The sequence below is a fragment of the Paraburkholderia dipogonis genome (assembly GCF_042680985.1).
GTDB lineage: Bacteria > Pseudomonadota > Gammaproteobacteria > Burkholderiales > Burkholderiaceae > Paraburkholderia > Paraburkholderia phytofirmans.
Genome location: NZ_JBHUFR010000011.1, coordinates 57,672 through 115,342, shown reverse-complemented (window position 1 = coordinate 115,342; position 57,671 = coordinate 57,672). Strand labels below are relative to the sequence as shown.

Below are 57,671 nucleotides of genomic sequence, written 5' to 3'. Positions count from 1 at the left end.
TACCCGAAAGCGGCTACTGGCTGGCGTTGTTCCGTACCCCGAGAACGCCCAGAGCGCAGTTCACACCGGCCCGTAGCGGACGGCCGGAACACTACCAGGCTGGCGAGCGGTTCGAACCCGCGACGATGACCAGCCTGTCGCACGAGACGATGCAATGGCATTACCTGGGCGAAGCCCGTCAGCTTCCACCGTCGCGCGAAATGTTCCTTGCGCATATGGTCCGCGCGGGCTGGCTGCGGGAGATTTCCGCCAGTACGCCAATACGTCAATGCGCCGGATACCAGCGATGCCCGCAGCAGGGCATCTGGGAAGGCCGTGTTGCCGGTGCGCATCCGCTGGCATTCCTCTATAACACGTGGACCCAGCAGGCGTTTGTTGATCAAGGACAGTCGTTCCCCGATCCGCGCGACAGGTCTCTCGACGTCGATCGCCATGATGTGCTGTGGACCTACCTCGGTAGTCCGAACGGTGAAGGCGCAGTGCCGGGCGTGACGAATATCACATTGTGATCGAACTGCGGGAGAAAAATCTGACAGCACTGCGCTAGCTTGAACGAGACATCCATGAGGTGCACAACCATCCTCCGCCCCATTGTTTTCATCGCCCTGTTTCTGCTCGCCACCGGTGCTCAGGCCGGACTATTGGCATCCTTGACCAGCAAGCTCACTACCGCCATGTCCGATCTGCCGCGCTACACCAAAGTGCCGCTGTTTAACCCTCATAGAACGACCTTCACGTGCGTCTATCAGGACCAGCACGTGCCGCCTGTTGATCCGCAGGCGGAACTGTGGTTCCAGCAGGCGCTGGCACTGGACAACCCCGACATCTATTACAAAGATCGCGACTATCCGAAGATTTACCAGCTCTACCAGCAGGCCGCGCAGCGCTATCACTGGAAGGCTATGCTCAATCTCGCCTCGCTGATTCTGTCGGATTACGCGGTGCCGGAACACGATCCGGAGGTTGCGATTCGCTGGGTCGAGAAGGCGATGCAGCTCGGCGTGCCGGATGCCTACGACATGATGGGCACCTACCACCAGAACGGCACGATCAGGGGCGGCGATGCAACCAGCGCCTATGCGTTTTTCCAGCGCGCGGCGGACATGGGCAGTCCGTCGGCAATGACCTTCCTCGGCTACAAGATAGCTGGTGCTTATGACGATCCGGAGGGCGAATTCTGGGGCAACCTGCCTATCGGCACTCGAATGTTGGAGTGCGCGTTGGCGCAAGGGTATGGGGACGCAGCGGATAAGTTGGGCCTGATCTACGCACGTCCGAAAACTTCCGAAGCTAAACTCCGTGCAATTGGGGTTTTACACGAAGGCGTCAAGCTCGGCAGTGCCGAATGTGCGAACTCTCTATTTAGCGAGTTCGACGGGTTGGGACTGGCAAGTGGCACCAACTTGATCGACCGCATCGACAAAGCCCGCGCCGAGCGCTATAGCCAGATTGGCAATGCGCTGGAGCATTACCAAGGCCGCCTCAAGCTACCTAACCTTGACAAGGTATTGCCACTGCCGCCCGCACCGCTGCCAAAGTGGGACGGCAACAAGCAGACGCTGATCGATGCCGCCAAGGCCATCGCACCGCCTGCAAAGCCCATATCCAAATCCCATGCAGCGCTGCAGGGCCGCGAACAGATGCCGGAGGGTCATGGCTTAATGCCGCTTGCCGAGAGCCCCTACATGGTTCACGGCGACCAGCGGGTACCCGAAACCGGCTACTGGCTGGCGCTGTTCGGTACCCCGAGAACGCCCAGAGCGCAGTTCACACCGGCCCGTAGCGGACGGCCGGAACACTACCAGGCTGGCGAGCGGTTCGAATCCGCGACGACGACCAGCCTGTCGCACGAGATCATGCAATGGCATTACCTGGGCGAAGCCCGTCAGCTTCCACCATCGCGCGAAATGATCCTCGCGCATATGGTCCGCGCGGGCTGGCTGCGGGAGATTTCCGCCAGTACGCCAATACGTCAATGCGCCGGACACCAGCGATGCCCGCAGCAGGGCATCTGGGAAGGCCGCGTTGCCGGTGCGCATCCGCAGGCGTTTCTCTATAACACGTGGACCCAGCAGGCGTTTGTTGATCAAGGACAGCCTTTCCCCGATCCACGTGAGCGCGCCCTGGAAATTGATCGCCATAATGTGCTGTGGACCTACCTCGGTAGTCCGAACGTTGACGGCGCGGTCCCCGGCGTGACGAATATCGCACTGTGATCGAACCGCTAGAGAAGAGGAAAACGCAATGGCGAGACAGGTAATCGTAGTGGGCGACACCACGACCCACGGTGGAAAGGTGATCACAGGATCACAGGATCACAGGTGGACGTCGTTGACGGCAAGGCGATCGCGCGCAAGGGTGACCTGGTGGCGTGCCCGGAGCATGGCGTCAATCCGATCGTCGAAGGTGACGAATCCTTGATGGTCGACGACAAGCCCGTTGCGCTCGATGGACATCACGCAGCATGCGGATGTGCTCTCATCAGTGCGTGTCATACCCTGTCGGCGCCCTGAGCGCGGGCGGCGTGGCGCATGCTGACGATGTCGAAGACACAGGCAATCGCGCGGGCACGCGGCGGGAGATGGTCGCGTGCGCTCTCACGTGCCCAAAAGAAAGGCGAACATCCCAAAGCGCACAACAAACAACATACACAGCAACAACCAAAAACCTCAAGCCGCGACCAACAACCCATCCGCGGAGCGAACCACCTCGACCTGCCGCGCAGCAAAAGCCTGCCCAATCATCAGCAGGCTCGGCTGCGATGCATCGACCCAGCGCTGCGCGTCGCCGGCTGCGAGTTCTTCGAGTGTGAGCGTCAGCATGCGCTCGCGCGCGGTGCTGCAAGCTTCGACAATCGCCACCGGCGTGGCAACAGGCTTGCCGGCATCGATCAACTGCTGCGCGATCTCGACGCCGCTATCGCGGCCCATGTAAAACACGAGCGAGTCCGCATTCACCTGCTCACGAATCTCATCGGAACCCTGCGCACGGCTGAACGTGGCCAGCGCGACACTGCGCGATACACCCCGCAGCGTCAACGAGCGCTTCAACGACGACGCGCTCGCCAGCGCAGCGGTGATTCCAGGCACCACTTCATAGTCGATACCGGCCGCTTCCAGCGCCCGCATTTCTTCGTCGGCGCGGCCGAACAACATCGGGTCGCCGCCTTTCAGGCGTACCACCACGTCGTGCTCCAAAGCGGCGTCGACGATCTGCTTGTTGATGAACTGCTGGGCTGTCGACAATTGCCCGCAGCGCTTACCCACCGCAATCCGCCGCGCATGCGCAGGCGCGTAATCGAGCATGGCCGGTTCGACCAGCGCGTCGTGCAATACTACGTCGGCGGTGCCGAGCAGGCGCGCGCCGCGTACCGTAATCAGGTCCGCAGCGCCGGGCCCCGCGCCTATCAGATAAACCTTACCCATTTGAATCAACCTGTTGGTTGGGGCGCGAGCCACGCAGTACTGCGTCGCCGTGCGCCCTCGCCCGCTTACGCAGAAAACGCCCGAATCATCCCAGCCGCAACGGTGTGATGCGTCGCCTCATCGATCAGCACAAACGCACCCGTACCCTGGTGCGAGTCATACACATCGCACACCAGCGGTTTCTGCAACGTCAACGCCACGCGGCCGATGTCGTTCATCGCCAGCTCCTTGCGATCGGTCGCCTGCGACAGCGTATGCACGTCGAGCACTTCCTTGATCGCACCGATGCGCGCGAACACCGTATTGGTGGTCTGCTTCAACAGATACTTGCGTTGCGTCGACAGCGGCGTGTCGTCGAACCAGCACAAGTCGGCTTCCAGCTTCTTCGCCGGCTCCGGTGCAGCTTCACGCAGCACGAAAGTGTCGCCCCGCGACACGTCCACATCTTCCGCAAGACGGATCGTCACCGTTTGACCCGCGAACGCGCGGTCCACCGCAGCCGTGCCGCCAGGCACCGGCGCAATGATCTCGGCAACCGTTGCTTCACGGTTAGCGGGCAGCACGACGATCGTATCGCCTAGCTTCACTTCACCCGCTTCGATACGGCCCATGTAGCCGCGGAAATCGTCGGCCTGGCTGCCATCCTGACGCGCCACCCACTGTACCGGGAAACGCAGCGCCTGACCCGTCGGCACGTCGACCGGCAACGCTTCGAGCAGGTCCAGCAGCGGTTCGCCCGCGTACCACGGCATGCTTTCGCTGGCCGTCACGATGTTATCGCCCTTGAGCGCCGACACCGGCACGAAACGCACATCGCTCAAACCCAATTGACGCGCGAGTTCGACATACGCGTCGCGAATCTCGTTGAAGCGCTGTTCGCTGTAATCGACCAGATCCATCTTGTTGATCGCGACAATCGCGTGCTGCAAACCGAGCAGCTTGACGATCGCGCTATGACGCTTGGTTTGCGGCAGCAATTGCGCCACGCCATCCACAAACGTCACACGCGTCGCGTCGACGAGAATGATCGCCGCGTGCGCGGTCGACGCGCCCGTCACCATGTTGCGCGTGTACTGCTCGTGGCCCGGCGTATCGGCGATGATGAACTTGCGCTTCGCGGTCGCGAAGTAACGGTACGCGACGTCGATCGTGATGCCTTGCTCGCGTTCGGCTTCAAGGCCGTCCGTCAGCAGCGAAAGATCGATTTCGTCGCCGACGGTACGCTTATTCTTCGCGCGCGACAGTGCCGAGAGCTGATCTGAAAGCACAGCCTTGCTGTCGTACAGCAGGCGGCCGATCAACGTGCTCTTGCCATCGTCGACGCTACCCGCGGTAATGAAACGCAGCACGCCGAGGTCTTCTGGTTGGTGAATACCGCTCATGATTACTTTACCCTCGTTCGTGTGCTTAGAAATAACCTTGCTTCTTACGCTGTTCCATCGCGGCTTCGGAGACCTGATCGTCCATCCGCGTCGCGCCGCGTTCCGTGATTTCGGTCACGGCCGTTTCGGCGATGATCTTCTCGAGATCGTCCGCATCGCTTTCCACCGGGCACGTGCAGCTAATGTCGCCGACGGTACGGAAGCGCACCAGCGCCGTTTCGCTGACTTCGCCTTCACGCATCGGCGTAAGCGGCGTAACCGGCACGAGCAGGCCATTGCGGCGCACGATCTCACGTTGATGCGCGTAGTAGATCGACGGCAGTTCCAGCTGTTCGCGAGCGATGTACTGCCACACGTCGAGTTCGGTCCAGTTCGAAATCGGGAACACGCGCAGATGTTCGCCGTTATGCAGACGCGCGTTATACAGGCTCCACAGTTCCGGGCGCTGTGCCTTCGGATCCCATTGGCCGAATTCGTCGCGGAACGAGAAAATCCGTTCTTTCGCGCGGGCCTTTTCCTCGTCGCGGCGCGCGCCGCCGATCAGCGCGGTGTAGCCATATTCTTCGATGGTTTCGAGCAGCGTCACGGCTTGCGCTGCGTTGCGCGAATCCAGTTCACGACGCAGACGCACCGTGCCGCGCTTGATCGAATCTTCCACATGACCCACCACGAGCTCAGCGCCGATCTCTTTCGCGCGACGATCGCGGAAGTCGATCACTTCGTCGTAGTTGTGACCGGTGTCGATATGCACGAGCGGGAACGGCAGCACGGTCTTGCGATTCGCGCCGATGCCGAAGGCCTTCAGCGCGAGGTGCAGCACCACGACCGAATCCTTGCCGCCCGAAAACAGCAGCGCGGGCTTGCTGCATTCAGCGACCAGTTCGCGCAGGATGTGAATCGACTCGGCTTCGAGCCAGTCGAGGTGATCCATACGGTTTGCCGTGTTGGCGAGCGGTGCGTTCACAGTGGAATCGAGCGTGGTGCTCATATCTGGTCCTTCGTTGGTTCGCGTCGCAAGCGGCTGCTCGCGTCGCGGAAGTATTCAAATCGGTAAGTGCGGTGTTCGGGCCGAAAACCAAGGCCCGTTCGCTCAAACTTCAGGCCGAGGCGTTTGCGCTGCGATCGGCCGCGATCGGCGTGATCGTCGTGATGTGCAGTCCGCATTCCTTCGTGTCGCGAGACTCCCACCACCAGCGCCCTGCCCGGCTATCTTCGCCAGGACGCACGGCACGCGTACATGGTTCGCAGCCGATGCTCGGGTAACCGCGCGCATGCAGCGGATTGACCGGCACGTCGAACGCTTTCAGGTAGTCCCACACTTCGGCTTCGGTCCAGTCGGTGAGCGGATTGAACTTGGCGATGTTGCGCGCGGCGTCGTGCTCTTCCGCATGCAACTCGGCGCGCGTCACCGACTGCTCGCGACGTTGGCCCGTGACCCATGCGCTCACATCCGACAGCGCACGGTTCAACGGCTCGACCTTGCGGATTTCGCAGCAGCGCTTGCGCAGATCGACGCTTTCATAGAACGCGTTCAGACCGTGCGAGCCGACGTATTCCTCGACCGCCGCGGCTTGCGGATGAAACTGCTCGATGTCGTAGCCGTAGCGCTCTTTCACGCGATCGAGCATGCCAAGCGTTTCCGCATGCAAACGGCCGGTGTTCAGCGAAAAGATGCCGATCTTCACGCCGCGCGACAGAATCGCATGCGTGAGCAGCATGTCTTCCGCTGCGAGGCTGCTGGCGAGTTTCACGTTCTCGTGACGTGCGGCGATCGAGTCGAGCAGCGCATCGAGGCGCTCTACCTTCGCAGCGAGTTCCGGCGTGAGGGCTTGAACTTCGCTCATGCCGATGCCTTCGCCAGTTCGCCCGCTTCGCGGCGGCGGAATAGCGGCGACGAATTCACCGCGCCCTGATAGTTGAAGCTGAATTCGTCGAACGCTTTGAGTGCGTCGTCGAAGTCTTTATCGGCGCGCAATGCGTATGCGTCGAAACCGCAACGGAACATGAACGCCAGCTGATCGCGCAGCACGTCGCCGATTGCGCGCAGTTCGCCCTTGTAACCATAGCGCTCGCGCAGCAGGCGGCCGATGCTGTAGCCGCGGCCGTCGCGGAACACCGGGAAGTCCACGCCGATCAGCGCGACGGTGTCGAAGTCGGCGACGATATCCGCCGGTTCGCTGTCCGGCGCGAGCCACACGCCGATTTCGGCGGCACTGCGCGCGGCGAGCAACGCATCGCGTTCGGCTTGCCACAACGCGAGCGGCACCAGCACCTTGCCTGCGGGCATTTCGTTCACCGCGGGCAGCGAGCCATCTTCCGCCGGGCGCACCACCGTCCAGTCATCGTTGACGATCGCGCGATTCTTGATGATAGAAGCCATCTGTTCAGTATCCTTTGCGCGGTTACGCGTGAGCCGGTTGACGCGAGGCGTACACACGTTCCTTGAACGGGGTGATGCCGATGCGGTTATACGTTTCGATGAAGCGCTCGCCTTCGTGGCGGTTTTCCACGAACGTATCGATCACCTTGCTCATCACGTCGGGCATTTCTTCCGCCGAGAAAGACGGGCCGATCACGCGGCCGAGGTGAGCGCCGGTAGCGCCCGTACCCTGCTCGCCGCCGAGCGTCACCTGATACCACTCCGAGCCGTCTTTATCCACGCCCAGAATGCCGATGTTGCCGACGTGGTGGTGACCGCAAGCATTGATACAGCCCGAGATGTTCAGCGACACGTCGCCGAGGTCGTACACGTAGTCCAGATCGTTGAAGCGTTCCTGAATGGCCAGCGCGATCGGAATCGACTTCGCATTCGCGAGCGAGCAGAAGTCGCCGCCTGGGCACGCGATGATGTCGGTCAGCAAGCCGATATTCGGCGTCGCGAAACCTTGCGTCTTGGCCTTTTCCCACAGCGCGAACAGGTCGCGCTTCTTCACGTTGGCGAGGATCAGGTTCTGTTCGTGCGACACGCGGATTTCGCCGAGCGAGTACTCGTCGGCCCAATCGGCGACCGCTTCCATTTGCGTATCGGTTGCATCGCCCGGGGCGATCGTGGTCGGCTTGAGCGACAGCGTCACCGACGAGTAGCCCTCGACTTTGTGCGGACGCACGTTACGTTCGACCCAACGCGCAAACGCACGGTTTTCCAGCAGATGCTTTTCGAACGAAGCGTCTGTATCCGTGAGCTTTTCGTACACCGGCGGCCGGAAGTATTGCGACACGCGATCCACTTCGGCTTGCGTGAGCGTCGAAGGACCGTCCTTCAGGTGCTGCCATTCTTCTTCGACTTGCGCCGAGAATTTCTCGGGGCTCAACGCCTTCACGAGAATCTTGATGCGCGCCTTGTACATGTTGTCGCGGCGGCCGTAGCGGTTGTACACACGCAGCACGGCTTCGCAGTACGTCAGCAGATGTTGCCACGGCAGGTCGCGGCGGATGATCGCGCCGATGATCGGCGTACGGCCCATACCGCCGCCGGCCAGAATGTCGGCCACGAGTTCGCCCTGCGCGTTCTTCTTCAGATACACGCCCATGTCGTGAATCTGCACGGCAGCGCGATCTTCCTTCGAACCCGACACGGCGATCTTGAACTTGCGCGGCAGCCACGCGAATTCCGGGTGGAACGTCGACCACTGACGCAGAATTTCGGCCCACGGACGCGGATCGACCACCTCATCCGGCGCGACGCCGGCAAACTGGTCAGCGGTGATGTTGCGGATGCAGTTGCCCGAGGTCTGAATGCCGTGCATTTGCACCGCGGCGAGCTTGCGCAGGATTTCCGGCGTTTCTTCGAGCTTGATCCAGTTGTACTGGATGTTCGAACGCGTCGAGAAATGGCCGTAGCCGCGGTCGTGTTCGCGCGCGATCTGCGCGAGCACGCGCATCTGGTCGCTGCGCAGGTTGCCGTACGGAATCGCGATGCGGTGCATGTACGCGTGGCGCTGGTAGTACAGGCCATTCTGCAGGCGCAGCGGACGAAACTCCTCTTCGCTCAATTCGCCCGACAAGCGGCGGCGAACCTGATCTGCGTACTGCGCGACCCGTTCATCGACGATGGTCTGGTCGTACTGATCGTATTGATACATTCGGGGACCCCAATTTTTTTGCAAGTGAAGCACGGCGATCCGGTTTCGCCGCGCCCTGGACACCGTGTTTGTCACCATCCGCCCATGAACGTTTAGACCCATCGCTCATTTGCTTATGACAAATACAGATATCCATATTGAAAAAGATGGACAGATCGTAATAAACTGCCCTTATATTTCAAACGACTAAAAAATTCTTTTGATATGCGGAGAGGTTATATATGAACCTGCACCAATTCCGCTTCGTCCGCGAGGCTGTGCGGCAGAACTTCAATTTGACCGAGGCCGCCAAGGCGCTGTTTACCAGCCAGCCGGGCGTTTCCAAGGCGATCATCGAGCTGGAAGACGAGTTGGGCGTGGAAATCTTCACGCGGCACGGCAAGCGCGTGCGCTCGTTGACCGAGCCGGGACGCATCATTTTGCAGTCGGTCGAGAAGATCCTGCAGGAGGTGGAGAGCCTCAAACGAGTCGGTAAAGATTACGCGGCGCAGGATCAGGGCAACCTGGTGATCGCCGCCACCCACACGCAGGCGCGCTACTCGTTGCCGGCCGCCATCGCCGAATTCAAAAAGCGCTTTCCCAAAGTTCACCTTTCGATTCTGCAAGGCAGCCCGACTCAGGTCGCCGAAATGGTGCTGCACGACCAGGCCGATCTCGCCATCGCCACCGAAGCGATTGCCAACTACAAGGAACTGGTCTCGCTGCCTTGCTTCCAGTGGCACCACGTCGCGGTGATGCAACCGGATCATCCGCTGCTCGACCGCAAACTTTTGTCGCTGGATGATCTGACCCAGTATCCGCTGATCACTTACGACAATGCGTTCGCCGGGCGCACCAAGATCAACGAGGCGTTCCGCCTGCGCGGGTTGCATCCGGATATCGTGCTCGAAGCAATCGACGCCGACGTGATCAAGACCTACGTGGAACTGGGCCTCGGCGTCGGCATCATGGCGGATATCGCGTTCAACGCCGAGCGCGACCGCCATTTGCGCGCGATGCCCGTCGGCCACCTGTTCGGCAGCAATGTGACGCGGGTCGCGCTGAAACAGGGCGCCTATCTGCGCAGCTATGTGTATACGCTCGTTGAGTTGCTGTCGCCGAGCATGAACCGCAAGCTGATCGAGCAGGCGCTCAAGGGCGAACACGAAACCTACGAACTTTGATATCACTACCGCATCTCGCTACGGAGACCCTTCGATGACGTCGTATAAGAAAAAATTCAGCGGCCTCGCCGCCGCTTTAGGTTTTGGCGCGCTCCTGCTCGCCACCGCTGCACACGCCGACATCAAGGTCGGCATCGATCTGTCGAGCACCGGCCCGGCGGCCGTGATCGGCATCACCAGCAAGAACGCGATGCTGATGTGGCCGGCCACGATCGCCGGCCAAAAAGCCGACTACATCTTCCTCGACGACGCCTCCGACCCCGGCGCCGCCGTGCGCAACATCCGCAAGCTGATCAACGAGGATCATGTGGACGTGATCGTCGGCCCGAACATCACGCCGGCGGCAACGGCCGCGCTCGATCCGGTCGCCGAGAGCCAGACGCCGATGATCACGCTGATCGGCTCGGCAAGCGTCGTGGAACCGCAGGAAGGCAAGAAGGTGTGGGCTTACAAGATGGCGCAGACCGACAGCGCGATGGCCGACGTGATGACGCGCTACATGTCGAACCACAACGTGAAGACGGTGGGCTTCATCGGTTTCGCGGACGGCTACGGCGAAAGCTGGCTCAACGAGTTCAGCAAGTTCGCGTCGCTGCGTCATATTCAACTGGTCGCCACCGAGCGCTATAACCGCACCGACGCGAGCGTCACGGGCCAGATTCTGAAGCTGATGGCGGCCAAGCCGGACGCGATCCTGATCGCTGGCGCCGGCACGCCGACCGTGCTGCCGCAACGCACGCTGATCGAGCGCGGCTTCAAAGGCCCGATCTATCAGACGCACGGCATCGCCACGCCGGAGTTCATCAAGCTGGGCGGCAAGGACGTGGAAGGCACGCTGTTCCCGACCCAGCCGGTCGTGGTGGCGCGCACGCTGCCGGCCGATCATCCGGCGAAGAAGGCGGCGCTCGCGTTCACTAACGAATACGAGGCGAAGTACGGCCCGGGCAGCGTGACGCAATTCGCGGGGGATGCGGCAGGCGTGTTTCCGCGTTTGCAGGACGCCGTGGCTCGCGCGTTGAAGACGGCGCAGCCGGGCACGCCGGCGTTCCGCATCGCGCTGCGTGACGAACTGGAGCACGCGCATGAACTGGTCGTGCCGAACGGTGTGGTCAACACGAGCCCGAAGGATCACGTGGGGTTGGATCAGCGGGCGAGCGTGATGGGAGTGATCAGGAACGGGAAGTTTGTTTATTTGAGCCAGTAAATTAGCCGTATCCGCACTGCCCGGACACGCCAGTCGTGCGGTCCGCACGCTCTATACTGCGTTGAGGGTCGTGCGGTAGCCGTGCAGTGGCCGTGCGGCAAAGCATGCGTGTACGATTTCTATTGAACGCATCAAAAAATCGTACACGCCGAAAAAATCGTACAACGCTCGAATAGCCGTCGCGACCAGGGCGATTAGCCGCCAAAAAATCGTCGACAATCCGGCATGCCGCTGTCTGCTGTTAAAGTGCAACCCTTCAGCTAGCCGTCTCCCACATCATGCGCACCACCCGAGCCATCCACGCCGTCGAGCGATTGAAAACCCGCAGCGGCAATCCACAATTCGCCGCGATCAGCCTTTCCGGCGGCCTGTTCTATCTGGTCGACAAATCGAGCGGCACGGACAAGAAAGTCTCCGATCCGCTGACGCTCGACGACTTCGTCAAATTCGTCGACGCTTTCGGTCCGCCAAAGCCACGCAAAGCGAGCAAGCTGGATATCGCGTTCGAAGAGCAGATCAAAAAGAGCAAAGGCGGTTGAGCGCGGCGGTCAATCCCGCTCATGGTTCACGCCGCGAGATTAAACCGGTTCTCATGCGCTGCGCGCGATCTCCCGCCACTGCCCATCCGCCGCACTACTCGCAAGCATCGCCTCGATAAAACGCAAGCCCGCCACGCCATCTTCCACTGTCGTCAGCAACAGACTCTCGGTGGGCAACGCGCGGCCCGCATCCAACGCTTCGATCTGCAGCGCCGCGTCTTTGTACAACTGCGCGAACGCTTCCAGATAACCTTCGGGATGTCCCGAGGGCACGCGCGTCGCGTGGGCCGCGATCGCGCTCTTCACCCGCCCGCGTGTCAGGCGCTCCGCCGCGCCGCCCAACGGGGTGAACCACAATTCATTCGGATGTTCCTGATCGAACGCGAGACCGGCCTTCGTTCCGTACACCCGCAAACGCAAGGCGTTTTCCGCGCCGCTCGCCACCTGGCTCGCCCACAACATGCCGCGCGCGCCGTTCGGATAACGCAGCATCGCCTGCACGTGATCGTCGATGCGCCGCCCCGGCACGAACGTATGCACTTCCGCCGCGAGTGCATGCGGCGTCATACCCGTGACGAACGCGGCAAGATGATAAGCATGCGTGCCGATATCGCCGAGACATCCCGCCGGCCCCGCCAACGCCGGATCCGTGCGCCAACCCGCCTGCTTGTTCGTGCCGCTCGTTTCGATCGGCTCGGCCAGCCAGTCCTGCGCGTATTCGACCTGCACGACGCGTATTTCGCCCAACTCGCCGCTTTCGATCAACTCGCGGGCATGACGCACCAGCGGATAGCCGGAGTACGTATGCGTCAACGCAAACAGCTTGTTCTTCTCACGAGCCAGTTTCGCCAGCGCCTCGCCTTCCGTCAGCGAAATCGCCAGCGGCTTGTCGCACACGATGTGAATACCAGCTTCGAGAAACGCCGTCGCGACCGGCGCATGCAGATGATTCGGCGTGACGATCGCCACCGCGTCGATGCCGTCGTCGCGCGCGGCTTCGGCATGCGCCATTTCACGCCAGTCCGCATAGCTGCGCGCGATTCCCGCCTCATCGGCGCTCGCCTGCGCGCGCTGCGGATCGGACGACAGCGCGCCCGCCACCAGTTCGAATCGATCGTCGAGCCGCGCCGCGATCCGATGCACCGCGCCGATGAATGCGCCCTGCCCGCCGCCGACCATCCCCAGTCTGAGTCTTCGTTGTGGCATCGCCGTCACTCCTTCGCGTTATGGCCGCGCACCTCAAATGCCGAGCACACGCTTTAACTGCGCGGCGTCCACGCCGCTGCCGGCGAAATCATCGAATGCATGCTCGGCCACGCGGATGATGTGCCGCTGAATAAACTCCGCGCCTTCGCGCGCGCCGTCGTGCGGATGCTTCAGCGCGCACTCCCATTCGAGCACGGCCCAGCCGGGGAAATCGTATTGCGCCATCTTCGAGAAGATCGCGCCGAAATCGATCTGGCCGTCGCCGAGCGATCTGAAGCGCCCCGCCCGCTCGACCCAGCCGCTATAGCCGCCATACACGCCCTGCTTGCCGTTCGGACGAAACTCCGCGTCCTTCACATGGAACGCCTTGATGCGCTCGTGATAGATGTCGATGAACGCAAGGTAATCGAGCTGCTGCAAAACGAAATGGCTCGGATCGTAGAGGATATTGGCGCGCGAATGCTGCTTCACCGCGTCGAGAAACCGCTCGAAGGTCACGCCGTCGTGCAGGTCTTCACCGGGATGCAGTTCGTAGCACACGTCCACGCCTGCTGCGTCGAACGCATCGAGAATCGGCGTCCAGCGGCGCGCGAGTTCGTCGAACGCCGCTTCGACCAAACCTGCGGGACGCTGCGGCCACGGGTACAAATACGGCCAAGCCAGCGCCCCTGAAAACGACACGTGCGTGGCCAATCCCAAACGCTGCGAAGCCTTCGCCGCTAGCTTCATCTGCTCGGTCGCCCACTGCGTGCGCGCGGCCGGATCGCCGCGCACATGCGGCGCGGCAAAGCCGTCGAACAACGTGTCATACGCCGGATGCACGGCGACGAGCTGCCCTTGCAGATGCGTCGAGAGTTCGGTGATCGTCACGCCCGCGTCGTCCACGATCTCGCGCAACTCGTCGCAATACGTCTGGCTCGCCGCCGCCTGTTCGAGATCGATCAGACGGCTGTCGCACGGCACCTGAATCCCCTTGAAGCCGAGACCGGCGGCCCACTCGGCAAGATGCGCGAGGTTGTCGAACGGCACTTCGTCGCCCATGAACTGCGCGAGAAAGATCGCCGGCCCTTGGATGGTTTTCATCGTACGGTTCCTCGAACGAGGGCGCGCTCGCCGTGCCGCCGCCGCGCAACGTGCGGCTCAGGCTTCGGCGGCGCGCCCCGAATGCTCAGCTCAGAACGGCGAGTCCGGGAAATAGAACTGCTGCGCGTTTTCCTTCGTGATCAGCACCGACGGGATGATCGTGGTGGCTGGCAGCCTGTCGCCCTTCAGACGCGCCTCTGCAGTGAGCTTGATGGCGTCATAGATGAACTTCGGCGAGTAGGATACGTCGGCCTTGATCATCGGCGCGCCGTCCATCACGTTCTTCACCATGCCCTTCGATCCCGCGCCGCCGAACACGATCTTGATGTCGGTGCGTTTGGCCTGCTCGATCGCCTTGAGCACGCCGACGGCCATGTCGTCGTCGGCGGCCCAGACGGCGTCGATGTGCTTGAAGCGCGTCAGGTAATCCTGCATGACCTTGAAGGCGTCGTCGCGATTCCAGTTCGCGTACTTCGCATCGAGAATCTTGATGTTCGGATACGCCTTCAGCACGCCGGTAAATGCGGTCCAGCGTTCGTTGTCGAGCGTCGTCGGAATGCCTCGCAGCGCGACGATATCGCCCTTGCCGTCGAGTGCTTTCGCCAGGTACTCGGCGGGAATCCTGCCGAACGCGGTGTTGTCGCCCGCCACGTACGCATCCTGCGCGCTGGTGTCGGTCAGTCCGCGATCCACCACCGTCACGTACACGCCTTTCTTCTTTACCTGAGCAACCGGTTGCGTGAGCGAAGCCGATTCGAACGGGAAGATCACGAGCGCATTGATCTTGTTGACCGTCACGAGATCCTGCAACTGGTTCGCCTGTTCAGGCGCGCCAGCCGCGGTCTTCACGATCACTTTCAGATCGGGATGCGCCTTCTCCAGATCGGCCTTGGCCTTGTTCGCCCACCAGACGATGCCGCCCGTGAAGCCGTGGTCGGCCGTCGGAATCGCGACGCCCAATGTGACTTTTTCGTCGGCGCGCGCAAAGTTCGCGGTGCCCAGTATTCCCAACGCCAGCATGCCGGCGCCGACCGTTCGAATGACCTGCTTCATGGTTGTGTCTCCTTGTGTGAGGCGTTCGTGCGCCCCGATTCTCAACTCGCCGTGATTGCAAAATTCAAGGCGCAATATGAAGCGCCACCGCTACCGCCGTCCACGTTGTACGAACGCGACGAAGATAATCACTACGCCCTGCACCGCCGCGTTCAGATACACGCTGATGATGCTGGTCAGATTCAGAATGTTCGCGATCACCGACAGCAGAATCGCGCCGATCACCGTGCCGATCACGCGGCCTTCGCCGCCCTTGAGCGCGGTGCCGCCGACCACCACCGAAGCGATCGCTTCGAGTTCCCATAGCAAACCTGTGGTCGGCGTGGCCGAGCCGAGCCTCGGCACGTACAGCACGGTCGCAACGCCCACGCAGACGCCGAGCAGCACGTAGGTAACGATCTTCACGGTGTCGACGCGAATCGCTGCGTAACGCGCGACCTGCTCGTTCGAGCCGATTGCCTGCACGTGACGGCCAAACGCCGTGCGGTTGAGAATCAGCGCGCCGCCCGCCGCGACCACGAGGAACACCCAGATCGGTACAGGCACGCCAAAGAGGCTCGCGTAATACACCGGCCCGTACAAGTCGGACAGCGAGTTATCCAAAGTCAGCGCGCCGCCATCGGCGAGCCAGGTCAGCACCGCGCGAAAGATGCCCAACGTGCCGAGCGTGACGATGAACGGCTCGATGCGTCCTTTGGTGATCAGCAAGCCGTGCGCGCAGCCGAACAGGCCGCCAAGCATCAGCGCGCCGACGATGCCGAGCGTGAGAATCATCAGCGGCGGAAACGCGTGTCCGCCGACGCCCGCCGCGAGTCCGTTCATCAGCCAGATCATGCTGCCCGCGATCAGCGCCGCCATCGATCCGACCGACAGATCGATGCCGCCTGAAATGATCACGAAGGTCATGCCGACCGCGATGATGCCGATGAACGAGGTGCGCGTGAGCACGTTCATCATGTTGTCGACGGTGGCGAAATCGCGGTTGAGCAGCGTGCCGATCACGCATAGCGCGATGAGCCCGACGAGCGGCCCGAGCGCATACAGTCGATGCGCGAAGCGCAACGCACGGCCGGTTTGCACGGCTTCAGTGGGTGCCGGTCGCATGGGCGATCAACTCCTCTTCGGTCAGATGGTCGAGCGTGAGCGTGGCTTGCAGGCGTCCCGCGCGCATCACGGCGACGCGGTGGCACAGCCCGATCAGTTCGATCAGTTCGGATGAAATGACGATCACCGCACGGCCCTGCGCGGCGAGACGATGAATCAGAAAATAGATGTCGCGTTTCGCGCCGACATCGACGCCGCGCGTCGGCTCGTCGAGCACGATCACGTTCGGGTCGGGCTGCAGGTATTTGGCGAGCGCCAGCTTCTGCTGATTGCCGCCGGAGAGCATGCGCGCGCGGCTCGACAGGTCGCCGGTGCGGATGCCGAATTCGCTCACGGCTTTGGTCAACGCGGCGCGCCCCGCTTTCATGTCGAGCAATGGGTGCGCGTAGCGTTCGAGCGTCATCAGCGTGACGTTGTCCTGCAGGCTCAGGTTCACGTGCAGGCCTTTGCCCTTGCGGTCCTCGCTGAGATACGTGATGCCGTGGCGCATTGCGTCACGCGGGCTTTTCAGTTCGACGGGACGCCCGGCGACCTGAACGCGGCCCGCCGTGCGCTTGCGCAAACCGATGATCGCTTCGAATGCTTCGGTGCGGCCCGCGCCCACCAGACCCGCGAAACCGAGCACTTCGCCGGCGCGCACGTCGAAGCTCAGGTCTTCGACCCAATCCGGCACAGCCAGGCCTTCCACTTTCAACGCGAGCGGCGCGTCGGCGGACACGGTGATCTTGTCGGGAAACATGTCCGAAAGCTCGCGGCCGACCATCAGGTTGGCCATCTGCTGGCGCGCGAGTCCCGCCGTTTCGCCGCGCGCGACGAAGCGGCCGTCGCGCATCACGATCACTTCGTCGGTGATGCGCTCCACTTCGTCCAGCTTGTGCGAGATGTAGATGATGGTCACGCCGTCGGCCTTGAGCTTCGCCATCAGCGTGAAGAGGCGCTCGGTCTCGGACGGCGTGAGCGTTGCGGTGGGTTCGTCCATGATGAGCAGGCGCGCGCGGCGGGACAGCGCCTTCGCGATCTCCACCATCTGTTTTTCCGCGACGATCAGTTCGCGCACCTTCGTGTCCGGCGCTTTTTCCAGACCGACCTGCGTGAGAAAACGCGCGGCCTCGGTGTTCATCGCGGCATCGTCGACGAACCAGCCGCGCTTTTTTTCGTGACCGAGATACATGTTCTGCGCGATCGTCAGATGCTCGGCGAGATTGAACTCCTGGTGGATCAGCACGATGCCTTGCGCTTCGGCGTCGCGCGAACCGATGAATTGGTGCGCTTGCCCGTCGACCAGCAAAGTGCCCGAGGTTGCGGTCTCGTAGCCGGCGAGAATTTTCATCAGCGTGGATTTGCCCGCGCCATTCTCGCCGAGCAGACCGTAGATGCGCCCCGGCGCCAGCTCGAAGCTCACGCCGTGCAGCACGCGCACGGGGCCGAAGTCTTTGCGGATGTCGTCGAAACGGATCGCGAGACTCATGGCTCAGGCACTCCCGCGAATCACGAGCCGATGCGGCAGCAGCACGCCCGGCACGTTCGCCAACGGATTGGCGAGCCGCTGCAGCAACAGGCGCGCGGCGGTTTCGCCCAGCTCGCGCATCGGCTGCGCGATGGTGGTGAGCGGCGGATCGATCTGCGCGGCGAGCGAGATGTCGTCGAAGCCGACCACCGCGACGTCGTCCGGCACGCGCTTGCCGACGCTGCGCAGGCCGTGGATTACACCGATCGCGAGCGTGTCGGAAACCGCGAAGATCGCGCTCGGCGCCTCTGGTTGATTCATCAGCGTGGCTGCGGCCGACGCGCCCGCTTCATAGTCGAGGCTGTTCAGATTCATGCGCCAGCGTTCGTCCGGCGTGATGCCCGCCGCAGTCAACGCGTCCAGATAGCCTTGTTGACGCTGCCGTGCGTACAGATAATCCACGTCGGAATTGATGAGGCCGATACGACGGTGGCCGCGCGCGAGCAGATGGCGAACGGCGTCGCCCGCGGCGCGGTAGTTGTCGATGCCGACATACGGCACGCCCATCGCCGGATCGAACTCGCAGCAAGCGACCCACGGCAGCGCGCTGGAGGTTTCGCCCAGCGCCTGCTGGATGGTGGCCGGGTCGAGACAGATCGCGCCGTCCGCGCGGCGCCGCCGCAGCAAGTCGAAGTAGCTGCGCTCGCGGCCCGGATCGGCGCCGGTGTCGCACAGCAGCATGAAGTAGCCATGCTGACGCGCCACGCTGTCGATGCCGCGCACGATCTCCGCGTAAAAGGGGTTGCCGACGTCCGGAACCATGGTCAGCAGCAGGCGGCTTTCGGCGGTGCGCAGGTTGCGCGCGAGTTCGTTGACGCGGTAGCCGCTCGCATCGATGGCGGCCAGCACCTTGTCGCGCGTGGCGGGCCGCACATTCTCGTGGCCATTCAGCACGCGCGACACCGTCGCCACCGAGACGCCCGCCTGCTCGGCCACGCCGGCAATCGACATGCCCTCGGCCGCGCCGCGCAAAGGCGCGACGCCAGGCTGGGGACGCGCCGTCGACACCGCCGCGGGTGCCTTCCTGGACGACGATCTGGACAAGTGAATTCGCCTCGAAAATGTAATCGATTACATTCTTGAGCGATGGACGCGGGAAGCGCAAGGAAAGATCGCTAGGGATTAACACGGGGGCGTGCGCGGCCGCGCATCGCCACTGCTCGTCTCGCGATGGCCCCGCGCCCTGCCCGCGAGGGCGCGGATCGTCACCGTCATTTGGTACAATCCCGCAGTTACCCTGACTGGCCTTGCGTGCTGAGTAGCGCGGGCAAGACCGGCGGTCAGTGGCTGATAGCAAATGCAACAACCGCAGCAAACCCCGCAGAACTCGCCAAACCATACAGCCGAACCCACCATGAACATCGAGCAAGCGCGTTTCAACATGATCGAACAGCAGATCCGCCCCTGGGAAGTGCTCGACCAGGACGTGCTGAATCTGCTGTCGATCGTCAAGCGTGAAAACTTCGTGCCGACCGCGTATCGCGAGCTGGCCTTCGTCGACTTCGAAGTGCCGCTGCCGGCCGGCCAGCACATGCTGGCGCCGCGTATCGAAGCACGCGTGCTGCAGGAACTGGCGGTGAAGAAACACGAAAGCGTGCTCGAAATCGGCGCGGGCTCGGGCTACATGGCCGCGTTGCTCGCGCATCGTGCGCAGCATGTGCTGACCGTCGACATCGAACCGGAACTGGCGGAACTGGCAAAGAGCAACCTGATCGCCAACGGCGTGCTGAACGCCGAAGTCGCCACCGGCGACGCCGCGCGCGGCTGGGCCGGCGCTGCGCCGTACGACGTGATCTGCGTGTCGGGCGGGCTGCCGGTACTGCCGCAGGAAATGCTCGACCATCTGAAGATCGGCGGCCGCCTGGCGGCGTTCGTCGGCACCGCGCCGGTCATGAAGGCGCAGGTCATCACGCGTATCGACGAGAAGCAATACCGCATTGCCGACGTGTTCGAAACGTATGTCGAGCCGCTCATCAACGCCGTGCAGCCGTCGCGTTTCAAGTTCTGATTCATAAGCTCCGGACGGCCGGCAGCGCCGCCGTCCTCTGAACCGGATGTTCCGCTGATGCAAAATCTGACCGCTCCGGCGCTCGCCGAATGGCTTGCCGACACTTCTCGTACCGCGCCCGTGCTGCTCGACGTGCGCGAGCCGTGGGAAATCCAGACGGCGTCGATCGCCGGCGCCGTGTCGATTCCGATGCGTGAGATTCCCGCGCGCAGCGAAGAACTCGACGACGACGCGCAAATCGTCTGCGTCTGCCATCACGGCGCGCGCAGCGCCCAGGTCGCGATGTTCCTCGAGTCGCGCGGCCATACCAACGTCTTCAATCTGCAAGGCGGGATCGACGCGTGGTCGCGTCAGGTCGATCCGTCCGTTCCGACTTACTGATCGTACGGGCGCAGTGACGCGCCAGCCGGAGCCGGTCCTCACGGTCCCGCTGGCGCCTGGCCTGGCGCTTCATGTACTAGCCGCGTAGGCCGTCGGCTTCTCCCAGTTCTACGACGCAGCGCTCTTTAAAGACGCGCTGTTGCAAAGCGCGCGCCTCGCTCGTGGCCCATCGTCGCCCACAGCGAGAACTGCCGCTCGCGACACACTCCTGCCCTAGGTCTCGGCGTCGCTCACCGCGGGGCTTCAGAGCACCGGTTTCGACGGTGGCTTGCCGTCTTCTTACGACTCAACCGACTCCCCCGTCCGCAGAACGCTAACGGTCGGCTTTCGTTGCGCCGCTTCACGCACTCGCTTCCGAAATTTCATACGGTTTCCTGAACACCGCACAGGCACCATGCTGGCGACCGTTTGAGGAGCCGTGTGATGAGATTTTTGAAGACCGCGATGTTGGCCGCAACCTTGTTGCCGCTCGCGTCGCATGCAGCCTTGGGTGGCGCGCCGGGCAGCGGCGTAGCCTCGCCCGCCACGTTACGCGCTATGTCGCAGTCCGCCGCCGCGACGCCCGCTGTTCAGCCGGCGAACACGGCGCCCTACTCCGTGCGCCAATCGGTCGACGCCAACGGCGTCACCATCCGCGAATACGTGCTGCCCGAGAACGTCGTGTTCGCAGTCAAGTGGAACGGTCCGATCCGTCCAGACATGACGGCGCTGCTCGGCAGCTACTTTCCCAACTTCGTCAACGCCGGGCAAAACCGCGCGACCGGCACGGGGCCGCTGATCGACGGCAACGACGACTTTCGTATCGAGTCTGCCGGCCGCATGGGGCGCTTCAGCGGCATGGCCTGGCTACCTCGCCTGATGCCCGTCGGCCTGCGTCCGGGCGATCTGAAATAAGAACGACGTCGAGCGATGAAAAAACAAGACATGAAAACACTGAAGAAGACGCTACGGGTCGTCGCGGCGCTCGCCGGGCTTGCTCTCTGCGCGTGCGGAGGCGGCGGAAGCTCGAGTGGCAACCAGGGCAGCAACGCCATGGGATGGGACGCCAAGCCCGCCTGGACCCCGGCGCCGCCCGGCTCTGGCGGTTCGGGTAGCTCGAACAATTCATCCACGCCTGCCACTGGCGACAACACGGTGCCGGTTCGCGTCGATACATTGACGGGCAACGTCAACCGGCTTCTCGCATCGATCAAGGTTTGCGTGCCCGGCACACAGGGCGCGCCCCAGTGCGTGACCGTCGACAACATGCTGGTCGACACCGGCTCGACAGGCGTGCGCATTTCAGCCCGCGCGATACCCACGCTGGCGCCATTGCTGCTCACGCAAGCCGGCGCGGTGGACGACAAGATCGGCTCGGCGCCGATTGCCGAGTGCGCGCCGTTCGCGTCGGGCTACACCTGGGGGTCGGTCAAGCGCGCCGATATCACAATCGGCAGCAAGACGGCGAGCAATATCCCGATCCAGGTGGTTTCCGATGGCGCGTTCACCACGCCGGACGACTGTATTGCGCACAACGGCGGCGACCTGGGCAGGTCCCTCGACGTGATGGGAGTCAGCGGCATTCTCGGCATCGACAACTTCGCCGGCGACTCCCTGGATGCCTTGACCAAAGCGGTACCCGGTCTTTACTACTATTGCCCGACGCAAAACGGTTGCGTGAGCACGCGCATGCTGGCGAGCAAAGAAGTCACGAATCCGGTCTCCGCCTTCGCCACGGACAACAACGGCATGGTCATCCATCTGCCCGCTGTGCCTGCCACCGGTCAGGCAAGCGTCCTGGGCCAGTTGGTATTCGGCGTCGGCACGCAGCAGAACAATGCGTTGCCGGCGAGTGCCACGGTCATTGCGTTGGACAAATACGGCACGTTCAGGACGCAGTACAAGGGGCAGGTGTTCAACGAGAGCGCAATCGATAGCGGCACCCTCGGTTACGCGTTCCCGGATAACGCGATTCCGGTTTCGGTCAACAGCTTATACACACCGACGAGCACGCTTTAACTGACTGCGACAATCGAGCCGAATAACGGATCAAGCGCGCCGCTCCAGATGCCGTTTTCGATCGACAACGCCAACAATTTGCTGGCAAGCGGAAACGCCGCGTTCATCAACATCGGCCAGTACTTTTCGAATAGTGACGACAACATGTTCCTATGGGGACTGCCGTTCTTTTATGGCCGCGACGTCTATAACGTGATCAGCAATGCCAAGGCCGGCAAGCTGGTAGGACCGTTCGTCGCGTTCTGACGACCGGCCGCATGGCTGAGATAGAAACGCTGCGCTATAGCGGCGTCTTCTCAAGCCATTTCCGATTTTCGATTGGGACTTTTCCAGCAGTCCCAATAACGCCCCGCTGGCACCATGCTCCGACCTGTCTTCTGGAGCAATGTGATGAATTTTTTGAAGCTCGCGCTGGCTGTGGCGAGCATGTTGCCGCTCACCTCTTATGCGGCATTGGGTGGGGCGCCGGGTACGGGCGCGGCGTCGCAGCCGGTGCTCCGATCAGCGGTTTCTCTGAACGCGTCCGCAGCGGCCGCGCCGTACACGATGCGCGCTACGTCTGGCGCCGACGGCGTCACGATTCATGAATACGTGTTGCCCAGCAACGTGGTGTTTGCCGTCACCTGGCAAGGTCCGGTGCGCCCGGACATGAGCGCACTGCTCGGCAGCTACTTTCCCAATTTCACGAACGCTGCCGCCCAACGCGCGCGCGGCGCCGGGCCGATGATCGAACACAACAGCGATTTTCATATCGAGTCAGCGGGTCGCGCAGGACGCTTTTTCGGCAAGGCGTATCTGCCGCGCCTCGTTCCCGTTAACGTTCGCATGGAGCAACTGCAATGAAGCGGCGCGCAGACTCATTCAACATGCTAAACATGACGGCATTGAATAAGACACTTTGCTGTGCGCTGCTGGGTGCCAGCGTGGCGCTGTCTGCGTGTGGCGGCGGTGGTAGCGGCGATGATGGCAGCGGCAATGCGCCTAAGAATAACGAAAAGCCGGCAGCGGGGTCTGCGGGAGCGACGCCGGCTTCGTCGTCGGGCGCGAGTGGAGCGTCTACGGCGACGGCGGCTCCGACGCCTACGCCTACGCCTACGCCCATTCCACAGCCAACGTCGACGCCGGCACCGGCGCCGACACCTGCACCTACACCGATACCGACTCCAACTCCGACTCCAACTCCAACTCCAACTCCAACTCCAACCCCGACACCGACACCGACTCCAACTCCGACTCCGACTCCAACCCCAACTCCGACACCGACTCCGGCTCCAACTCCGACGCCAGCTCCGACGCCAACCCCCACCTCCAACACCGCCCCCATCACCATCGAGCGCTGGACGGGCAACTACGCGAACATGCCGTACGTGACCGCGACGATCTGCATCCCAGGCGTTCAGGGCAGCAATCAATGCGCGACGGTCGATCACATGCTGCTCGACACCGGCTCGGTCGGCGTGCGCGTGCTCGGCAGCGCGGTGGGGTCCGCGCTCGCCGCCCACTTGCCGAAGCAATCCGGCGCCACCGACGATCCGACCGGCAACGCGTCGATCGCCGAATGCGCCGTGTTCGGCTCGGGCTACACGTGGGGGTCCATCAAGCGCGCGGACGTCACGATCGGCGGCAAGACAGCGGGCAACATGCCGCTGCAGGTGATTGCCGACGACCAGTACGCGACGCCCTCGGACTGCCAGTCGCGCGGCGTCTACAACCTCGGCTCGGCAACGGCGCTCGGCGCGAATGGCGTGATCGGCATCGGCCCGGCGCAACGCGATTTCCCTGCGGCGGCGCAGACGGTACTGCCATCGGCTTATTACTACTGCACGTCCGCGACGTCATGCACGAGCACGCGTGTTCCGCTCGACACGCAGGTCATGAATCCGGTCGCCGATTTCACCTCGGACAACAACGGCACGATCATCCGTTTGCCCGCACTGCCCGCGGGCGGCCAGGCGAGCGTCACCGGTGAATTGGTGTTCGGCATCGGCACGCAGAAGAACAATGCCATGCCCTCGCAGCCGAACATTCTCGCGCTCGATCAGTACGGATATTTCTCGACCACGTACAAGGGCAACACGTTTCCCAGCGCCATCGACAGCGGTTCCAACGGGAACATCTTCGCGGACTACACGGTGCCCTACTCCGGCGACTGGTACGTGCCGGCGACCACGCTCAGCCTGTCCGCCTTGCTCACCGGCGCCGACAAAGCCGGCGCATCCGTCAACGTACCGTTTTCGCTGGCGAACGGCTGGACCCTGCTGGCCAATCAATACGCCGCTTACGACAGCCTGGGTTCGCCCTCGGCCGGCATGTTCATCTGGGGCCTGCCGTTCTTCTTCGGCCGAAGCGTGTACACCGCGATCAATAACGTGGCGGTCGGCAAACAACCTGGGCCGTTCATCGCCTTCTGATCGAACGCGCGCTCCGCAACTGCCTTCTTAATAGGGAATCGAAATAGACAACGGCCGGCGCCACACCACGCCGGCCGTCTCTGTGCTCTGATCAAACCCGACTTACTCCACTTCCCTCAACATCCCCCACGTCGTAAAGACCTCATCGATCCGCGCTTCAATGTAGGCACGGCACACGCCACAGCGCATGCACAACGGCGCAGCGGCCATGCACCGCCGACGCCCGCCGGCGGATGCATGCGCTTCGTTGCGGCGCGACGCGCACCCGAACGAGGCGCGCCGCGCAGTGCTGCACCAATTCTGCGCCGCATCGCGCATACGGCCGCCATCGCGCAGCCGCGTCACAGCATGCGCTCCACGCCATCCAAGTCGAATTTACTGCATGGCATGTGCCTTGCAGTACACAAGCGGCAAGTCATGCGGGATAAGCCCTGCTGGCTGAAATCGACGCCCATAAACAGTCACCATCAATGGCAAGGGGATATACATGAAACGTCGCAGTCTGTTGAAGTTCGGCTCCATGTCGGGCGCGTTGGCGCTTGCAGGTCAGGTTCCGTTTGCGCAGGCGCAATCCAGTGGTCCGATCAAGGTCGGTGTCCTGCATTCGCTGTCGGGCACGATGGCGATCTCGGAGACATCGCTCAAGGACACCGCGTTGATGACCATTGCGGACATCAACAAGAACGGCGGCGTGATGGGCCGTCAACTGGAACCGGTGGTGGTCGACCCGGCGTCGAACTGGCCGCTCTTCGCCGAAAAAGCGCGGCAGCTGATCACGCAGGACAAGTGCGCCGTGGTGTTCGGCTGCTGGACTTCCGTGTCGCGCAAATCGGTGCTGCCGGTGTTCGAGGAACTGAACGGCCTGCTGTTCTACCCCGTGCAATACGAAGGCGAAGAAATGTCGCGCAACGTGTTCTACACGGGCGCAGCGCCGAATCAGCAGGCGATTCCGGCGACCGAATACCTGATGAGCGCCGAAGGCGGCGGCGCCAAGCGCTTCTTCCTGCTGGGCACCGACTATGTGTACCCCCGCACGACCAACAAGATCCTGCGCGCGTTCCTCAAGTCGAAAGGTGTGCAGGAAGCCGATATCCAGGAGGTCTACACGCCGTTCGGCCACAGCGACTATCAGACCATCGTCGCGAACATCAAGACCTTCTCGCAAGGCGGCAAGACCGCGGTGATCTCGACGGTGAACGGCGACTCGAACGTGCCGTTCTACAAGGAACTGGGCAACCAGGGGCTGAAGGCGTCGGACGTGCCGGTCGTCGCGTTCTCGGTCGGCGAGGAAGAACTGCGCGGCATCGACACGAAGCCGCTGGTCGGCAACCTGGCCGCGTGGAACTACTTCATGTCGCTGCGCAACCCGGCCAACGAGAAGTTCAAGAAACAATGGGCCGCATGGGTCGCGCAGAACAACCTGCCGGGCGGCACCAAGCGCGTGACTAACGACCCGATGGAAGCGACCTTCGTCGGCATCCATATGTGGAAGCAGGCGGTCGAGAAGGCCAAGAGCACGGACGTGGACAAGGTGCGCGTGGCGATGGTCGGCCAGACCTTCGCGGCGCCGTCGGGCTTCACGCTGGAAATGGACGGCAATCACCATCTGCACAAGCCGGTGATGATCGGTGAAGTGCGCGCCGATGGTCAGTTCAACGTGGTGTGGCGGACCAAGACCGCGGTTCGCGCGCAGCCGTGGAGCCCGTTCATTGCAGGCAATTCGAGCAAGCCGGACGTGGTCAGCTCGATTCCCGCGTTCCTGAAGCGCTCGCGCGTCGCCTGACAGGAAGGCGTGCCGCGGCGGCGAAGCTAGCCGGCGCGGCACGTTGATTTGCCGATTGCAATCCCGCGACGGGCGCGCCCACCGCACCCCGGATCGTGCCTTGATCGGACATCCGAAAGGCGCGACCCTCGCGCGCAGCAACTCGACGGCGCGGCAACGGGCGCTTGCCCACATGCCGCGCCGCCCTGCCGGATTTTCTTCAAAGGCCACCATGGCGTTTTCAATCCTCACAGACGCACGAACACTGGCACGACGGCTCGCGCGGCGCGGCGTCGTTGTCGCGACGCTCGTGCTGCTCGCCGGCGCACCGCCGGCCGCCTTCGCGCTGACCCAGGCCGATGTCGCGCCGCTCGCCGCCGACGACTTCGACGCGAAGTCCGCGGCCATCGACAAACTGATCGCCAATCACGACAAAGAATCGATGGCGGTTCTCAAAGCGCTCTCCGAAGACAGCGCGCTCGCCACCGACGCAGGCACCGTGCTGCTTCAAGACGGCGATACGGCAAAAGACGCGGTGACGGGCAAAACCGTCGCCGCGGGCGACGCGCAGCCGGTCACGCTGAACAATCTGCTGCGCTCGAAAGTCGCCGGCGCGTTGTCCGGTCTGCAACTCGATTCGCCGGACAAGGCCACGCGTGACGCCGCCATCACCTCGTTGCTGCAGAACCCGGATCCGTCGATCAAACCGCTCGTCGACGCGGCTCGCGCGAAGGAAACCGATCCCGCATTGAAGAAGCGCCTCGACACGCTGTGGGCAATGACGGCCCTGCACGATGCCGATGCGGCCAAACGTCTCGAAGCCGTGCAACTGGTCGCCGCGCGCCACGACCTCGACATGAACGAACTGCTGCGGCCGCTCGTCGCGAAGAAGCCGGACGGCACCTTCAACGAGCCCGACGATCGCGTGCGCGCCGCCGCGCAGAGCGGCATCGACGAACTCGATGCGATCCAGCGGCGCAGCCAGATTGCCGGCACGCTGTTCGCGGGCCTGTCGCTCGGCAGCGTGCTGCTGCTCGCCGCGCTGGGCCTCGCCATCACGTACGGACTGATCGGCGTCATCAACATGGCGCACGGCGAGTTCCTGATGATCGGCGCCTATGCCACCTACGTCGTGCAGAACCTCTTTCAGCGCTTCGCGCCCGGCGCGTTCGACTGGTATCCGCTGCTCGCCATTCCGGCTTCGTTTGTCGCCGCGGGACTGGTGGGCATCGTGCTCGAACGGCTGGTGCTGAAGCATCTGTACGGCCGTCCGCTCGAAACGCTGCTGACCACCTTCGGCGTGAGCCTGATCCTGATTCAGGCGACGCGCATGCTGTTCGGCGCGCAGAACGTGCAGGTGGTCAATCCTGCGTGGATGAGCGGCGGCGTGACCGTGCTGCCCAGTCTGATCCTGCCGTACAACCGGCTCGCGATTCTCGCGTTCTCGCTGATCGTGGTCGGCATTGCGTGGGCCGTACTCACGAAGACGCGTCTCGGCCTCTTCGTGCGCGCCGTCACGCAGAACCGCCGGATGGCGGCCTGCGTCGGCGTGAAGACCGCGCGAGTCGATTCGTATGCGTTCGCGTTCGGCGCGGGCATCGCGGGTCTGGGCGGCTGTGCGCTTTCGCAGATCGGCAACGTCGGGCCGGACCTAGGCCAGAGCTACATCATCGATTCGTTCATGGCCGTGGTACTCGGCGGTGTCGGTCAACTGGCCGGCACGGTGATCGGCGGCTTCGGTCTCGGGTTGATCAGCAAGGCAATCGAACCGTTCTGGGGCGCGGTGCTCGCAAAGATCGCCGTACTCGTGCTGATCGTCCTGTTCATCCAGAAGCGTCCGCAGGGCATGTTCGCCCTCAAGGGCCGTAGCGCGGAGGCATGAGATGACATCGGCAACTTCATCGGCAACCGCGTCGGCAACTTCATCGGCTCACGTCGGCGCAACGAGCGGTGGCGTCAGCGCCGGACGCGAGCCGCAATCCGGTTTCGCGCTCGGCCTGCCGCCGCGTCCGGCGCTATTGTCGCGGCGCGCGTGGCTCGCACTGGTCGCGTTGATCGTCGTCTTCGGCTTGGGCGTGCCGTTCTGCACTCTGGTCGTGCCGGAGACGAGCGCGCTGCATCTGTCCGCCTACGCGATGACGATCACCGGCAAGTTCATGTGCTATGCGATCGCGGCGCTGGCGCTCGATCTCGTGTGGGGCTATTGCGGCATTCTGAGCCTCGGCCACGCGCTGTTCTTCGCGCTCGGCGGCTACGCGATCGGCATGTACCTGATGCGCTCGATCGGCCACGAAGGCAAGTACGGCAGCGACCTGCCCGACTTCATGGTGTTCCTCGACTGGCATCAACTGCCGTGGTACTGGCAAGGCACGCAGCACCTCGGCTACGCGCTGCTGCTGGTGGTGCTGGTGCCGGCGGCAGTCGCGTGGGTATTCGGCTTCTTCACGTTCCGTTCGCGGGTGAAGGGCGTGTATCTGTCGATCATCACGCAGGCCATGACCTTCGCCGCGATGCTGTTGTTCTATCGCAACGAAACCGGCTTCGGCGGCAATAACGGCTTTACCGACTTCAAGCGCATCGGCGGCTTTCCGATCACGCATCCGGGCACGCGCACTGCCCTGCTGCTGATCACGTTTGCCGTGCTGATTCTGGCGTTTCTCGGCGCGCGGGTCGTCGTCACCTCGAAGCTCGGCCGCGTGGTCACCGGGGTGCGCGACGGCGAAACGCGTTTGATGTTTCTCGGCTACAGCCCGCTTGCGTACAAGCTGTTCGTGTGGACCGTGTCGGCCGTGTTGTGCGGCATCGCCGGCGCGTTGTATGTGCCGCAGGTCGGCATCATTAATCCGGGCGAGATGTCGCCGGGCAACTCGATCGAAATGGCAATCTGGGTCGCCGTGGGCGGACGCGGCACGCTGATCGGCCCGATCATCGGCGCTTTCGCGGTGAATGGCGCGAAGAGCTTTTTCACGGCGAACTTCCCTGAATACTGGCTGTTCTTTCTCGGTCTGATTTTCGTGCTGGTCCCGCTGTTCCTGCCGAACGGCATCATGGGACTGATCGAACTCGCGACGCGCAAGAGGAACCGCTCATGAATGAAAACCCGATGGTTCCCGATCTGGCTTTACCGGAAGAACCCGCTGAAGTAACCTCGTTGAGCGGCGTCGCCAGCATGGGGCGCACCGTCGTGCCCGGCGAGATCGACGTGTCGCATGGCACGATCCTGTATCTCGAAGACGTGACCGTGAGCTTCGACGGTTTCCGGGCGTTGAACGCGCTGACGCTGACCATCGACGCCGGCGAATTGCGTTGCATCATCGGCCCCAACGGCGCCGGCAAGACGACGATGATGGATGTCATCACCGGCAAGACGGAGCCGGATTCCGGCAAGGTGTATCTCGGCCAGTCCATCGATCTGACGCGGATGAACGAGCCGTCCATCGCGCGTGTGGGCATCGGCCGCAAGTTTCAGAAGCCGACCGTGTTCGAGCAGCATCCCGTGTGGGAAAACCTCGAACTCGCGATGAAGGCCGACAAGGGCTGGTGGGCTTCGTTGCGCGCGCGCCTGGATCGCGAGGCGCAAGCGCGCATTGAAGAGACGCTGGCGCTTATCGGCCTCGAGAGCGAAGCACGGCGGCTTGCCGGCGAGCTGTCGCATGGACAGAAGCAACGGCTCGAAATCGGCATGTTGCTGATGCAGCAGCCGGCACTGCTGCTGCTCGACGAACCCGCCGCCGGCATGACCGACGACGAAACCATGCAACTCGCCGAGTTGCTCAATCAGTTGCGCGGCACCTGTTCGATGATGGTCGTCGAGCACGACATGGAATTCGTGGCGGCGCTCTCGGGCGCGGCCGGCAAGGTCACGGTGATGGCCGAAGGGCGCGTGCTCGCTCACGGCACACTCGACGAAGTGAAACGCGACGAGACGGTGATCGAGTCTTATCTGGGCCGGTGAAACGGGTTGCCGCAATCAAAGGTTGAACCGACATGCTAGAAGTAGAAAACCTGAACCAGTACTACGGCGGCAGCCACATTCTGCGCGATGTGAAGCTCACCGTGCCCGACGGCAAACTCACTGTTCTGCTCGGCCGTAACGGCGTGGGCAAGACCACGCTGCTGCGTTGTTTGATGGGTGTCGTGCAAACGAAGAGCGGTTCGATCGCCTGGCGCGGTGCGCCGATCACCAAACTGCCGACTTACTCGCGTGTGGAGAAAGGCCTCGCTTATGTGCCACAGGGGCGCGATATTTTTCCGCGTTTGACCGTCGAAGAGAATCTGCTGGTGGGGGCCGCCAGCAAGAAGACGCCTAAGAAGATTCCGGATCGTATCTACGAGTTATTCCCGGTGCTGAAGGATATGCGCAGCCGGCGCGGTGGGGATCTGTCGGGCGGTCAACAGCAGCAGCTTGCGATTGGCCGGGCGTTGATGAGCGATCCGCAATTGCTGATTCTCGACGAACCTACCGAAGGCATTCAGCCGTCGATCATTCAGGATATCGGCCGCACGCTGCGTCAACTGGTCGAGGAAATGGGCATGACCGTGCTGCTCGTCGAGCAGTATTACGACTTCGCCAAGGACATCGCCGATCGGTATTGGGTGATGAGCCGCGGCGAGATCATTGCGGGCGGTGAAGGCGCCAATATGGATACGGATGGTGTGCGGACGTTGATCGCCGTGTGAGCGGCATTCGGAAGCCCGCGTGATATTCTCGTCGCACCCTGTGGCGACGCGGTTTAGCGTTGCCTGACGTGCGCAGGCACGCTTTGTTTTTCTCTGTTCGGTCGCCTTTCCATTCGCATGTCGGTTCACGAAAATCACGTCACGTTCGCTGCCGCTCAAGACGGCGCGCATTCGCTATGGCACGCGCGCCTTGAACTTGGGTTCGTCAAACATGGCGAGCGGACTACGCTCAAGCATCGGTTGCATGACGGCCCGTTGCGGGTTCAAAGGCCGCTTTATCCTGAAGGACAGGGTATCTGTCATGCGGTGATCGTGCACCCGCCCGGCGGAATCGCGGGTGGGGATCGGCTTGCTATCGATGTCGATGTCGGCACAGATGCGCATGCTGTTATCACCACGCCGGGCGCGACCAAGTGGTACAAGTCCAATGGCCGCGAGGCGCAGCAGCAGATTGCGGTGCGAGTCGGCGAACGGGCCAAGCTCGATTGGCTGCCGCAGAATAATATCGTTTTCGATCATGCGAACGCGGAGCTGGATTTTTCGTTGACGCTGGCTCGCGGCGCCACTGCGATCGGCTGGGATGCGACGCAGCTCGGGCGCCAAGCCGCGGGCGAGCGGTGGTCGGATGGGCGTTTGCGTGCCGTTTCGCGGATTGTTGGGGCTGATGGCGAGTTGCTGTGGTTCGAGCGTGGGAGTTTTGAGGCGAATGATTCGCTACGCGATGCTGCTCAAGGGCTGGCGGGGTTTCCGGCGTATGGGACGCTTTGGGCTGTTGGGGATGCCTGCGATGATGCGCTTGCTGAGGCGTTGACGGCGCAATTGCCGTTCGATGATTCGGTGCGGATGGCGGCTTCTTGTGTGACTTCTGGAGTGCTCGTCGTGCGGGGGGTTTCGAGGTCGATGGAATTGCTGCAGCGGGCGTTTGTGAAATGCTGGATTGAGTTGCGGCCGGTGGTGCATGGGGTGGGGGGGAGGCCGTTGCGGATTTGGGCGACTTGAGGGGGGCGGCGCGTTGTGGGTGAAGTCGTGGGTCGCGTTGTTCGCGTTGTTCGCGTTGTTCGCGTTGTTCGCGTTGTTCGCGTTGTTCGCGTTGTTCGCGTTGTTCGCGTTGGTTAGTTCGCTTGTTGTCTGCGCGCGTCGTAACGATAGGCAAGCGTGTGCGCCGGCTGGTCGGTGTAATGCCGCGCAAGTGCGCACCGCCGCTAGTTCACTAGTTTTCTGCGCGCCGTAACGTGTAACGCTCGGCCTGTCCGCACGGCGTGTAGTCCCATCGCGAGACGTACCCCAGCGCGTTGTAGCCGTGTGTCTCGCGCGTGTCGTCGACGTGAACCTCTGTCCCGACCGAGCCGGCGGCATTGTGCAGTAACTGCGTCACCTGCCCCAGCGCATCGGTCTGGCGCACCAGTTCGCTTTGGCACTCCACGCATAGCGCGCCGTCGAGTCGGAGCAGTCCGAGCGGATCAGTTGCAGACCGTAGCGGTTGTCGTGATGCTGTTCGTGTTGCCCCGCTCGTCGGTGTAGCACTTGAGCGGAGGACCAGACTTACATGTCTCCTTCTCAATGCGGCCCTCACTTTTCTGCAACAATAGTTGCCATTCCGTACAATGACACCTTTCAAATCCGCGCATTATGAATCATTGCTTGGATATGATTGTCATTCTTAGACGTATAGGGAGAATATTTATTCTTATCTGAGGGTGCCATATTCTGTAAATTACCATGAATATCCATGCGCTTGCACGAATCTCCGACACCGTAAGAGAAGAATACATCCTCATAACCAACAGGCAAATACCCCTCCTGATGCCCTATAATCCGCCAATCTCCGGATATTCTCTTATCAAACAAGCTATACGAATCCAGAACAACCGGGGGAACGCCCGCGCAGTCACCGCTAACATTTCGACCGATACGCTAGGCGAGGACAATGCAAAGTTAAAAATTTCCGCCGTGTGTCCAATGCTTACTTTTGAGATAATGCGCCCAAATCCATATCGCTCATCTTGCAACTTAAAACAAAAAATATTTCAAGATTTAATAAAACGAATCATGGTTCGCTCTTTCCAACCCCAACCATTAATCTTTATATTCGTCATTTCAACAGCCTCCCTTTGTGGCCCTAGGATTAAGTGATCTTGATTTTTGAATTGTAGTGCTCTTCGAAATACCCCTGTTGCGCAGCAGGCCGGCTAGTACCATCGTGATCGAAGAGGCAACTTTATTCCCTCTGTTAGCAGAGGATAATTGCTCTCTGATTTTTTCCAGTTTTTGTCCCGTAATGCTCAATGTAGGTTTGCTCGTACCCACGCGCTTGCCCATACGTAACATACTTATCAAAGAGGGATCATTCGCGATTTGCGCACCAACTGCGTCACCTGCGCCAACGCATCGGTCAGGCGCACCAGTTCGTTCTCGTCATTCCACGCATAGCGCGTGGTCGAGCCCGAGCAGTCCGTGCGGCTGAGCAGCAGACCGTAGCGACCGTCGTAGGTGAATCTATTCGTGCCGCCCCGCTTGTCCGTGTAGCACGTGAGCAGTCCGCACCCGTTGTGTTCGAACCGCGCCGCCTGACCGAGCGCGTCGATACAGCCTTCAGAGTCGGTGACGCACGATATGATCAGATGTATTTATCGAGGCTCACCTCTTCCATTCTTTTCGAAATCGATTCAATTCTTGAGGCGTTCGACTGAAGCGAATCTGCTGCATACAGCCCTTCAATCTGATAAACGTATGGAAAACCATCCAGAATTTGAAATCTTAGGATTACTCCATTTTGAAATATAACCACCCCCTCGTCGCCAGGACTTCCGTAAATGAATGCACGAGCTCCAGCAAGCCAAACATTGTCAATTAATTTGAAAAACATGCCAAGCCGAAGCTTTTTTCCAAAAAAATAAACAGAATCGGCTATCCATACGCAACGTCGAAAATAGAACTTCAGCTCAATGTCATATCGACAGCCGCTCCAAGTTTTACGGAGAAAAAACGAAAATATCTCATCTTCCCCGGCGGCTCCCGAATCATTATCACACTCCTGCCCGATTTCGCTGTAAGAACAATTTACCAAATTCCTCTTTTCGGCAGGCAGTAACACACCGCTATATATATATTCTCGCAACAGCTTGTCAAAACGAGTTGTGCGTATTCGAGATTTCAGAATTTCTTTTAACATAATGCATTGGTTCCCGAAGATCGATGCTCGCCTAGAATATCGCGCACCTGCGCAACCTGAGCTCGACGCGATTCTGTCATTGCTCCTTGAGGAAGATCGGTGCCACCCTTGGCAGCAGATATTAAGCGATCCGCATTTTTTGGATCATCCAGATGTTGCTGTATTGCACCTTGAACCTTTCTCCATTGGCTATCAGAGAGATTGCGAGCCGCTCTATCCGCAGGTTCAATGTCTAGCCCGGCTATGTTTCCATTGGAATCGGCAGGTCCGGGGACCAAGCTCACATGTCCTCCGGCAGGGGGTAATCCAGGTCCGCTCACATTCACATGAACGCCTCTCGCGGGAATGTCTGTCGATGCCGAATTAGAAGTCACAGTGTAGGGATTCGCTTTTGCCAGCCCCCACGGATCAATCCACAATACCGGATTCGGCGCATACGCATAAACTTTTTTACCCTGCCACGCTCCTCCCTCGCGCGGGTCGCGTCCCCTTAGCCAGCAAGGCTTTCGACCTTCATCGCCGTCGGCATACGGAATTTTTCCCCAGACACGATTTTCAGCGCGCGCCCATCTCGAAACAACCGGGATTTACTCTCTGGCCGTCGCGCGCAGGATAGGCGCGTGGTGCCATAACGTCCGACATCGCAACCACATCCCGCCGGGTTTGACGGCGCCCGCAGGGCGACGGCAAACCCGGCGGAACACGGCCACCGCGCACCACTGCTCCAGAACCGCGCAAGCCTTCGCGCACCCGCGCAACGCCGATTCCGTCAAGGCCGCGCAACGCGCGCCCGCAGGGCCTGGCCTTGACGGCCACCAGGGTTCTACGCTCAGCCATGCGGTGCAAGACGACTCGGCGGCTTGCACCGCATGCGAAGCACGCTTTGGTTTTCAGGTGGGGGGTTGTTTTCCGTTACGCAGTAACGGCACATTGGGGAGCTCCCTGGGGGCGGACGGGAGGCGGGCTGCGAGCACGGAGCGAAGGCCGCAACGCGGCCGCAGCCCGGGCGCAGCAGACTGCCGGGTGGGCGGGGCTCATGTTCATGACGGCCGCCACGCGGCCCCTGATTTTGATGTTGCGCGTAGCGCCATGCCTGGCTTTGTTCGTATTCCAGGTTCCCGGCCGCTTTATGGCCCTGACTTATTCTTGTGCGCCTCGCGCACCCGGCGGGCCGGGGGCGCAAGACATAGCGCAAATTAGCACCGTTTGGCGGGCCGGCCACCTGACTCTTTTCCTGCCGGACGGCCCGCCAAACGGTGCTAATTTCACAGCGTTATGTTCAATCGGCTGGCTCGGCCCGAAGGGACGGGACAGACGATTTACCCCCGGCCCTCGTTGCCTCCGGCCGCAGGCCGCTTGCGCCTTTTATCCTTCATCACTTTCTTCTGACACCTCGTGTGCCGCTTCGGCGTCGATGGCCGCTAACAGGGAAACCGCATCGGCCACTTCGGCGTCGTCCTCAACCTCCAGCTCATGCAGCACACCATCGGCCCGCGCCGGATGCGTCACCGCGTGGATCCGTTTGAGCTTCTCCACCGACACCATCGTGTAGATCTGCGTGCTCGACAACGACGCATGACCCAGCATCGCCTGGATGAAACGCGTATCCGCTCCGTTGTCCAGCATGTGCGTGGCCATCGCGTGGCGCAGCAGATGACACGAACCGGTCTTCCGGATGCCCGCGCTCTCCATCATCCGTTTCACGATATGCGCCAGGTACGACGCGTTCATTGGCTCGCCGAAGTCCGTCACCCACATCGCATGATGACCGCCTGTCGTCAGTTCTTCGCGCGCCTCGAGTACGTACCGGTCGAGCCACTCCAACGCCCGTTTGCCAATCGGCACCATCCGGTCACGCCTTCCTTTACCCTCGCGCACCATCACCAGCCGCCGCGCGTGATCAACGTCATACGTCGCCAGCTTCGCCATCTCCGAGCGTCTTAACCCGGTCGAGTAAAACACTTCCACGATGGCCCGGTTGCGCAAGCCCGTCGGTGTACTCACGTCGGCCTGCGCCAGCATGCGCCCGATCTCCGCCACCGACAGGATCGAGCGCGGAATGCGCTGCGCCAGCCGTGGCATCGACAGTTCAGACGCCGGATTGAACGGCAGATAGCCTTCACGCGCGAGCCATCGGCCAAAGCGTTTCAGCGTCTGCAACCGCACCACCTGACCACTCGTGCTCAACGGCTCGCCGCTAGCCTTGCGGTACAGGAACAATGCACGCTGGTACTGTTCCAGCACCTTCAGCGTCAACTGCTGCGGCCCGTCGATGGCGCGCGTCTGGCACCACCGCACGAAGTCCACCAGCGCGTTGTGACCGGCCGTCACCGTCGTCTCCGAGTACGCCATCATCCGCAACCATTCAGCGTGGGCATGCAGATACGCCGCCCACGCCGGCAGCAGGTCGCCCGCTGACACCACGCGGGAAGCGCGGCGACTGTACGCCGCCATCCTGCGCCCACGCACCCGTTTGTTCGGCCGCACCGGCTGGTAGCTCATGACGCACGCTCCTGCAACGATGCGCCTACGACGACAGGATTTCTATTTCCAGAGAGGTGCGTTTTCGGGCCGTGGATCGATGCCTGCCCGCTCAGCCTTGCGCTGTCGGCTTCTGCGGAATGTTGCGCCGGGGGCGTTGGGGGCGTTTTGACGGAGCATTGAGGGAGCGAACCGGGGGCGAACCCGCCCTCATGAGGGAGCGAACCTCGAATCGTATCCGTATCCAGCAGGCCCGACAGATGCATGGCATTGCTGCCGTCGCCGTCATGGATCAGTTCGTATTCGAAGCTCTGGCCACGCTGGCCGCGATGCGTAAGCAGATATTCCAGATCGACCAGCCGCTCAAGATGTTTGCGCAACGGCGTGTCGCCCAGTCCCGTCCACTCGCGTACCTCACGCCGGCTGAACCTCACCGATTCACGCGGCAACGGCTTCGCGTTCACCGCCGCCGCAATCTGCGCGAGCACCCGGCGTGTCACCGGCGGTAACTCGTCAAGCGAACGTCCCAGCACCTCATGCACGATCCGGTTCGCCTGTTCAATGTCGGCCAGCGTCACTTCGATATACGCCAGCTCCGCACCCGCGTGCGCCCCAAAGGAAGTCCCCTCGGGGGAATGGACCGTTTTCACGTCCCGCTGGTGCTGGTGCAGCAGCGCAATCGTGTCGATCAGTGTCAGGTACTTCTCATGGTCGCGCCGCGTGCGCGTACGATCCGACAGGAACGTGAGCTGGTCCGCAAACGGGTTCACCACCGCCAGCGGTTTCAGCAACCGCTGCGCGTTGCGATGCACCGCCAGAATCCGTTCCTTCTGCGCCTTCAGCTTCAGCCCGTCGAGCGTGCGCCTGTGCCGCTGCAACCGGTGAATCGCCTCGGTCTGCTCACGGCCTTCGTCCACCGTCAGGATCAGGCAGCGGTTCAATAACTCTTCATCGATCTCGATGGCCGTCGTCGTCAGCATGATCGACACCGGACCTTCCACGCGATACTCCTGCGTCACCAGGTTGCCGGTATTCGCATCCTTGCCTGTCGACGCAATCGTCAGTTCACCATCGCTTTGCAACAGCTTCAGCGCATACGCCGCCCGACTCGCGCCTTCCTCCTCGCAGATCGCCAGCACCTTGTGCTTCAGGTTCGTCTCGCCCATGTAAAAGAGACTCTGGCCCGTCATCGCCGAGTATTTGATCCGCTCCTCTTCCGGCACGAACGCGAGCACGGCGTCCATGAGTGAACTCTTGCCCGCCGCACTCGAGCTCTGGATCACCACCGCCAGCGGCGCATCGAGCTTCCTCGATACCGCCGCCAGATAGCCCACCAGCTTGTTCGTCTCCTCGCCCACCACGCCACACGCCGCGAAGTCCGACACGATCCGCGCAAGCAGCTCAGGCGTGCGCAACAGGTCAAGCGCCGCGCGCTTTTCATCGGCCGTCATTGCTTCTGCCGACGACACCGGCACCTCCACCGCCGACTGCAACATCTCCAGCTTCAGCAGCATGCGCCCCAGATCGGCCTTCACCGCCTCTTCCTTCACCCGCAATTCCGCCGCGGCCCGCGCGATGTAACTGGCCCGCGCCTTCGCGTAGTAAAGATCAAACGTATCGACGTGGAACAGCTCGCCGGCACTGGCCAGCACATTGACCTTCAACGCGCCCGCCGTTGCTGTGGCCTTCGCGTCGAACCCACGCACGCGGTAGCGCACCGCACCGAACGCAAACACGATTTCCGCGCCGCTCACTTCGCAGGCAACGTCGAGCGACGGCACGACCGCCTCAGCGGCCGCTGGCAGCGGCGTGACTGCCGCCACCGTGGGGTGCACGGCTTTAGCGGCTAAAGAGCGGGCCGCTTCAGGTGCAGCGGTTAGCGCCGCGTCATCGCGTCCTTCCGGCGCGCTCCCCGATCGCAACGGCATCGCCACCTCACGCGGCGGCGCAACGCCATTGCCCAGCCACTCCGCCCGCCGCATCAGCACGCCCAGGCTCTTCGCCGCCGGCGTCACCTTCAGCGCATACGCATTCGCATCCAGCTCATGTGGAAACCGGATCCGGTAGCACCCGACCCCCTTCACCATCAGCCTCCCGGCCTGCCGGTCCATCGCCTCGCGGCCCGCCTGATCGTTGTCGTACGCAAACACGATGCGCTCAATTCGCTCTGCCTCGAACAGCGCCAGATGATCCGCCGTCAACCCTTCCGCACCGAACGACGCCGTCACGTTCGTATAGCCCGCACACCAGAACGTCAGCGCATCGATGATCGACTCGCACAGGATCACTTCCTTCTGCCCGCGCAATCCCTGGGCATTGAACACGCCCCGATGCGCTCCCGGCAGGTACAGGTGGTACGCCGTGCCCGGGCGCAGGTTGTCCAGTATCTTGCGGCCGTACAGGCCCGCTACGTGGCCTGACCCATCGAACCACGGAAACACCACGCACCCGTTCAGGTGCTCATGCCCGCTCTCGCGCAGCACCCCCACCGACTGCAATCGCGCGCGCATCGCCGCACCTGCATGACGGTTTTTCTCGGGCAGCCGCAGCCCCAGCGTCCGGTTCGCATAGCCCAGCCGGAAGTGGTCCACCGCCCCCGCAATGCCGCGCTTCTCCAGATACGCCATTGCCTCAGGCGAGTTCTTCAGCGTCTGATGGTAGTAATCCACCACCTGCTCCAGCAGCGCCACATCGTCCGCGCCCACCGACACCGGCGAGGGCAGTGCGCGCACCGTGGAATGTGCGGTCCCGGCTTTCCCCCAAGGGGACTTCCTTCGGGGCGTAGCCGTTAAAGAAGGAATACCTTCGCGCAGCAGCTCCACCGCGTGACGGAACGAGATGCCGTTCGCCTTCATCGCCCAGTCCACCGGGCCACCGCCGAGCCCGCAGCCAAAGCAGTGCCACAGGTTCTTCGAAGGCGTCACCACCAGCGATGGCGTGGAGTCGTCATGGAACGGACACCGCCCACGCCAGTCCTTGCCCGACTTCCCAAGCTCGATGCCGTGCGCGCGCACGAGCTGCTCGACCGATACCTCGGCCTTCATGCGCTCAAGCTCGGATTCGGGGATGCGGGCCATAAACCGTCCTTCAGGCTAAAACCTGTCAAGTGTCTCTTGATCTACATTTTAGTATCTTGTATGCTACCCATGTCAAGTTTGATTTTTTCGCGGGGATACGATCGTGGCGTTCTCGACTCAATGGCTCTCCACTATGAGTATCGCCGCCCGACTCGTCTCCCTGCGCAAGCAGAAAGGTCTGACACAGCAGGCTCTGGCCGAAGCCATCGGCCTGCACATCACACAGGTCAAGCGTTATGAAGCCGGTACCTCGCAGCCGTCCCTGGAGGCTATCAAGAAGATCGCACGGACCTTGCGTGTTACTACTGATTCGCTGATTTTTGAAGAGGATGAACTGCAAACCGATGCCGATCTGGCAATGCAGTTCCAGGCAATATCCAGCATGCCCAAGCAACAGCAGTCCGTGATCAAGCAACTGCTCGAAGGCATGATCATCAAGTATGAAGCTGAACGATGGTCGTCCAGATTGAAGTGACCCGGGCACCGTAAAAAAAGCGCGGGCGGTGAGTGCGCCAACACTCACCGCCCGCTGACCACCACCAACTCAACCAAGGAGTTGATCATGGCTGACACCAATCTTAAAGCACGTCCACCCGTCACGGAACGCTTCGTGACCATCCAGCAGTCAATGCGCTACAGGCGCAACTGGCGAAGCCCCACTATCCCACCGCTTTACCCGTGGATGAAGCTTGCAGGGCGATGGATCGAGCACGCGGGTTTTCAAGCAGGCCAGCGCGTGAGGATCAATGTCGAATGGGGGCGGCTGACCATTACCGCAGAGTAGTTGAACAAAGGGCCGCGCGCGGCCCTTTCCTATATTTAATGCAGACTATCAATATAGGCTGAAATTGAACTCACATCTAAAAAAGCAGATTTAAGGCAGACAGATAGCCCATCGCCATTCAATGCAAGCGTTATCAATTCACCATCCCTATTCAGGCCAATGCTTGCAACGAATGAGGTGTGATTCCAGCCATGAAGAGACGAATATTTCACATCTGAACATGAAAGTCGAATTTGAACAGTATTGAATTTATTTTCAATCCATTTTTTCGGAGGAGATGACGGATATTCCAGTAAATCAACTCGAAAGGTGACCGTTGGTCCATCACGATGAAAGATGACCTCATGAACATTCACCTTATCAAGAGATGGTAAATTTACTCCATAAATGGCCATTAATTTTTTCTTATCCGTCAATAAATCAGTCCAGTGCAACATTGCGCATCCCTCTAAAATGGATAGTGCTCAAGCGTACCAGGTACTGTGCCGTTGCGGGTATCTTCAATGGGTCTCACATTGACATGAGGCCCTTGGTTCCCCGGCGTACCTGCCGGACCGTAACTATGGCCAGGCCAATGATCCTGAATAACAATTTGAGAGCCGTCTTCGCGAGTAAAAGTGTATTCGCGCGTTTTAATCGGCTGATGATTTTCACCCAAAATATTCTTGCCACTTCTATCCGTAAGATTGACGAGGTCAACGCGATCAGGCTGTTGTCTCATTGGTATTCCAGCATCTCTTTTTGCCGCTCTGAGTGCAGCATTTCTTGATGGGAATTTACTAGCAGATGCGCTTGTTTCGCTTTCGCACGACAGCCCCCACGGATCAACCCACAATACCGGATTGGGCGCATACGCATAAAGATTAAATCCCCCCGCCAACCCGATCGGATCCTGACTGACAAACCGTCCCGTCGCCGGATCATAGTACCGGAACGTGTTGTAATGCAGCCCGGTTTCCTCGTCCGCATACTGACCCGCAAACCGCAGCGCCTCGTCGAACGGCCTGTCGTCGAGCCACTCCGTTCCCCTGTATTCCCCGAAACCCGTGAAACCCGGCTCCCACACCACCTCGCCGTTTGCACCCGTCACGTCGTACACCTGACCATTGTCGTGCGCATGGTGATGCCACACAACGCGCCGTCCGCCCGCACGGCACTGTCCGTCGACACTGACAACAGGCTGGTCCACCCGCGCCATCGGCCGGTACGGTGAATCCGGTGAGTAGACATACGTGCGCACCGTCTCATCGCGCAGCACCTGCACCATGCGCATGCCTTCCCACACGAAGCGCGTCTCCTCCACGAGCGCCGCGCCGTCCGCCGCCGTGCGACGCGTAACCTTGCCCGTTCTCCGGCCAATCGCGTCGTATCGATAGGCCGTGCTGTGCCAGCCATGCCGGCCCTGGCCCGACGCGCGAACCATCCGCCCCTCGTCGTCATGGACGAAGTCCTGCACCAGCCCATCCTGCACCCGGCGCTTAAGCTGCCCGAAGCCGTCATAGCTGTAGCCCGTCTGCCGGAAACGGCTGAGCAGATCGTCCATAATCCGGCTCGCCGCGCTGTCACGCGTCGCGTCGATCAGGTTGTCAGCCGCGTCGTAGAGGCAGCTCTCGTTCAGCCCGTTGCCGTCGTGGAAGCCCGTCATCCGGCCCATCACGTCGTACGTGTAATGGACCGTGCCGCGCGAGCGCGTACCGCTGCCCTGCCGGATCACCTGATGCAGATTGCCGGCAAGATCGTACTGATAGGCCGAGCCGAGCGGATCGTTGTCCGCCATTTCCTCGCGTCCCGAGCGTTCGCTCAGCCGCGACGCCGTGCGCCCGCGCGGATCGTAAGTCGTGCGGCAGACACGCGGCCCCTGCGTGCGCTGCACTTCGCGGTGCAGCGCATCGCGTTCGATATCGATGAGCGCTTCACCGTCCAGGCTGATCTGGTGCACGTGCCCCGAGCCGTAGTGCAGCATCGAGATCCGCTGACCCAGAGGGAGCCTACGTTCGATCACGTTGCCGAGCGCGTCATGGTGCGACTCCGAACGCTGGCCATCCACGGTTTCCGCCAGCAACCGGCCCAGCGCGTCGTACTCGAAACTCACTTCGCACGCCTCGATGCCCAGCGCCATGCCGACCGCGCACGGCTGCCGGTGAACCGCCGTCACGCGGTCGAGCGGGTCATGGACGTAGCGGGTCGTCGCGCATCTGCCGTGCTTTCCGATCAGCCGCCCGGCCGCGTCCCGCTCCAGACCGATCGTTTCCGATTCACCGTGCCGGCCCGTCATCGTTTGCGCGATCACTTCGCCGTTCGGGTTGTAGCGCAACTCGCACCGCACGCCGTTCAGACGGACCTCGGCAGTCAGGCGACCCGCAGCGTCATAGCTAAAGTCGTAGCTCGCCCCGTTCGCGTTGGTCAGCCTCACCAGTTGCCCATGCGCGTCGTAACGATAGGCAAGCGTGCGACCCAGCCGGTCCGTGTAACGCTCGGCCTGCCCGCGCGGCGTGTAGTCCCACCGCGAGACGTATCCCAACGCGTTGCTGTGCCGGCTGATCTGGCCCAGCGCGTTGTACTCGAATGTCTCGCGCGTGCCGTCGGCATGAACCACCGTGCCGACCGCGCCGGTGGCATTGCGCAGTAACTGCGTCACCTGCCCCAGCGCATCGGTCTGGCGGACCAGTTCGCTCTCGTCATTCCACGCATAGCGCGTGGTCGAGCCCGAGCAATCGATGCGGCTCAGCAGCAAACCATAGCGGTCATCGTAGATGAAGCTGTTCGTGCCGCCCCGCTCGTCGGTGTAGCACGTGAGCAGTCCGCGCCCGTCGTGTTCGAACCGCGCCACCTGACCGAGCGGATCGATCCGTTCGATCGGCAGACCCTGTTCCGTATGGTTCCACTTCCAGACGCTGCCGTCAGGCAGTGTGTTGCTCGACAGTCGCAGCGTTTTGAGGTGATACGTGCTTTGCCAGACCCGGCCGGTGGCATCTACCGTTTTCGTGATTCGCCCAAGTGCGTCGTAATCGAGACGCTGCGACCGCTCGCCTGGAGACTCGATGCGCACTAGCTGCTGGTGCCCGTCATATTCGAACTGATAGCGCGCGCCCAGATAGTCGGTCCAATGCGTGACCAGGCTGTCCGCGTCGTATTCCCAATGCTGCGTGCCAAGCGCTTCGCTACTGACGCTCGCGCGCCTTGACTCGATGTCGTACGCGAACGTGTACCGATCGCCGGAATCCGTGGCATGCTCGACCACCCGCCACTCGTCACCGTATTGCGCGTAACGGTAGCTGCAAGTAAAGCCAAGCGCGTTGGCATGCCGGATCATCAACCCGGCGGCATAGGCGAACTGTCGCACCAGCGTGTCGGTTCGATCGCGCACGCGGATGAGCTGCCCATTTTCATCGTAGCCGTAACGGACAAGACTGCGTCGAGTACCGTCGATGCGGTCGACGCCGATCAAGCGTCCATCGGCATGATGCAATTCAAGGACGACATCCGCGTCATTGCGCACCTCGACGAGTGCGCCGCCCGAATCTCGACGCAACTCGATGAAATGTCCGAACTTGTCCTCGATACGCTCCAGTACGTGCCGGCCGTTCAGCGGATGCACGCTGAATCCGTAAAAGATTTCGTCGAGGCCGTTTAGAACATAGCGGCCGTCCAACGCGTGAGACAGATAGAGTTGCTCGAACGAGTTGTACTGGTACTGACCGGCCGGGATATCGTCGAAACCGACTTCGCGCCCCTGAAATCCGACATATTCGAGACCGCGGCTACTGCGTTTCAGGTGAATGTCCCAGTTATGCTGCCAGCCGCGGCCCAACATACCGCACGTATCGATCGCACTGGAATACGAGCGTGACCCAAAGAACGGTAAGAGGCCGGGCAACTCGAAATCCAGCTCGTTGACGAGAACTTTCTGACCAGTCGGCACATGGACGGGATGACCGAACAGCCCAGACACGCCCTCCGAAATTTTGGAACCCACGTAGATTCCCGCAACCTGGCCAGCGAGAAACTTCAAGACACACGGACATGTCGCTTTCATGCCGTTTTTTAGCGCGCCCGCCAAGCCGCCTGCAACGCCCGCGACCAGAAACAACGCGTTCTTGAGATTCACTGCCCACGCCGGTATTTCACTGGCTACCGCTATTTCACATGCCTTGTCGCTGCCAAAGAATACGTTCTTCGACCCTTTCTCAATCGTCGCGCCACATTGAATGTCGTCGCCTTTACGTGCGGCGACGTGCTGGTTGATAAATACAGTACTGGATCCACATGCCGCCAGTTCGTGCGGCGTATCGTGATCGCACGCGGCAGCGCTGATTTTGGCGGGGACGGCTGGCCGCCCGTTGACAAACACATTCGCCGAACCTTCCGTAATACTGCCGGTTGTACTGGCAAACAGGCTGCCTAACTGGGTCGCAATATTGACTATCTGTTCCGCAATCATGCTGGCCAGAAAGCCTGCAATAAATCCAACAAGAAACGGACAACTGATCGTCAACATTGCAACGGCGAAAATCAGCGCTGCGCCAAGTATCGCGCCGATCAGAAAACCAGCCAGGGCCGACGTATGTTGTATCTCGTCTCCGACACGTGCTGCTTCGAACATGCTCTTCCTCTAGACGCGCTCTTAAATACCGTGCACCGGCAGCGGCGCAAACAGGATCAACTGGACAGACGACAGTGACGATCGATCAGACGGGTACGAATGTATCGGTCATCCGCCGCCAGATCGCGAGTTGTTCAGAGGTGAACGGGACGGTATTGGTCGCCGTAAAGATGAGTGCCCTGTCGTTGGCAATAAAGACCGCGCATTGGCGTTGATAGACAGACTTTCCATTACTCTGATAGCGGGTTTCGATTTCGATGCCGTCCGCGCGGCATCCCGCAAGCACAACTGCCTCGCGTGAAGTGACAGACAAGCCCTTGATCTTCCGCTTTAGCAAAGCGATCTGGCGATTCACATAATCATCGAGTGCTTCTCCCTGTCGCGCGGTGTCTCGCGCAACCTGGACATTGGAAAGGCCATTCGTCATCGGCTCCTGTACGAAAATATTTACTGTCCGGTCACTATAGCCGGCGGGCAAGGTGATCCTGCCTTCATGCATTGTGTAGTGCACTGTCATTGTCTATTGGCTGTTCAGAGGCAGTTAGCAGTTCAGATAGATCTTGCTGCCTTTCATGTTCGTTTCCGCGGAAGATTGACTTTCGATCGTCTTTGAAATCAGTCTGATTAACTTCGGAGTCAGGACGACGGTCGTTCCCTGCACAACGAGCTTGATCTGCGTCTTCGCGGAAATTGTCACGGTGCCCTTTTCGGACGTCACACTCACGTTGCCGTCCGTCGATGTCTGGGAGATATCGTGCTTGATTGTCTCCATGTGTTGCCCATTGACCGTCTGCGTCCGGTCGCCCTGCACCGTGGTCACTTCCTGCCCGTTGACGATTTTGGTCCGGTCCGTTCCCACCACATGAGTTTCGTTATTCTTGACAGTGGTGTTCATATCCTTCTCCGCCTGGATCATGAACTCTTCCGCGCCCTGCTTATCTTCGAAGCGAATACCGCTGTAGTTAGACTTGCCGCCTTTCATTGAACGGCTGATGATGCCGCTTTGCGTCGCATTGCCCGGCAGGTCCCAGGGCGGCATCGAGAAAGCATTGAAAACGCGCCCCGTTACAAGCGGCCGGTCGGGATCGCCATTGACGAAATCCACGATCACTTCCTGACCCACGCGCGGTATGTTCACGCCACCGAAGTTGCTGCCCGCCCACGGATAGGACACACGTATCCAGCACGACGAGTTCTGGTCTTTCACACCCGATCGATCCCAGTGAAAACTCAACTTCACGCGGCCGTACTGGTCGGTCCAGATTTCCTGCCCCGGAGGTCCCGTGACGATCGCCGTTTGTGGTCCGCTGGTACGTGGTTTCGGATATTGTTTGCTCGACGGCCGAAACACCGTCGTCGCGGGCTGGACTGTGAACGACGTGCTGAACGAGTACTCGCCTGTGCCGCTTGTCTCTCCGGATTCCGTTGCCAGGAACGAGGCACCGATCACCAGATATTCCTGATTCGCCGCGTCGTGCGGATAACCGTTCAGATGAAAGGTCGTCCCGCACACCACGTCGCGCAAGTTGCCGCTGCCCGACGCACGCTCGCCCTGTGCCCGCACTTCTTCCATACGCAAGCGCGCGAGCTGCTCTCCGTGCCCAGGGTCGGTGTAATCCCCCGGCCATTCGTAGCGTTCGAAGTTGTTATGCGCTGTCTCCTGAGGCAATTCGTTCTGCACAGTCAGGCGTGCCGCAGGTTTCTTGAAGTCGAAGTCGTTCGTCGTCCAACGGCCAGACTGGAGCGCGCCGCCCGTGTCGAATGCGTGGATGTATTCCTGATCGATCTTGTGTCCCGGCGGGTAATACCACAAGTTCTGATAGGCGACGCTCTCTACCGGTTTGTGCGCGCCGAGCTGATCCACGAGCACCATGCGATGAAACGTATTCGAGTGCTCGAAGAACCAATAAATGCCGTGCTCAGCCATTAATCGCTGAATAAAATAAAAATCCGTTTCTCCGTACTGAACCTGATAGTCCAGCACCGGATACGAGCCACTCAGACGCAGGTCGTACGAGTACATGTATTTGTCAAACACGTTCTCGATGATCTCGACGACCGTCTTGCGCTGGAATATCCGGAAATCAGACCTCTGGTCGGCCAGCCAGATCCAGGGCTTCAGCACCAGGTTGTAATTGCTGTGTTGGTCTGTCTGATTCGCGTAACGGGCCTCCGTCACTATGCCGCTTATCTCGCGGATGCCTGCCCCGATATTGCCCATTCCCGCCATTCCTTCAATCCCGGCCATGAATGTTCCCATGCCGTCCAACTGGATCGTGACAGTCAGCTCTTTGCCGATCATCGATTTCAGGTCGAGATTGGCGGCCTCTTCCGCGGGAATTCCGAGTGGCGTGCGGCACGACAGCGTGTAGCGGTAGACTCCCGAAAGGATTTCGGTGCCTTGTATCGCTTTTAGCTCCAACAGCGGCTCGTTCATGGACGACATCGGGATTGCCGGCCCTTCCATGGTAACGGTACGGCTTGCCAGTAAATTAAGCATAACGAATCTATTGAGATAGTGTTTTCACTTCAATCTATGGTTTGCGGCTGAGAGTTCGCTACCGCCGCACAATCACGCTCTGCCTCTTTCAGTGCAACATGCCGACAAACAAGCCCGCGCAGAAACCGGCTTGCAAAGAACACTGGCCAACGCACGCCACACGTTCGACTACCGGTAGCGAATCCTTAATCATTCTTTCGCAAGTACCTCATGTCGACCGTTACCGCTTTCCTGTTTCCTCGCCCAGTTACTGACCGCGGTCAGAATCGCACAAGCGCCGATAAACGTGAAAGCTAGTGCTGTGGCCCATATCGACCCAAAAGCGTCGATTCTGGCGCTTCGAAGTGGGCGATTCTTCGCATACCTGACCTTGACATCCTGTCCGACCTTCATGCCGTAAATAAAGCCTTCTTGCGGATACGAAATCACCTCACCCTCCTGCGTCATGAAGTTGATCTGCGGATGGCTTCCTCCGGCGCTCAGGGCGACGACTCTGCCCGGCACAACAACCGAGCTTTGCACGACTTGCCATGTGGACAAAACGTTGATTAGCGCGGCGAACAGAAACGCACACCCGAGCACAAGCGATGCAAAAAATCTAAACATCAAAGATGAAACGTTTCGACAATTTCATTGCTGACACAGGCTAGTGCAAGTAGCCCACCATCAGACCGGCTCCCGCTCCTGCCTGCACACCCATGGTGAATCCCCCCATTAGCAGCAAGGCTGGCGCTTCGTCGAGAGCTCTTGCGGCAAGACCGGATAGGGCTGGGTTCATGATGCCCATCATCAGCGACACGGAGTTGATACCCAACAGCATCGCCGACCCGCCAAATCCACCGACCATACCGATTCCGGCATCCACATACACAGTGGCACCCCGGATATCTTCGCGACATAGCTCCTTTCCCGCAAAGGCGGGTGTCATCCACACGGCCCCTGCGCTGAGAAAGTCCTGCGACGAGCCGGCCCCTCCGAACTCATGTCCCTTGATCTGCGGCAGGCCGAATTTCGGCATTGTTATTCCTGTCGGCAAAAGCCGCTCCATAGGCAGGCCGACGCCTGCTCCGCCGTAATGAAAATCGCATGGTTGCAGCGCGGGATCCGTGAGCTGGATCCAACCGCCCGAGGCCACAATGAAATCCACTCCCGCGCCCGCGGTAGATCCAGTGGAATACCGCCACTGACTTCGCCTCAGCCACGACATGCTCTACCCCCTTTCATTCTCGTTCGTAGCCAACTCAACAAACCGGCAACCAGAAACCCACCGCCAAGGAGTGTGAGCAAGATCGGGCCAAACCAGATCGTGCCGACCTTATCCAGCGTCGCGCTCTGCAATGGCTCGTCTTCTGCATAGCGAACCTGCACGACTTCCCCCACTTTCATATCGAAGATGAATCCACCCTCGGGATAAGAGAGGCGCTCACCTCTTCGTGTCACAAACGCCACTTCCGGATGACTCCCGCCCGCATTCAGTGCGACAACCCGCCCGGGAACCACGACCGACGACAAAACAAAATGCCGGGTATTCATCGCCGTCAGCGACGCCGCGACAAGAAGCGCTGTTCCGATGGCAATCACAGTGAAGGCTCTAAACATCGCGCACCACGACTATTCCTCGCAATCCCATTGTTCGAGCAACTCCGTAGGAATGGCCCTGACGACATCCACGTACCGTTTCCCCACAAACCGTTCCGCGCGCTTCAGCAACACGGGGATTGGACTGCTCGGCTCGTGTTGCTCGAACCAGTATCGAGCTTCCCGGATACGCTCCAAAGCGCCCTCACGACCCACCGCGGCCACGTTGACGCCGTGGCTAACCGGCGCGGCGCGAGCGGCCGGCGGCAAAACGTTGTCATGCTCGACGCGCGTCTCCTCGTTCGACGATGCCGCCGCACCGGCATCGTCGGGCGACATTGCCTCCACCAATCCGTCAACTGACGCCACCGTCACGCGCGAGCGATCTCCCGCCACCCGCCGCAATAGCCGCGTGAGCGCAGCGAGGTCCGGCTGGTAGACGCCCAGATGCGCCTTGCACCAGGCATCGATGGACTCCAGACTCGCGAGCGCGTCATCGAAGCCGCGAAGCATGTCCGGCTGCTGGATGCGCAGATCTTCAAGTTGCCGCGTAACGGATTCGGGCGCGAGCGCATCGCCCGGCCGCGGATGAGCAAACGCGCGCTCGACGTCGCGCATCTGAAGGCGCGTGGCGGTGGAACGCGTCAACGCGATTTCCCGCAGGTCGGACAGCAATCCATCCGAATCTGTTAGCGCCTGCAAAGCGTTCATGCGGATTTCGAGCGCCGCTTCCTGATCGTCGTCGACACCGGGTTGGGGATGGAGCGCGCCGGGAAACGCGGCGAGCCATGCGGCCAACAACCCCAGCCCTTCCGCCAGTCCCGCCGCTGCCGCGAGCCTCGTGCGGCAACGCGTGAACAACACCGCGAGACGCATGTCCTTGCTGCGCATCATCAGACGTCGGCAATCGCGCTCGACCTCGCTCCAGTTCACCGGTTCCGGTATCCCCACGAAGTCGCCGTACTGCGCGTCCACTTTCACGACCATCTGCGCGGACAGCACGACAAATTCCGGGTCGTATTCGAGGTCGGCCCCGCACGGCGCGGCGGCGTCGACCGGTGACATCCAGTCGTGAGGCAGGGGTGGGACGGCCTTGACCGCCGACACCTTTGCCGTCGCTTGTCTCTTGCTGCTATTCATCTCGTCCCTTCACTTGCGGCGTGACCCGACGCTTGTCCGCCGCGTCGATACGTTGTTTCGCGAACGTGCCGGCATAGCGTTCGGGCTCGAAGCGCATGCCGGTAATCGGCTCGCCGCTGGGCGAGCGACCGAGCCATCCCGACCAGCCCAATTGCTGCGGGCCGCCCATCACGGCAGGCGGCGCGCTTTGTGCGCGGATGCGCAACTCCAGCTCCCATTCGAATTCGCGACCGATGAAACTCCGTACCCAATCGGCGAGTTGCGGCAGATCCGCACCGCGAGGCGTAAAGCGCAGGTATTCGTCGATATCGACCGGGCCGACGACGATCCGGAAACGGTGCTGACGATCCGGCACCTGCTCACCGAGCATCGCGCCGTCGCCCATCGTCGCCGCGGCACCAGGCTTGCCGATATAGCTGTGATCGTCGGCGGCAACGTCGATCCAGTTAAAAACGAACTCCTCGATCGCGACGGGAACGCCGAAATACCGCTCGAGCGTCATGCGTAAGCCATCCGGGTTGCGGGCTTCACGCACGAGATTCGCAGACGCGGCAAGTTGCGCGTGTGCGGGCAAATCGCGCTGCCCAATCTCGCGCGTATCCTGGCCGGTCAGGCTCGCGACATAAAAGGAGAATCGTTCGCTATCGGGCCCGGCACGGTCGAGTCCAGCGGTCGCCTGTGCGTCGGCCCACGCGCGGTACAACAGCGTGAGGTAGCGATGGTGAAAAATATCGAGGAAATGGACCAACGTAGTATCGCGCCTGCTTTCTTCACGCTCCCTGGCAATCTCCGTCATGTGGATAGGCAGCGGCCCATTCGGCCCAAGCATGCCGAGCGCGAACAGACGAATATGCAGGCGCCCGCCGAGTTGGCCCACACTGGCGATCTCACGCGGCGCGAATGCAAGGCTCGGCTTCTGGCCTAGCCGGAATGGTTCGGCACGCGGACGCCGCGCCTTGCCGATCGCATCGATACGCACATCGGCACCAATGCGGCGCATCAGCGAAAAAAATCCGAAATGCCATGGCTGCGTCTGCAGCCGCTCAACTGCATCCGCCGATAACGCCGTGTCGCGCAGCGTTGACGTGAATAAGGCCCGCTCCATCAAGCCACTCCGCGTGTGCCCATGCGCACGGGCCAGCGCATCAATTGGCCGCGCTGCATTGAGTGAAGCTCGGTCTGCGTGAACGAATTGATGGATACGTGCCGTGCCAGATAGTGCTCGAGAATCAGCCCGAACAGGTATGGGCTCAAACCGGAAAAGCCGGTTTCATCGACCGTCAACTGACATTCGATGCCGCGACCGAACACCAGCGGGCCGCCACCGGGCAGTTTCCTCGCGACCGGCCGCGTCTTCACGCCGACGAGGCTTTCCACCTGACGCCGCGGTCCCACGTCGTCGCCGGTGAGGAACAGGCGCAGCATGTCGCGCACACCCTGCCCGCCAGGCCGGTGATCCATGTCCTCCAGCGGCAAATAGTTGAAGCTCAGTTGCCGGATAAGCCGCCATGCGGTTTCGCGCTCGGCAAACGGCGCGCGAGGCGCACTCGGCGCACGAATCAAGCCGACGCTGATCGCGGGCACCGAATCAACGGCGTCCAGATCGTCCACGCCGTTGCGCGGCAACAGATTCGGCAAGTCGCGATTGGTCAGCCAGGCGTCGATCGACAGATAACGCATTCCTTCGTGATAGGGCGCTTCCTGCTGGTCGACCAGCGACACGAACACTTCTGTTCCAATGTACGGTGTGCGCGTGCCGTAGCGGCGGGCCGAGTCCGATAACAACCGGCGTTCGCGGCGCAGCGAAAAATAGCGCCCGTGGTTGCCTTCGTCATTGTTCAGCGTTTGATACAACGGCCGGAAGGCGAATTCCGTCGACTTCTTGCCGACCTGCGCCGTGAGCGCTTCGACCGAATAGACTTCGTAGTCGAGCGGCGCGCTGCGCTTCGGAACCAGATGGAACTCAGTGCTAGCCGTATTCAATTCGATGCGCTGCGCTTTGCGCGGAAACAGATTGATCACGGGTGTGCAGAACAGCGCGAAACGCGAGGCGTCGACAAGGCCGATCAGCCGGTCCGGCGACTGATCTAGCAGCACGACGATCTCGACTTCATGGCCTTTTGCCTTGCTCAGCCCTTCGCGCAGCCCGGTCAGCGTGAAAAAATAAAAGCGACTCGGACATGCGAAATATTCGTGCAGAAGATTGTGACCATGGAATTTCGACCAGGTAAGCGGCAGCAACCCCTGATCGATGCCAAGCCCCTCGTGTGCGACCGCGCCATGTGTGACCGCACAGAAGGGACGCGCCGCGTCGCCGAAACACCCAGGCTCGCCCGTGATCGACGCAACGCCTGCCGCGTGAAGCAGTTCGAACAGATGCGACGCAACCTGCTCATCTCCGGCGAGATAGACCGGCAATCGGTCGAGTCCGCGCAGCTCGGCGATTTTGGCCTCGCCCATGGAACGCAACCGCAGCCGCAATGCGCCACGCACTTGCGTATGGGGCGGCACAAAGCGGTCGAGCATGGGAATGTCCGGCGGAATCCCCGTCAGTTCTGCATGGGTAATCTCGAGCGGATACAGCGCGACGTCCTGGCCCGTGCGGAATTCGCACAGTGTGTCCTCCCCCGGCGACTTCTTGCCCGTGAGCATGCTGCCGCGCGGCACAGGGAAGCCTTCGACGAGGTTACCTTCGCTCGGACTCGGATAGAAACGCGCGACCGCCATGGACGGCGTCGGTGCCACATAGTTCGGGTAGATCACCTCGAGCAGACGTCCCGTGAAGCGCGGGAATTCCGCGTCGAGCTTGAGTTGCATACGCGCCGCCATGAAGCTGAACGACTCGATCAGCCGTTCGACGTACGGATCGGTCATCTCGCCGGCCTGCATGCCGAGCCGGCGTGCGACCTTCGGATGCAGTTGCGCAAACTCGCCCGCCAGTTCGCGTACATACATCAGTTCCTGGTTGTAGTAATCGAGGAGTCGCGGATCCATAACAATGTCCTGTGTTCAACGAGCCGCTGCGTGCAGGCGGCTCGTTTCAAGGTCGAGCGAGCTTTGCACCATGAACTCGAGCGGATAGGGGTCCATGCGGATCATTCCGCGGATCTCGAACGCAAGGTGGTTGTAGTGACTCTGGCTATCGACATCCGTGAGGGGCACGACCTGCACCGTATGTGCAATCAGGCGTGGCTCGAAGTCGTGTATGGCGCCCCGTATCACCTGCTCGATCTTTGCCCATTTGTGCGACGCCATGAACGCCCCTGCGAGCGGCGGCACGCCAAAGTTGATGGTCGATGCGGCCGCGTATGAATGCCGCTTCCGATCGATCAGGTCTTCGATGCTGGTCGCGTTGAGCAGAAACGCAAGATCGCGCTGGATGATGTCGCGCATCTGCGCGCGGCTGACCGCATAGTCGCCGGGTGCCTCGGTCTGCCGGTGCGGTGCGTCGTCGCGCAGCCGATCGAACAGCGTGGGCAGCAGCTGTGCGTCGGCCTGGCGCGGCGCGGACTCCGTTCGGTCCGGCTCATGACGTTTGCGGCTCATCGCTGCACTCCTGCCGCCACACCCGAGTGTGCGGCGCCGTCCACTGCGGCGGGACCAAACGAACAGTCAGCCAATTCGAACAGATCGAAATCGGCCACGCTTGTCGTCCAGGTCTTACGGCCAGATGCAATGACGGCGGTGCGCCCCGACTCATGCCAAACGGTCTCATGTCCGAGTTGCAGCGTTTCGCCAAGGACAGGTGACCCATGGGCGGCGAGCGGGTAACGTGCCGGCATGAAGCCGCGCACCACCGCGCCGTCGATCAGCGACAGCGTGCACGGCGCCCACACGAGGTCGAGTAGCGTCGACGGCCTTTCGATCCGCCAACTGGCGAGATCCGCCAGCGAAAGCCAGCGATAGCGCCCCGCGGTAATTAGCTCACAGACCGGGCCCAACCGCGAATCGCTGTCGGCGATCCATTCAAAATGCTGATTCGAGGTGTGCCCGGGGACCAGCGGAGCGAGATTCAACGCGCGCTCCCGGGCGTCATCCGACGCGTTCTGTTGTCCTTGCGCGGACAGTTTGAGTGCACTGACCATGCCATGTATCCACGCGGGCGCGTCGCCGAATATCCACCCCGGCTCCTGCTGCCCGGCCATGACTTTTGCGCGCCAGTGCTCCGCGCGAATCAGGTCTCGACAGGCTTGCGCGACGGACGCCTGCGACGGCTCCAATTGGGCAAAAACCTGGAGTTGCTGGATGGCGCGCGTCCACTGGTACGTGATACATAGCCACTTGAACAACATCCAGCGATGCGTGGCCAACGTCGGCTGACTACGAATGTTCGCCTCGACCATTTCGATCCGCGCTGCCGGCGACCACTGGCGATCCTGGCTCGCGAAAACATCGTGTAGCGGTTGAGCGGTCATTCGTTGGACTCGTGGTGAATGTGAGGGTTCAGAGCGGCTAGCGGGCTGTCTATCGCGAGCGTGTGATGGTCCCGCCGCGCGACCGGCGGCGGCGCCGTTTCCACGCGGCGCGCCGCCGACGCGTGATATTCGGCTGGTGCGAACAGGCGAAGGATTTCCGGCACCGCGTCGTGCCCGGTCAGATCCGACACGCTGCCCTCGTGCAACGCATCGAAGGCTTCCTCGAGCACGTCGATGTCGGATAGCAGACTGTGGATTGAACTTGAATCATCCTCGGCGTGGGCTCGTTCACCCATCGCCTCTTTGCCCAATCCGGGTATCCCGTTTGCAGACGACCCGACCCATTCCGAGTTGGGCAGGAAGTACGGCGATTCGAGCGCGTGGTAATACTGTTCATTGAGCGTGGCGAGAAGATCGTCCCGATCGGTATGTGTCGACGCGCCCGGCCGCTCGTATGCCGACGTGTCACACGCAGCGTTCGTCGACGAACCCAGCAACTCGAAGATAGCCTCGCTCGACTCCGGTGAGCAGTCGCTGCGATCCGAGCCGGCCAGCCCTTGACGTTCCATACGTGATTGCCCATGAACCTGCCCGCGTGAACCCATGTGAATCCAGGACGGGTCACGATGCAGAGCACCCCGATCAGCGGTTGCGCGCGACGGCTTGCCAAGAACTTTGCGAAAGTAAGTATGAAATGCCATTGCCTGACGCCCAGCAGGTCCATGCTGACCTGCACCCGCTATACCGAACAGAACGGAATTAACGCATGACTACGCAATTGATGTCCATCGTAAATTTCGTCAGAAATGTTTAAAAAATAGAGATCTAATTCGAGATAAATTAAACGATAATCAAAAATAAAAGTAATCTGACATACGTCCAGCGCCAACAAGCCAGATTTATCCTACACAGAGGGAAGTTTCAATCGAATGCGTGGAAATCTCCCAACGTCAAACAAGCCGAACTCCCACAACAAAGACGATAATTTTCAATGATTTAACTTATATTTTTATCTCAACAACTCACAGAACAGGATAACTCCACATTTGTTGCCGATCAAAAAATTCACGAATTACAAAAAAATAAAAATGACCTGCGCACATTGACTGATCCAAACTTCAAGTCCGATAATTCAAAAACACCATTAAACGGAGACGGGTTAGAAAACTGCCGAATTACATAACGAAAGCGAAGCGTTTGGCCGCATAAGGCAATTCGTCTAAATAGCTTCCATTTACACTCGTGCAGGCACAATTCCAATCAGTCATCCTAACAAACCACACGAGACCAGTTCATGACGATTTCCCGCCAGGCACTCTTTGGCAAGCTCGGGGCCACACTCTTCCGCAGCATCGAATCCGCTACCGCATTTTGCAAGCTGCGTGGCAACCCGTATGTGGAGCTTGTCCATTGGCTGCATCAATTGCTGCAATTGCCGGACAGCGACATGCACCGCATTGCCCGGCATGCGGGAATCGAACGTGAAACACTGGAACGCGATCTCGCACTGGCGCTCGCTGCCTTGCCCGCAGGCGCCAGTTCGATCAGCGACATCTCGCACCATATTGAACTGGCCGTCGAGCGAGCATGGGTGCTTGCCACGCTCGATTTCGGCGACCGCCGGATACGCGGCGCGTGGTTGCTTGCAGCACTGCTTGGCACGCCGGAACTGCGTCGGGTACTGCTTTCGGCTTCGCCCGCATTCGCACGCATCCCGGCCGATGCGCCGCGCGACGAACTGATTGCCTGGATCGACGGCTCGCCCGAGTCCTCCGACGCGCCGTACGACAACACGGACTTCTCCGCCGCGGTGCCGGGCGAGGCTTCGCAGGCATTGCCCGCAGGTTCGAAGCGCTCGCCAATCGAGCAGTACTGCAGCGACCTGAGCGCGCGAGCACGCGCAGGTGAAATCGACATCGTGACAGGACGCGAGCAGGAGATTCGCACGATCGTCGATATCCTGCTGCGCCGCCGTCAAAACAACCCGCTGCTCACTGGCGAGGCCGGTGTCGGCAAAACCGCTGTCGTAGAAGGGCTCGCACTTGCCATCGCTAATGGCGACGTGCCGCCCGCGCTGGCCGACGTGCGGCTCATGACGCTCGACGTCGGTGCATTGCTGGCTGGTGCGAGTATGAAAGGGGAATTCGAGTCGCGGCTCAAAGGCGTGCTCGAAGCCGCTTTACGGTCCACCACACCCATCATTCTGTTCGTCGACGAAATCCACACGCTCGTCGGCGCGGGCGGTCAGGCCGGCACCGGCGACGCCGCCAATCTTCTCAAGCCGGCCCTCGCGCGAGGCGCGGTGCGCATGATCGGAGCGACGACCTGGTCGGAGTACAAGCGGCACATCGAAAAAGATCCCGCTCTCACTCGGCGCTTCCAGGTACTGCAGGTCGCCGAGCCGCAGGAAGCCGCAGCAATCGACATGGTGCGAGGACTGGCCAACACGTTTTCGAAGCACCACGGCGTGATTGTCCGAGACGAAGCGATCCGCGCCGCCGTTACGTTGTCCCATCGCTATATTCCTTCGCGGCAGTTGCCCGATAAGGCGATCAGTCTGCTCGACACCGCATGCGCACGCGTGGCGCTCTCACAGCATGCGCCGCCGCGCGAACTGCAAGACGTGCGTCAACGACTTCAGGCGGCGCGCGTCGAGTGTAGTCTGCTCGAACGGGAGGCGCGTATCGGACTCCATGCGGAGGAGGCGTTGAGTGCCGCCAGGGCGCGCATCGGTACGCTCTCCACGGAGGAAAGCGCAATCGACGCACATTGGAGGGCCCAGCTCGCAGCCGCACAGGCGTTAGCCAGCGCCCGCGACGCCCTCCTTACCCAGCTTGTCCCGGATCACGCTGGTGCTGTGCCGTCCCTCGCGACACTCGGCCAGCTTGAGCACAGCCTCCGTGACCTTCAGGGTGAGACGCCACTTGTTTTCC

48 protein-coding genes and 4 pseudogenes (2 of these 52 cut by a window edge) are annotated in these 57,671 nt (G+C 61.2%); 21 read left to right on the top strand and 31 right to left on the bottom strand.

Annotation, left to right across the window (positions count from 1 at the left end; genetic code table 11):
- The 3 genes and pseudogenes from ACFSNN_RS15995 to ACFSNN_RS15985 all read left to right on the top strand — a co-directional run.
- Positions 1–509, top strand: partial view of an SEL1-like repeat protein gene (locus ACFSNN_RS15995; RefSeq protein WP_244322769.1) — the 3' end only. Its footprint begins 1,144 nt before the window's first position; the window shows 509 of its 1,653 coding nt (coding positions 1,145–1,653); its start codon lies off the left edge, out of view; the stop codon is at positions 507–509.
- A 54-nt stretch (positions 510–563) separates the two neighbouring features.
- Positions 564–1,601: pseudogene (locus ACFSNN_RS15990) on the top strand (tetratricopeptide repeat protein); the annotation flags it as partial.
- A 720-nt stretch (positions 1,602–2,321) separates the two neighbouring features.
- The gene (locus tag ACFSNN_RS15985) at positions 2,322–2,513 is read left to right on the top strand and encodes a PAAR domain-containing protein (RefSeq protein WP_341868430.1); all 192 of its coding nucleotides are present in this window, start codon (positions 2,322–2,324) and stop codon (positions 2,511–2,513) included.
- A 156-nt stretch (positions 2,514–2,669) separates the two neighbouring features.
- On the opposite strand, the gene cobA is transcribed toward ACFSNN_RS15985, so the two are convergent.
- The 6 genes from cobA to ACFSNN_RS15955 form a co-directional block, all read right to left on the bottom strand.
- On the bottom strand, positions 2,670–3,425 hold the full coding sequence (cobA, locus tag ACFSNN_RS15980; RefSeq protein ID WP_134456895.1) for a uroporphyrinogen-III C-methyltransferase: 756 nt from the start codon (positions 3,423–3,425) through the stop codon (positions 2,670–2,672).
- Positions 3,426–3,490: 65 nt separating this feature from the next.
- Positions 3,491–4,807 carry a sulfate adenylyltransferase subunit 1 gene (locus tag ACFSNN_RS15975; protein ID WP_134456896.1) on the bottom strand — a complete coding sequence of 439 codons (1,317 nt, stop codon included), beginning with the start codon at positions 4,805–4,807 and terminating at the stop codon, positions 3,491–3,493.
- Between the two features lie 25 nt (positions 4,808–4,832).
- Complete coding sequence (gene cysD, locus ACFSNN_RS15970) at positions 4,833–5,795, bottom strand: sulfate adenylyltransferase subunit CysD (RefSeq protein WP_134456897.1); 963 nt, start codon at positions 5,793–5,795, stop codon at positions 4,833–4,835.
- A 109-nt stretch (positions 5,796–5,904) separates the two neighbouring features.
- Positions 5,905–6,651, bottom strand: a complete 747-nt coding sequence (locus ACFSNN_RS15965; RefSeq protein ID WP_134456898.1) for a phosphoadenylyl-sulfate reductase — start codon at positions 6,649–6,651, stop codon at positions 5,905–5,907.
- On the bottom strand, positions 6,648–7,187 hold the full coding sequence (locus ACFSNN_RS15960) for a DUF934 domain-containing protein (protein WP_134456899.1): 540 nt from the start codon (positions 7,185–7,187) through the stop codon (positions 6,648–6,650). Before ACFSNN_RS15960 ends, ACFSNN_RS15965 begins: the two co-directional genes overlap by 4 nt.
- A gap of 22 nt (positions 7,188–7,209) precedes the next feature.
- A complete protein-coding gene (locus ACFSNN_RS15955; RefSeq protein ID WP_134456900.1) occupies positions 7,210–8,889 on the bottom strand; it encodes a nitrite/sulfite reductase in 1,680 nt (559 codons plus the stop codon).
- A gap of 221 nt (positions 8,890–9,110) precedes the next feature.
- Here ACFSNN_RS15955 and ACFSNN_RS15950 point away from each other — a divergent pair, with 221 nt between their 5' ends.
- The 3 genes from ACFSNN_RS15950 (at position 9,111) to ACFSNN_RS15940 (ending at position 11,795) form a co-directional block, all read left to right on the top strand.
- Positions 9,111–10,052 (top strand): CysB family HTH-type transcriptional regulator, encoded by a 942-nt coding sequence (locus ACFSNN_RS15950; RefSeq protein WP_012432020.1) that lies wholly within the window; start codon positions 9,111–9,113, stop codon positions 10,050–10,052.
- 34 nt (positions 10,053–10,086) lie between these two features.
- Positions 10,087–11,256 (top strand): ABC transporter substrate-binding protein, encoded by a 1,170-nt coding sequence (locus ACFSNN_RS15945; protein ID WP_134456901.1) that lies wholly within the window; start codon positions 10,087–10,089, stop codon positions 11,254–11,256.
- A gap of 278 nt (positions 11,257–11,534) precedes the next feature.
- Positions 11,535–11,795 (top strand): hypothetical protein, encoded by a 261-nt coding sequence (locus tag ACFSNN_RS15940; protein ID WP_091796466.1) that lies wholly within the window; start codon positions 11,535–11,537, stop codon positions 11,793–11,795.
- A 51-nt stretch (positions 11,796–11,846) separates the two neighbouring features.
- Here the strand turns inward: ACFSNN_RS15940 and ACFSNN_RS15935 are convergent, their stop codons facing one another.
- From ACFSNN_RS15935 to ACFSNN_RS15910, 6 genes are all read right to left on the bottom strand, one after another.
- Entirely contained in the window at positions 11,847–13,001 is a 1,155-nt protein-coding gene (locus tag ACFSNN_RS15935; protein ID WP_134456902.1) for a Gfo/Idh/MocA family protein, read from the bottom strand.
- 33 nt (positions 13,002–13,034) lie between these two features.
- A complete protein-coding gene (locus ACFSNN_RS15930; RefSeq protein ID WP_134456903.1) occupies positions 13,035–14,084 on the bottom strand; it encodes a sugar phosphate isomerase/epimerase family protein in 1,050 nt (349 codons plus the stop codon).
- Positions 14,085–14,174: 90 nt separating this feature from the next.
- The gene (locus ACFSNN_RS15925) at positions 14,175–15,137 is read right to left on the bottom strand and encodes a substrate-binding domain-containing protein (RefSeq protein ID WP_134456904.1); all 963 of its coding nucleotides are present in this window, start codon (positions 15,135–15,137) and stop codon (positions 14,175–14,177) included.
- A gap of 90 nt (positions 15,138–15,227) precedes the next feature.
- Positions 15,228–16,241, bottom strand: a complete 1,014-nt coding sequence (locus tag ACFSNN_RS15920) for an ABC transporter permease (protein ID WP_134456905.1) — start codon at positions 16,239–16,241, stop codon at positions 15,228–15,230.
- On the bottom strand, positions 16,222–17,709 hold the full coding sequence (locus ACFSNN_RS15915) for a sugar ABC transporter ATP-binding protein (RefSeq protein WP_134456906.1): 1,488 nt from the start codon (positions 17,707–17,709) through the stop codon (positions 16,222–16,224). Before ACFSNN_RS15915 ends, ACFSNN_RS15920 begins: the two co-directional genes overlap by 20 nt.
- Positions 17,710–17,712: 3 nt before the next feature.
- Positions 17,713–18,792 (bottom strand): LacI family DNA-binding transcriptional regulator, encoded by a 1,080-nt coding sequence (locus ACFSNN_RS15910; RefSeq protein WP_134456907.1) that lies wholly within the window; start codon positions 18,790–18,792, stop codon positions 17,713–17,715.
- Between the two features lie 310 nt (positions 18,793–19,102).
- Here ACFSNN_RS15910 and ACFSNN_RS15905 point away from each other — a divergent pair, with 310 nt between their 5' ends.
- From ACFSNN_RS15905 to ACFSNN_RS15885, 5 genes and pseudogenes are all read left to right on the top strand, one after another.
- Positions 19,103–19,756: a protein-L-isoaspartate O-methyltransferase family protein gene (locus ACFSNN_RS15905; protein ID WP_134456908.1), complete on the top strand. Its 654-nt coding sequence runs from the start codon at positions 19,103–19,105 to the stop codon at positions 19,754–19,756.
- Between the two features lie 57 nt (positions 19,757–19,813).
- Positions 19,814–20,137: a rhodanese-like domain-containing protein gene (locus tag ACFSNN_RS15900; RefSeq protein ID WP_012432010.1), complete on the top strand. Its 324-nt coding sequence runs from the start codon at positions 19,814–19,816 to the stop codon at positions 20,135–20,137.
- A 423-nt stretch (positions 20,138–20,560) separates the two neighbouring features.
- Complete coding sequence (locus tag ACFSNN_RS15895; RefSeq protein ID WP_134456909.1) at positions 20,561–21,031, top strand: DUF2844 domain-containing protein; 471 nt, start codon at positions 20,561–20,563, stop codon at positions 21,029–21,031.
- 15 nt (positions 21,032–21,046) lie between these two features.
- Positions 21,047–22,381 (top strand): annotated as a pseudogene (locus tag ACFSNN_RS15890) (DUF3443 domain-containing protein).
- Positions 22,382–22,525: 144 nt separating this feature from the next.
- Entirely contained in the window at positions 22,526–22,978 is a 453-nt protein-coding gene (locus tag ACFSNN_RS15885) for a DUF2844 domain-containing protein (protein ID WP_134456910.1), read from the top strand.
- A gap of 303 nt (positions 22,979–23,281) precedes the next feature.
- Here ACFSNN_RS15885 and ACFSNN_RS15880 read toward each other — a convergent pair whose 3' ends face one another.
- Complete coding sequence (locus ACFSNN_RS15880; protein WP_377765101.1) at positions 23,282–23,434, bottom strand: hypothetical protein; 153 nt, start codon at positions 23,432–23,434, stop codon at positions 23,282–23,284.
- A 17-nt stretch (positions 23,435–23,451) separates the two neighbouring features.
- Between ACFSNN_RS15880 and ACFSNN_RS15875 the strand changes: the two are divergent.
- The 7 genes and pseudogenes from ACFSNN_RS15875 to ACFSNN_RS15845 form a co-directional block, all read left to right on the top strand.
- Positions 23,452–24,546, top strand: a pseudogene (locus ACFSNN_RS15875) (DUF3443 domain-containing protein); the annotation flags it as partial.
- Between the two features lie 487 nt (positions 24,547–25,033).
- The gene (gene urtA, locus ACFSNN_RS15870; RefSeq protein ID WP_134456912.1) at positions 25,034–26,329 is read left to right on the top strand and encodes an urea ABC transporter substrate-binding protein; all 1,296 of its coding nucleotides are present in this window, start codon (positions 25,034–25,036) and stop codon (positions 26,327–26,329) included.
- A gap of 211 nt (positions 26,330–26,540) precedes the next feature.
- Positions 26,541–28,190, top strand: coding sequence for an urea ABC transporter permease subunit UrtB (gene urtB, locus ACFSNN_RS15865; protein WP_134458972.1), 1,650 nt, complete (start codon positions 26,541–26,543; stop codon positions 28,188–28,190).
- A 1-nt stretch (position 28,191) separates the two neighbouring features.
- Entirely contained in the window at positions 28,192–29,400 is a 1,209-nt protein-coding gene (gene urtC, locus ACFSNN_RS15860) for an urea ABC transporter permease subunit UrtC (protein WP_134456913.1), read from the top strand.
- Complete coding sequence (gene urtD / locus ACFSNN_RS15855; RefSeq protein WP_134456914.1) at positions 29,397–30,263, top strand: urea ABC transporter ATP-binding protein UrtD; 867 nt, start codon at positions 29,397–29,399, stop codon at positions 30,261–30,263. The genes urtC and urtD overlap by 4 nt, the downstream gene beginning before the upstream one ends.
- A 32-nt stretch (positions 30,264–30,295) precedes the next feature.
- Complete coding sequence (urtE, locus tag ACFSNN_RS15850) at positions 30,296–30,988, top strand: urea ABC transporter ATP-binding subunit UrtE (RefSeq protein ID WP_134456915.1); 693 nt, start codon at positions 30,296–30,298, stop codon at positions 30,986–30,988.
- 117 nt (positions 30,989–31,105) lie between these two features.
- Positions 31,106–31,987: an urease accessory protein UreD gene (locus ACFSNN_RS15845; protein WP_134456916.1), complete on the top strand. Its 882-nt coding sequence runs from the start codon at positions 31,106–31,108 to the stop codon at positions 31,985–31,987.
- 211 nt (positions 31,988–32,198) lie between these two features.
- Here ACFSNN_RS15845 and ACFSNN_RS15840 read toward each other — a convergent pair whose 3' ends face one another.
- The 5 genes from ACFSNN_RS15840 to ACFSNN_RS15815 form a co-directional block, all read right to left on the bottom strand.
- A complete protein-coding gene (locus ACFSNN_RS15840; protein WP_134456917.1) occupies positions 32,199–32,411 on the bottom strand; it encodes a hypothetical protein in 213 nt (70 codons plus the stop codon).
- Between the two features lie 385 nt (positions 32,412–32,796).
- Complete coding sequence (locus ACFSNN_RS15835; RefSeq protein ID WP_134458974.1) at positions 32,797–33,012, bottom strand: Imm26 family immunity protein; 216 nt, start codon at positions 33,010–33,012, stop codon at positions 32,797–32,799.
- Between the two features lie 593 nt (positions 33,013–33,605).
- Entirely contained in the window at positions 33,606–34,160 is a 555-nt protein-coding gene (locus ACFSNN_RS15825) for a hypothetical protein (RefSeq protein ID WP_134456918.1), read from the bottom strand.
- A 1,365-nt stretch (positions 34,161–35,525) separates the two neighbouring features.
- The gene (gene xerC / locus ACFSNN_RS15820; protein ID WP_134456919.1) at positions 35,526–36,662 is read right to left on the bottom strand and encodes a site-specific tyrosine recombinase XerC; all 1,137 of its coding nucleotides are present in this window, start codon (positions 36,660–36,662) and stop codon (positions 35,526–35,528) included.
- Complete coding sequence (locus ACFSNN_RS15815) at positions 36,659–39,718, bottom strand: CHC2 zinc finger domain-containing protein (RefSeq protein WP_134456920.1); 3,060 nt, start codon at positions 39,716–39,718, stop codon at positions 36,659–36,661. Before ACFSNN_RS15815 ends, xerC begins: the two co-directional genes overlap by 4 nt.
- A gap of 133 nt (positions 39,719–39,851) precedes the next feature.
- Between ACFSNN_RS15815 and ACFSNN_RS15810 the strand changes: the two genes are divergently transcribed.
- Together ACFSNN_RS15810 and ACFSNN_RS15805 are read left to right on the top strand one after the other, a co-directional pair.
- A complete protein-coding gene (locus tag ACFSNN_RS15810; protein ID WP_377779181.1) occupies positions 39,852–40,193 on the top strand; it encodes a helix-turn-helix domain-containing protein in 342 nt (113 codons plus the stop codon).
- Between the two features lie 87 nt (positions 40,194–40,280).
- Positions 40,281–40,502, top strand: coding sequence for a SymE family type I addiction module toxin (locus ACFSNN_RS15805; RefSeq protein ID WP_134456922.1), 222 nt, complete (start codon positions 40,281–40,283; stop codon positions 40,500–40,502).
- A gap of 35 nt (positions 40,503–40,537) precedes the next feature.
- Here ACFSNN_RS15805 and ACFSNN_RS15800 read toward each other — a convergent pair whose 3' ends face one another.
- From ACFSNN_RS15800 to ACFSNN_RS15740, 13 genes and pseudogenes are all read right to left on the bottom strand, one after another.
- A complete protein-coding gene (locus tag ACFSNN_RS15800; protein WP_134456923.1) occupies positions 40,538–40,939 on the bottom strand; it encodes an Imm50 family immunity protein in 402 nt (133 codons plus the stop codon).
- Between the two features lie 11 nt (positions 40,940–40,950).
- Positions 40,951–45,105, bottom strand: a complete 4,155-nt coding sequence (locus ACFSNN_RS15795) for an RHS repeat-associated core domain-containing protein (RefSeq protein ID WP_134456925.1) — start codon at positions 45,103–45,105, stop codon at positions 40,951–40,953.
- Between the two features lie 85 nt (positions 45,106–45,190).
- Positions 45,191–45,622, bottom strand: coding sequence for a DcrB-related protein (locus ACFSNN_RS15790; RefSeq protein ID WP_134456926.1), 432 nt, complete (start codon positions 45,620–45,622; stop codon positions 45,191–45,193).
- Between the two features lie 198 nt (positions 45,623–45,820).
- Positions 45,821–47,605: pseudogene (locus ACFSNN_RS15785) on the bottom strand (type VI secretion system Vgr family protein); the annotation flags it as partial.
- Positions 47,606–47,794: 189 nt separating this feature from the next.
- Complete coding sequence (locus ACFSNN_RS15780) at positions 47,795–48,211, bottom strand: DUF3592 domain-containing protein (protein ID WP_134456928.1); 417 nt, start codon at positions 48,209–48,211, stop codon at positions 47,795–47,797.
- A gap of 40 nt (positions 48,212–48,251) precedes the next feature.
- Entirely contained in the window at positions 48,252–48,752 is a 501-nt protein-coding gene (locus ACFSNN_RS15775) for a hypothetical protein (protein ID WP_244322772.1), read from the bottom strand.
- 47 nt (positions 48,753–48,799) lie between these two features.
- On the bottom strand, positions 48,800–49,186 hold the full coding sequence (locus ACFSNN_RS15770; protein WP_166799247.1) for a DUF3592 domain-containing protein: 387 nt from the start codon (positions 49,184–49,186) through the stop codon (positions 48,800–48,802).
- A 30-nt stretch (positions 49,187–49,216) separates the two neighbouring features.
- A complete protein-coding gene (locus ACFSNN_RS15765; protein WP_134456931.1) occupies positions 49,217–50,323 on the bottom strand; it encodes a type VI secretion system protein TssA in 1,107 nt (368 codons plus the stop codon).
- Positions 50,316–51,428: a type VI secretion system baseplate subunit TssG gene (gene tssG / locus ACFSNN_RS15760; protein ID WP_134456932.1), complete on the bottom strand. Its 1,113-nt coding sequence runs from the start codon at positions 51,426–51,428 to the stop codon at positions 50,316–50,318. The genes ACFSNN_RS15765 and tssG overlap by 8 nt, the downstream gene beginning before the upstream one ends.
- A complete protein-coding gene (tssF, locus tag ACFSNN_RS15755) occupies positions 51,428–53,317 on the bottom strand; it encodes a type VI secretion system baseplate subunit TssF (protein ID WP_134456933.1) in 1,890 nt (629 codons plus the stop codon). The genes tssG and tssF overlap by 1 nt, the downstream gene beginning before the upstream one ends.
- A gap of 15 nt (positions 53,318–53,332) precedes the next feature.
- Positions 53,333–53,869 carry a type VI secretion system baseplate subunit TssE gene (gene tssE, locus ACFSNN_RS15750; RefSeq protein WP_134456934.1) on the bottom strand — a complete coding sequence of 179 codons (537 nt, stop codon included), beginning with the start codon at positions 53,867–53,869 and terminating at the stop codon, positions 53,333–53,335.
- The gene (locus ACFSNN_RS15745; RefSeq protein ID WP_134456935.1) at positions 53,866–54,738 is read right to left on the bottom strand and encodes a type VI secretion system accessory protein TagJ; all 873 of its coding nucleotides are present in this window, start codon (positions 54,736–54,738) and stop codon (positions 53,866–53,868) included. Before ACFSNN_RS15745 ends, tssE begins: the two co-directional genes overlap by 4 nt.
- Positions 54,735–55,307 (bottom strand): TagK domain-containing protein, encoded by a 573-nt coding sequence (locus tag ACFSNN_RS15740; RefSeq protein WP_166799248.1) that lies wholly within the window; start codon positions 55,305–55,307, stop codon positions 54,735–54,737. Before ACFSNN_RS15740 ends, ACFSNN_RS15745 begins: the two co-directional genes overlap by 4 nt.
- Before the next feature lie 725 nt (positions 55,308–56,032).
- On the opposite strand from ACFSNN_RS15740, the gene tssH reads away from it, so the two are divergent.
- Positions 56,033–57,671: the 5' portion of a type VI secretion system ATPase TssH gene (gene tssH / locus ACFSNN_RS15735; RefSeq protein WP_134456937.1), read on the top strand. It continues 1,082 nt past the right edge of the window; only the first 1,639 of its 2,721 coding nucleotides appear in the window; the start codon lies at positions 56,033–56,035; its stop codon lies beyond the right edge, outside the window.

Bases quoted from the DNA above. Each gene is read 5' to 3' on its own strand.
- cysD (WP_134456897.1), bottom strand. From the start codon at position 5,795: ATGAGCACCACGCTCGATTCCACTGTGAACGCACCGCTCGCCAACACG.
- ACFSNN_RS15780 (WP_134456928.1), bottom strand. From the start codon at position 48,211: ATGTTTAGATTTTTTGCATCGCTTGTGCTCGGGTGTGCGTTTCTGTTC.
- ACFSNN_RS15800 (WP_134456923.1), bottom strand. From the start codon at position 40,939: ATGTTGCACTGGACTGATTTATTGACGGATAAGAAAAAATTAATGGCC.
- ACFSNN_RS15765 (WP_134456931.1), bottom strand. From the start codon at position 50,323: ATGAATAGCAGCAAGAGACAAGCGACGGCAAAGGTGTCGGCGGTCAAG.
- ACFSNN_RS15950 (WP_012432020.1), top strand. From the start codon at position 9,111: ATGAACCTGCACCAATTCCGCTTCGTCCGCGAGGCTGTGCGGCAGAAC.
- cobA (WP_134456895.1), bottom strand. From the start codon at position 3,425: ATGGGTAAGGTTTATCTGATAGGCGCGGGGCCCGGCGCTGCGGACCTG.
- tssF (WP_134456933.1), bottom strand. From the start codon at position 53,317: ATGGATCCGCGACTCCTCGATTACTACAACCAGGAACTGATGTATGTA.
- ACFSNN_RS15745 (WP_134456935.1), bottom strand. From the start codon at position 54,738: ATGACCGCTCAACCGCTACACGATGTTTTCGCGAGCCAGGATCGCCAG.
- ACFSNN_RS15845 (WP_134456916.1), top strand. From the start codon at position 31,106: ATGTCGGTTCACGAAAATCACGTCACGTTCGCTGCCGCTCAAGACGGC.
- ACFSNN_RS15920 (WP_134456905.1), bottom strand. From the start codon at position 16,241: ATGCGACCGGCACCCACTGAAGCCGTGCAAACCGGCCGTGCGTTGCGC.
- ACFSNN_RS15940 (WP_091796466.1), top strand. From the start codon at position 11,535: ATGCGCACCACCCGAGCCATCCACGCCGTCGAGCGATTGAAAACCCGC.
- ACFSNN_RS15810 (WP_377779181.1), top strand. From the start codon at position 39,852: ATGAGTATCGCCGCCCGACTCGTCTCCCTGCGCAAGCAGAAAGGTCTG.
- ACFSNN_RS15805 (WP_134456922.1), top strand. From the start codon at position 40,281: ATGGCTGACACCAATCTTAAAGCACGTCCACCCGTCACGGAACGCTTC.
- ACFSNN_RS15945 (WP_134456901.1), top strand. From the start codon at position 10,087: ATGACGTCGTATAAGAAAAAATTCAGCGGCCTCGCCGCCGCTTTAGGT.
- ACFSNN_RS15885 (WP_134456910.1), top strand. From the start codon at position 22,526: ATGAATTTTTTGAAGCTCGCGCTGGCTGTGGCGAGCATGTTGCCGCTC.
- ACFSNN_RS15975 (WP_134456896.1), bottom strand. From the start codon at position 4,807: ATGAGCGGTATTCACCAACCAGAAGACCTCGGCGTGCTGCGTTTCATT.
- ACFSNN_RS15925 (WP_134456904.1), bottom strand. From the start codon at position 15,137: ATGAAGCAGGTCATTCGAACGGTCGGCGCCGGCATGCTGGCGTTGGGA.
- ACFSNN_RS15960 (WP_134456899.1), bottom strand. From the start codon at position 7,187: ATGGCTTCTATCATCAAGAATCGCGCGATCGTCAACGATGACTGGACG.
- ACFSNN_RS15740 (WP_166799248.1), bottom strand. From the start codon at position 55,307: ATGGAACGTCAAGGGCTGGCCGGCTCGGATCGCAGCGACTGCTCACCG.
- urtE (WP_134456915.1), top strand. From the start codon at position 30,296: ATGCTAGAAGTAGAAAACCTGAACCAGTACTACGGCGGCAGCCACATT.
- ACFSNN_RS15905 (WP_134456908.1), top strand. From the start codon at position 19,103: ATGAACATCGAGCAAGCGCGTTTCAACATGATCGAACAGCAGATCCGC.
- ACFSNN_RS15930 (WP_134456903.1), bottom strand. From the start codon at position 14,084: ATGAAAACCATCCAAGGGCCGGCGATCTTTCTCGCGCAGTTCATGGGC.
- xerC (WP_134456919.1), bottom strand. From the start codon at position 36,662: ATGAGCTACCAGCCGGTGCGGCCGAACAAACGGGTGCGTGGGCGCAGG.
- ACFSNN_RS15900 (WP_012432010.1), top strand. From the start codon at position 19,814: ATGCAAAATCTGACCGCTCCGGCGCTCGCCGAATGGCTTGCCGACACT.
- ACFSNN_RS15795 (WP_134456925.1), bottom strand. From the start codon at position 45,105: ATGTTCGAAGCAGCACGTGTCGGAGACGAGATACAACATACGTCGGCC.
- ACFSNN_RS15965 (WP_134456898.1), bottom strand. From the start codon at position 6,651: ATGAGCGAAGTTCAAGCCCTCACGCCGGAACTCGCTGCGAAGGTAGAG.
- ACFSNN_RS15955 (WP_134456900.1), bottom strand. From the start codon at position 8,889: ATGTATCAATACGATCAGTACGACCAGACCATCGTCGATGAACGGGTC.
- ACFSNN_RS15790 (WP_134456926.1), bottom strand. From the start codon at position 45,622: ATGACAGTGCACTACACAATGCATGAAGGCAGGATCACCTTGCCCGCC.
- urtA (WP_134456912.1), top strand. From the start codon at position 25,034: ATGAAACGTCGCAGTCTGTTGAAGTTCGGCTCCATGTCGGGCGCGTTG.
- urtC (WP_134456913.1), top strand. From the start codon at position 28,192: ATGACATCGGCAACTTCATCGGCAACCGCGTCGGCAACTTCATCGGCT.
- ACFSNN_RS15915 (WP_134456906.1), bottom strand. From the start codon at position 17,709: ATGAGTCTCGCGATCCGTTTCGACGACATCCGCAAAGACTTCGGCCCC.
- ACFSNN_RS15815 (WP_134456920.1), bottom strand. From the start codon at position 39,718: ATGGCCCGCATCCCCGAATCCGAGCTTGAGCGCATGAAGGCCGAGGTA.
- ACFSNN_RS15825 (WP_134456918.1), bottom strand. From the start codon at position 34,160: ATGTTAAAAGAAATTCTGAAATCTCGAATACGCACAACTCGTTTTGAC.
- ACFSNN_RS15895 (WP_134456909.1), top strand. From the start codon at position 20,561: ATGAGATTTTTGAAGACCGCGATGTTGGCCGCAACCTTGTTGCCGCTC.
- urtD (WP_134456914.1), top strand. From the start codon at position 29,397: ATGAATGAAAACCCGATGGTTCCCGATCTGGCTTTACCGGAAGAACCC.
- urtB (WP_134458972.1), top strand. From the start codon at position 26,541: ATGGCGTTTTCAATCCTCACAGACGCACGAACACTGGCACGACGGCTC.
- tssG (WP_134456932.1), bottom strand. From the start codon at position 51,428: ATGGAGCGGGCCTTATTCACGTCAACGCTGCGCGACACGGCGTTATCG.
- ACFSNN_RS15935 (WP_134456902.1), bottom strand. From the start codon at position 13,001: ATGCCACAACGAAGACTCAGACTGGGGATGGTCGGCGGCGGGCAGGGC.
- tssE (WP_134456934.1), bottom strand. From the start codon at position 53,869: ATGAGCCGCAAACGTCATGAGCCGGACCGAACGGAGTCCGCGCCGCGC.